The sequence below is a fragment of the Neobacillus thermocopriae genome (assembly GCF_010975035.1).
Taxonomy (GTDB): Bacteria; Bacillota; Bacilli; order Bacillales; family Cytobacillaceae; genus Neobacillus; species Neobacillus thermocopriae.
Window position 1 is genome coordinate 1 of sequence record NZ_JAAIUV010000006.1, and the last position, 57671, is coordinate 57671.

General features: G+C 38.1%; 54 protein-coding genes and 2 other annotated features. Of the genes, 4 read left to right on the top strand and 50 right to left on the bottom strand.

Translation table 11 applies throughout. The features are described 5' to 3' along the window. The 4 genes from G4Z05_RS05400 to nadB all read right to left on the bottom strand — a co-directional run. The coding region (locus tag G4Z05_RS05400) for a transposase (RefSeq protein ID WP_205597402.1) at window positions 1–478 on the bottom strand (478 nt) is incomplete at its 3' end. Window positions 479–604: 126 nt separating this feature from the next. Beyond that, a complete protein-coding gene (nadA, locus tag G4Z05_RS05405) occupies window positions 605–1708 on the bottom strand; it encodes a quinolinate synthase NadA (protein WP_163250818.1) in 1104 nt (367 codons plus the stop codon). A gap of 1 nt (window position 1709) precedes the next feature. After that, complete coding sequence (nadC, locus tag G4Z05_RS05410) at window positions 1710–2558, bottom strand: carboxylating nicotinate-nucleotide diphosphorylase (RefSeq protein ID WP_163250819.1); 849 nt, start codon at window positions 2556–2558, stop codon at window positions 1710–1712. Next, window positions 2527–4101 (bottom strand): L-aspartate oxidase, encoded by a 1575-nt coding sequence (gene nadB / locus G4Z05_RS05415; RefSeq protein WP_163250820.1) that lies wholly within the window; start codon window positions 4099–4101, stop codon window positions 2527–2529. Before nadB ends, nadC begins: the two co-directional genes overlap by 32 nt. 101 nt (window positions 4102–4202) lie before the next feature. On the opposite strand from nadB, the gene G4Z05_RS05420 reads away from it, so the two are divergent. Together G4Z05_RS05420 and G4Z05_RS05425 are read left to right on the top strand one after the other, a co-directional pair. Then, window positions 4203–5354: an IscS subfamily cysteine desulfurase gene (locus tag G4Z05_RS05420; RefSeq protein WP_163250973.1), complete on the top strand. Its 1152-nt coding sequence runs from the start codon at window positions 4203–4205 to the stop codon at window positions 5352–5354. 50 nt (window positions 5355–5404) lie between these two features. Beyond that, window positions 5405–5944: a transcription repressor NadR gene (locus G4Z05_RS05425; RefSeq protein ID WP_163250821.1), complete on the top strand. Its 540-nt coding sequence runs from the start codon at window positions 5405–5407 to the stop codon at window positions 5942–5944. A 133-nt stretch (window positions 5945–6077) separates the two neighbouring features. On the opposite strand, the gene pheA is transcribed toward G4Z05_RS05425, so the two are convergent. From pheA to G4Z05_RS05585, 32 genes are all read right to left on the bottom strand, one after another. Further along, a complete protein-coding gene (gene pheA / locus G4Z05_RS05430) occupies window positions 6078–6935 on the bottom strand; it encodes a prephenate dehydratase (protein WP_163250822.1) in 858 nt (285 codons plus the stop codon). 209 nt (window positions 6936–7144) lie between these two features. Further along, window positions 7145–7594 carry an ACT domain-containing protein gene (locus G4Z05_RS05435; protein WP_163250823.1) on the bottom strand — a complete coding sequence of 150 codons (450 nt, stop codon included), beginning with the start codon at window positions 7592–7594 and terminating at the stop codon, window positions 7145–7147. Window positions 7595–7624: 30 nt separating this feature from the next. Continuing rightward, window positions 7625–8914: a GTPase ObgE gene (gene obgE / locus G4Z05_RS05440; protein ID WP_163250824.1), complete on the bottom strand. Its 1290-nt coding sequence runs from the start codon at window positions 8912–8914 to the stop codon at window positions 7625–7627. A 77-nt stretch (window positions 8915–8991) separates the two neighbouring features. Then, on the bottom strand, window positions 8992–9531 hold the full coding sequence (locus G4Z05_RS05445; RefSeq protein WP_163250825.1) for a sporulation initiation phosphotransferase B: 540 nt from the start codon (window positions 9529–9531) through the stop codon (window positions 8992–8994). A gap of 201 nt (window positions 9532–9732) precedes the next feature. Next, window positions 9733–10026, bottom strand: coding sequence for a 50S ribosomal protein L27 (gene rpmA / locus G4Z05_RS05450; RefSeq protein ID WP_038536486.1), 294 nt, complete (start codon window positions 10024–10026; stop codon window positions 9733–9735). Next, window positions 10027–10368, bottom strand: a complete 342-nt coding sequence (locus G4Z05_RS05455) for a ribosomal-processing cysteine protease Prp (protein ID WP_163250826.1) — start codon at window positions 10366–10368, stop codon at window positions 10027–10029. Window positions 10369–10384: 16 nt separating this feature from the next. Then, complete coding sequence (gene rplU, locus G4Z05_RS05460; RefSeq protein ID WP_038536490.1) at window positions 10385–10693, bottom strand: 50S ribosomal protein L21; 309 nt, start codon at window positions 10691–10693, stop codon at window positions 10385–10387. Between the two features lie 13 nt (window positions 10694–10706). Then, window positions 10707–10787, bottom strand: a sequence feature (ribosomal protein L21 leader region). A 53-nt stretch (window positions 10788–10840) separates the two neighbouring features. Further along, the gene (locus tag G4Z05_RS05465) at window positions 10841–12286 is read right to left on the bottom strand and encodes an Rne/Rng family ribonuclease (protein WP_163250827.1); all 1446 of its coding nucleotides are present in this window, start codon (window positions 12284–12286) and stop codon (window positions 10841–10843) included. Between the two features lie 96 nt (window positions 12287–12382). After that, a complete protein-coding gene (locus G4Z05_RS05470) occupies window positions 12383–13249 on the bottom strand; it encodes a site-2 protease family protein (RefSeq protein ID WP_163250828.1) in 867 nt (288 codons plus the stop codon). After that, window positions 13242–14021 carry a M23 family metallopeptidase gene (locus tag G4Z05_RS05475; protein WP_163250829.1) on the bottom strand — a complete coding sequence of 260 codons (780 nt, stop codon included), beginning with the start codon at window positions 14019–14021 and terminating at the stop codon, window positions 13242–13244. The genes G4Z05_RS05470 and G4Z05_RS05475 overlap by 8 nt, the downstream gene beginning before the upstream one ends. A 110-nt stretch (window positions 14022–14131) precedes the next feature. Further along, the gene (gene minD, locus G4Z05_RS05480) at window positions 14132–14935 is read right to left on the bottom strand and encodes a septum site-determining protein MinD (protein WP_038536497.1); all 804 of its coding nucleotides are present in this window, start codon (window positions 14933–14935) and stop codon (window positions 14132–14134) included. A 1-nt stretch (window position 14936) separates the two neighbouring features. Next, window positions 14937–15617 carry a septum site-determining protein MinC gene (minC, locus tag G4Z05_RS05485; protein WP_163250830.1) on the bottom strand — a complete coding sequence of 227 codons (681 nt, stop codon included), beginning with the start codon at window positions 15615–15617 and terminating at the stop codon, window positions 14937–14939. A gap of 191 nt (window positions 15618–15808) precedes the next feature. After that, complete coding sequence (mreD, locus tag G4Z05_RS05490; RefSeq protein ID WP_163250831.1) at window positions 15809–16324, bottom strand: rod shape-determining protein MreD; 516 nt, start codon at window positions 16322–16324, stop codon at window positions 15809–15811. After that, complete coding sequence (mreC, locus tag G4Z05_RS05495; protein ID WP_163250832.1) at window positions 16321–17202, bottom strand: rod shape-determining protein MreC; 882 nt, start codon at window positions 17200–17202, stop codon at window positions 16321–16323. The genes mreD and mreC overlap by 4 nt, the downstream gene beginning before the upstream one ends. A gap of 21 nt (window positions 17203–17223) precedes the next feature. Then, entirely contained in the window at window positions 17224–18246 is a 1023-nt protein-coding gene (locus G4Z05_RS05500) for a rod shape-determining protein (protein ID WP_163250833.1), read from the bottom strand. Window positions 18247–18424: 178 nt separating this feature from the next. Further along, window positions 18425–19096 carry a RadC family protein gene (gene radC / locus G4Z05_RS05505; RefSeq protein WP_205597455.1) on the bottom strand — a complete coding sequence of 224 codons (672 nt, stop codon included), beginning with the start codon at window positions 19094–19096 and terminating at the stop codon, window positions 18425–18427. A gap of 62 nt (window positions 19097–19158) precedes the next feature. Further along, a complete protein-coding gene (locus tag G4Z05_RS05510) occupies window positions 19159–19731 on the bottom strand; it encodes a Maf family protein (protein WP_163250835.1) in 573 nt (190 codons plus the stop codon). A gap of 227 nt (window positions 19732–19958) precedes the next feature. Beyond that, window positions 19959–21038 (bottom strand): SPOR domain-containing protein, encoded by a 1080-nt coding sequence (locus G4Z05_RS16660; protein ID WP_163250836.1) that lies wholly within the window; start codon window positions 21036–21038, stop codon window positions 19959–19961. A 136-nt stretch (window positions 21039–21174) separates the two neighbouring features. Further along, window positions 21175–22554: a hypothetical protein gene (locus tag G4Z05_RS05520; RefSeq protein ID WP_163250837.1), complete on the bottom strand. Its 1380-nt coding sequence runs from the start codon at window positions 22552–22554 to the stop codon at window positions 21175–21177. A 3-nt stretch (window positions 22555–22557) separates the two neighbouring features. Continuing rightward, window positions 22558–23055 (bottom strand): PilW family protein, encoded by a 498-nt coding sequence (locus tag G4Z05_RS05525; protein ID WP_163250838.1) that lies wholly within the window; start codon window positions 23053–23055, stop codon window positions 22558–22560. Between the two features lie 17 nt (window positions 23056–23072). Continuing rightward, entirely contained in the window at window positions 23073–23612 is a 540-nt protein-coding gene (locus G4Z05_RS05530; RefSeq protein WP_163250839.1) for a type IV pilus modification PilV family protein, read from the bottom strand. 20 nt (window positions 23613–23632) lie between these two features. After that, window positions 23633–24844: a type II secretion system F family protein gene (locus G4Z05_RS05535; protein WP_163250840.1), complete on the bottom strand. Its 1212-nt coding sequence runs from the start codon at window positions 24842–24844 to the stop codon at window positions 23633–23635. Between the two features lie 26 nt (window positions 24845–24870). After that, window positions 24871–25935, bottom strand: a complete 1065-nt coding sequence (locus G4Z05_RS05540; protein WP_163250841.1) for a type IV pilus twitching motility protein PilT — start codon at window positions 25933–25935, stop codon at window positions 24871–24873. 19 nt (window positions 25936–25954) lie between these two features. After that, window positions 25955–27619, bottom strand: a complete 1665-nt coding sequence (locus tag G4Z05_RS05545) for a GspE/PulE family protein (protein ID WP_163250842.1) — start codon at window positions 27617–27619, stop codon at window positions 25955–25957. A gap of 113 nt (window positions 27620–27732) precedes the next feature. Then, entirely contained in the window at window positions 27733–28491 is a 759-nt protein-coding gene (locus tag G4Z05_RS05550; protein ID WP_163250843.1) for a hypothetical protein, read from the bottom strand. After that, window positions 28488–29048 (bottom strand): PilN domain-containing protein, encoded by a 561-nt coding sequence (locus tag G4Z05_RS05555; RefSeq protein WP_163250844.1) that lies wholly within the window; start codon window positions 29046–29048, stop codon window positions 28488–28490. Before G4Z05_RS05555 ends, G4Z05_RS05550 begins: the two co-directional genes overlap by 4 nt. Window positions 29049–29101: 53 nt before the next feature. Beyond that, complete coding sequence (pilM, locus tag G4Z05_RS05560) at window positions 29102–30232, bottom strand: type IV pilus biogenesis protein PilM (protein ID WP_163250845.1); 1131 nt, start codon at window positions 30230–30232, stop codon at window positions 29102–29104. 39 nt (window positions 30233–30271) lie between these two features. Next, entirely contained in the window at window positions 30272–31024 is a 753-nt protein-coding gene (locus G4Z05_RS05565; RefSeq protein ID WP_240465320.1) for a prepilin peptidase, read from the bottom strand. Window positions 31025–31128: 104 nt separating this feature from the next. After that, on the bottom strand, window positions 31129–31476 hold the full coding sequence (locus G4Z05_RS05570) for a prepilin-type N-terminal cleavage/methylation domain-containing protein (RefSeq protein WP_240465321.1): 348 nt from the start codon (window positions 31474–31476) through the stop codon (window positions 31129–31131). 427 nt (window positions 31477–31903) lie between these two features. Then, window positions 31904–33634 carry a sensor domain-containing diguanylate cyclase gene (locus G4Z05_RS05575; protein ID WP_338036746.1) on the bottom strand — a complete coding sequence of 577 codons (1731 nt, stop codon included), beginning with the start codon at window positions 33632–33634 and terminating at the stop codon, window positions 31904–31906. A gap of 72 nt (window positions 33635–33706) precedes the next feature. Continuing rightward, window positions 33707–35029 (bottom strand): bifunctional folylpolyglutamate synthase/dihydrofolate synthase, encoded by a 1323-nt coding sequence (locus G4Z05_RS05580; RefSeq protein ID WP_163250846.1) that lies wholly within the window; start codon window positions 35027–35029, stop codon window positions 33707–33709. Between the two features lie 72 nt (window positions 35030–35101). After that, the gene (locus G4Z05_RS05585) at window positions 35102–37747 is read right to left on the bottom strand and encodes a valine--tRNA ligase (RefSeq protein WP_163250847.1); all 2646 of its coding nucleotides are present in this window, start codon (window positions 37745–37747) and stop codon (window positions 35102–35104) included. A gap of 97 nt (window positions 37748–37844) precedes the next feature. Further along, window positions 37845–38074 (bottom strand) — a binding site (T-box leader). A 154-nt stretch (window positions 38075–38228) separates the two neighbouring features. Here G4Z05_RS05585 and G4Z05_RS05590 point away from each other — a divergent pair. Further along, window positions 38229–38417: a hypothetical protein gene (locus G4Z05_RS05590; protein ID WP_163250848.1), complete on the top strand. Its 189-nt coding sequence runs from the start codon at window positions 38229–38231 to the stop codon at window positions 38415–38417. Window positions 38418–38438: 21 nt separating this feature from the next. On the opposite strand, the gene ysxE is transcribed toward G4Z05_RS05590, so the two are convergent. The 8 genes from ysxE to hemA form a co-directional block, all read right to left on the bottom strand. Continuing rightward, window positions 38439–39491, bottom strand: a complete 1053-nt coding sequence (ysxE, locus tag G4Z05_RS05595; protein WP_163250849.1) for a spore coat protein YsxE — start codon at window positions 39489–39491, stop codon at window positions 38439–38441. Between the two features lie 96 nt (window positions 39492–39587). Next, the gene (gene spoVID, locus G4Z05_RS05600) at window positions 39588–40808 is read right to left on the bottom strand and encodes a stage VI sporulation protein D (protein WP_338036747.1); all 1221 of its coding nucleotides are present in this window, start codon (window positions 40806–40808) and stop codon (window positions 39588–39590) included. 110 nt (window positions 40809–40918) lie between these two features. Further along, window positions 40919–42205 (bottom strand): glutamate-1-semialdehyde 2,1-aminomutase, encoded by a 1287-nt coding sequence (gene hemL, locus G4Z05_RS05605; protein ID WP_163250851.1) that lies wholly within the window; start codon window positions 42203–42205, stop codon window positions 40919–40921. 24 nt (window positions 42206–42229) lie between these two features. Beyond that, entirely contained in the window at window positions 42230–43210 is a 981-nt protein-coding gene (hemB, locus tag G4Z05_RS05610) for a porphobilinogen synthase (protein WP_163250852.1), read from the bottom strand. A gap of 154 nt (window positions 43211–43364) precedes the next feature. Continuing rightward, window positions 43365–44141, bottom strand: coding sequence for a uroporphyrinogen-III synthase (locus G4Z05_RS05615; protein ID WP_163250853.1), 777 nt, complete (start codon window positions 44139–44141; stop codon window positions 43365–43367). Next, window positions 44138–45073 carry a hydroxymethylbilane synthase gene (gene hemC / locus G4Z05_RS05620; RefSeq protein ID WP_163250854.1) on the bottom strand — a complete coding sequence of 312 codons (936 nt, stop codon included), beginning with the start codon at window positions 45071–45073 and terminating at the stop codon, window positions 44138–44140. Before hemC ends, G4Z05_RS05615 begins: the two co-directional genes overlap by 4 nt. Before the next feature lie 14 nt (window positions 45074–45087). Continuing rightward, the gene (locus G4Z05_RS05625) at window positions 45088–45921 is read right to left on the bottom strand and encodes a cytochrome C assembly family protein (RefSeq protein WP_163250855.1); all 834 of its coding nucleotides are present in this window, start codon (window positions 45919–45921) and stop codon (window positions 45088–45090) included. Between the two features lie 20 nt (window positions 45922–45941). After that, window positions 45942–47285 (bottom strand): glutamyl-tRNA reductase, encoded by a 1344-nt coding sequence (gene hemA / locus G4Z05_RS05630; protein WP_163250856.1) that lies wholly within the window; start codon window positions 47283–47285, stop codon window positions 45942–45944. A gap of 214 nt (window positions 47286–47499) precedes the next feature. Here hemA and G4Z05_RS05635 point away from each other — a divergent pair, with 214 nt between their 5' ends. Continuing rightward, window positions 47500–47988: a LiaI-LiaF-like domain-containing protein gene (locus G4Z05_RS05635; RefSeq protein ID WP_163250857.1), complete on the top strand. Its 489-nt coding sequence runs from the start codon at window positions 47500–47502 to the stop codon at window positions 47986–47988. A gap of 44 nt (window positions 47989–48032) precedes the next feature. Here the strand turns inward: G4Z05_RS05635 and yihA are convergent, their stop codons facing one another. The 6 genes from yihA to G4Z05_RS05665 form a co-directional block, all read right to left on the bottom strand. Next, on the bottom strand, window positions 48033–48614 hold the full coding sequence (yihA, locus tag G4Z05_RS05640; protein WP_038536546.1) for a ribosome biogenesis GTP-binding protein YihA/YsxC: 582 nt from the start codon (window positions 48612–48614) through the stop codon (window positions 48033–48035). Then, a complete protein-coding gene (gene lon / locus G4Z05_RS05645) occupies window positions 48611–50938 on the bottom strand; it encodes an endopeptidase La (RefSeq protein ID WP_163250858.1) in 2328 nt (775 codons plus the stop codon). Before lon ends, yihA begins: the two co-directional genes overlap by 4 nt. Before the next feature lie 313 nt (window positions 50939–51251). Next, a complete protein-coding gene (gene lonB, locus G4Z05_RS05650; RefSeq protein ID WP_163250859.1) occupies window positions 51252–52919 on the bottom strand; it encodes an ATP-dependent protease LonB in 1668 nt (555 codons plus the stop codon). 271 nt (window positions 52920–53190) lie between these two features. Continuing rightward, on the bottom strand, window positions 53191–54450 hold the full coding sequence (clpX, locus tag G4Z05_RS05655) for an ATP-dependent protease ATP-binding subunit ClpX (protein WP_038536550.1): 1260 nt from the start codon (window positions 54448–54450) through the stop codon (window positions 53191–53193). Window positions 54451–54830: 380 nt separating this feature from the next. Further along, entirely contained in the window at window positions 54831–56117 is a 1287-nt protein-coding gene (gene tig / locus G4Z05_RS05660; protein WP_163250860.1) for a trigger factor, read from the bottom strand. Between the two features lie 165 nt (window positions 56118–56282). After that, entirely contained in the window at window positions 56283–57323 is a 1041-nt protein-coding gene (locus tag G4Z05_RS05665) for a tetratricopeptide repeat protein (protein WP_163250861.1), read from the bottom strand. Window positions 57324–57671 lie beyond the last annotated feature (348 nt).

The following is a 57671-nucleotide window of genomic DNA, read 5'->3' on the forward strand; positions in this document are numbered from 1 at the left end:
ATTTACGTTTATTTGCACTTGCTTTAACATGCGTAGAATCAATAAATACATGTTCAGCACTAATCAACTTTTTATCAGAAGCTTCTTTTAGAATGCGGTAGAAGATTTTTTGAAATAGATCTGTATCTTTGAAACGTCTTTCATAGTTTTTTCCGAAGGTTGAGAAGTGGGGAACTTTATCATGAAACCCAAAACCTAAGAACCAACGATAAGCAAGGTTTGTTTCAATTTCTTCAATAGTTTTGCGCATAGAGCGAATACCGAAGGTATATTGAATAAAAGCCATCTTAATTAATACAACAGGGTCAATACTTGGGCGACCACGTTCAGATGAATACATATTCTCAACTAATTTATATATAAATGAAAAATCAATAGCAGCTTCTATCTTACGAACCAAGTGATTTTCAGGAACCAGCTGGTCTAAAGTAATCATTTCTAATTGATCTCGATTTACTTGTGTATTTTTAGTAAGCATTTCAATATCACCTCGATATTCTATGACATAATTATACAAAAAATGTCGACAAAATCCTTTAAAAAAGGATTTTGTCGACAGTCTGAAAGATGTAATCAAATGATTACATCTTTTTGCAATTTTTCATTATGAAATTTGAAGCATCCGATCTAAAGCTAATTTTGCATCACAAGCAATATCTTGACTTACTTGAATCCTATTATGTTCGTTGCCTTCCTCGATGGAATCCAGACACCAAACTAAATGCGGGAGGTCAATTCGATTCATCGTTAAACATGGGCACATATGTGGATTTAATGAAATAATATGTTTATCAGGATGATTTTTGATAAGTCTGTTAACCAAATTCATCTCCGTCCCTATAGCCCAAGAAGAACCAGATTCTGCTTTCTCAATGGCATTAATAATATAACTGGTTGAACCCGACAGATCTGCTAATTCTACAACCTCCCTACGGCATTCTGGATGGACAATAATTTTCATCTCCGGATATTTACGGCGGGTATCATACACATTTTGGAAGGTAAAGTTTTCATGTACGGAACAATGCCCTTTCCAAAGAATCACTTTAACCCGTGAGATATCTCCCTCATATTCAAGTTTGTCCTCGATTGGATTCCAGATGGCCATTTCTTCTAAACCAACACCCAAATTGAACGCCGTATTTCTACCTAAATGCTGATCAGGCAAAAATAGTATGCGTTCTTTCTGTTCAAATGCCCAAGTAACCATTTTTTCTGCATTAGATGAAGTTACCGTCGCACCACCATGAGAGCCAACGAACGCTTTAATAGAAGCAGTTGAATTGACATAAGTTAAAGGAAGAATGGTTTCTCCGTAAATCTCCTGCAGTTTTTCCCATGCTCTTTCTGTTTGTTGGATATCAGCCATATCTGCCATCGAACAGCCTGCACGCATATCAGGCAAGAAAACCTTTTGATTCTGACTGGTTAATATATCAGCCGTTTCTGCCATAAAATGAACGCCACAAAAAACAATAAATTCAGCATCCTTATTTTCAGCAGACAATTGTGCCAGTTTTAATGAATCTCCCGTTGCATCAGCAAACTGAATGACTTCATCCTTTTGATAGTGATGGCCAGGGATATAAAGTCGCTTGCCTAGCTTTTCCTTAACTTCTGCTACTCGCTCCTCCAGCATTTTTTGTGACATTTGCTTGTACCTTTCAGGAATCATTTTATTGGTTTGTAAAGTTGCCAACAAACTCATACTATTCCTCTCCTTTCTCCCACAAAACTTTTACACTGATATCCAAAGCTTGATAGGAATGAGTTAAAAATCCTAGTGAAATGTAATTTACCCCGGTGTCGCGGTAATTCGCCAAGTTGCTTAATTGAATTCCGCCTGATGCCTCAGTAATAATTTCTGGTGGTACCAATTTGATTAATTCCTTTATTTCAGCTGGTGTCCGGTTATCAAACATAATCACATCCACACCAGCTTGAACGGCTTCAATCGTTTGATCTTCTGTTTCAACTTCTACTTCCACTTTCACCATATGGCCTACCTGTTTTCGAACAGTTTCTACAGCATGGCGAATTGAACCAGCGAAGGAAATATGGTTATCTTTGATCATTACCCCATCATATAAACCAAAGCGATGATTATATCCACCCCCACAGCGAACCGCATACTTTTCAAGCATTCGCAAGCCTGGAGTTGTTTTTCTCGTATCACAAATTTTAGTAAAATCACTATTAAGAGTTTGCACTGCCTTATGGGTTAAAGTCGCAATACCGCTCATTCGCTGGATTAGATTTAGTACCACTCTTTCCCCTTTAAGCAAGTCACTAATATTTCCTGAAACGCGGGCAATCTGTTGGCCTTTTTCAATTGGTGTGCCATCTTTTACAAGTACTACAGTTTGGATTTCAGAATTTAATAGCTGAAATCCAGTATGAATAATTTCTTCACCACAAAAAATTCCATTATCCTTTGCTAGAAAAACAATTTCTCCCCTTGTATTGTCTGTAAAAATTAAATCTGTCGTCATATCTTGGTCGCCAATGTCTTCCATAAAAAAACTTTCAAGTAGTGAGCGCAGTTTCAATTTGTTCATAGCGTTTCTCCATTTCCCATTTTTGCTGAATAATTGATTTCCTTAACCATCTTTCATTATCTTCTGTTGGAAAATCCATGCGGTAATGACCCCCACGGCTTTCCGTTCTCTGTAAAGCCGCTTCAGTTATGAGGTTGGCAGTGAATAACATAAAAATCTTAGTTAATTCAGAAATTGAAAAATGATCAAAGGAGCTAATTTCTTCCAGTTTGAATTGTTCTAGCCACTTTTTCTGTTTTTTCAAAGACATTTCGCTACGGACGATTCCGACCCGTTCCATCATGAATTCTTGTATTTCCTGGATGTCCGGCAATTTACGTGACCTTTGACAGCCTTTTTTATGATTAGAAACCTCAATTTCAATAGGATCTTGTTGTACTGTATTCAACCATTCTGCTAATTTTTTCCCTTGATATAATCCTTCCAACAACGAATTACTAGCTAGTCGATTGGCACCATGTAGCCCCGTACAAGCAGATTCCCCGATTGCATATAATCCCGGTATCGACGTACGGCCAATCAAATCCGTTTTAATCCCGCCCATCATGAAATGACTACCTGGAACAACTGGAATCTTTCCTTTTGTCAAATCCACTCCATGTTTTTCACAAAGTTCCGTTATTTGTGGGAACCTATTCTTAAAATTTTTTATACTAGTAATATCCAAATATACCTGACTGCCATTTTTTAAATATTCGTGGATGGTTTGTGAAACAATATGCCTCGGAGCAAGGTCTTTGAATGGATGGACACCTTCCATAATAGGTGTACCATTCTCATCCACAAGGATGGCTCCTTCTCCTCTTACGGCCTCTGATATAAGTCCTTTTGTGTCTCCATTCACAAATAAAAGCGTCGGATGAAATTGTATAAACTCCATATCCATGATCTCAGCACCGGCCAGATAAGCCAAGGCGATCCCATCCCCTGTTACTGTTTTGGCATTGGAAGAATATTTGTACAATTGACCACAACCACCGGTAGCCAAGATAATATGATTACCATAATAAATCTCCTGGCTTTCGTCCTGTCGTTTTACTTTGACGCCAATGCAACGGGTTCCCTCACTATTTAAAACTAATTCATAGGCAAAACTATCCTCTTCTACTTTCAAATTTGGCGGGAGTTTTTCAATGAAATATTCACTCAAATTTTTCCCCGTTGCATCTCCACCGGAATGGACAATCCTGTGTTCTCTATGTGCGCCTTCCATCCCTAAAGAGAACTCTCCATTTGAATCCATATCAAACACATTTCCTTTTCCGGAAATATCCCGAATCAATGATGGTGCTTCATATATGATTTGTTTGGCAGCTTCAAGGTGATTGTGAAACCTTCCTGCCTCCAACGTATCAGTTAAGTGTTTTGACGGATGGTCATTCACTCCGATAGCAGCTGCAATCCCACCTTGAGCCAAGTATGAATTCGATAATCTGAGTTTTGATTTTGTGAGAAGTCTCACATTTTTATCCTCATTCAAATGAACAGCTAACTGTAAAGCAGCTATCCCACTACCAATAATGATTACATCAGCCTTTATCATGTGTAGGCCCTCCTGGATTTACAGGTGTCTTGACATATATATTTACACATAATTAAACTAAAAACAAGAGGTTAATAGAAAAATAGTATTGGAGAATGGATATGATCTATTTTGATTATGCTGCTACAACCCCTTTAGATATGGATTGTGCTGAGGTATATGTAAAGGTTTCAAGGGAGTTTTTTGGTAATTCTAATAGTCTTCACGATCGAGGCGGCCAAGCTGCCGACATTCTGGAAAACTGCCGTGCAGAATTAGCCCGACTTTTAGGGATTCGCAAACAAGGTCTTTATTTTACTAGCGGCGGTTCTGAAGGAAATTTTCTAGCAATAGAGGCGTTATTATCTTCTGGTAAAAAGAAAGGAAAACATATCATTGCTGGGATGGCTGAGCATTATTCTATCCATGGAACTTTAAGACGTTTGAAAGATCTAGGGTATGATATTACGTATTTACCCTATACTTCAACCGGATTAATTGATCCTGATGTCCTTCAAAAATCCATTCAACCAGAAACCGTTTTGGCCATCGTTCAGCATGTAAATTCAGAGATCGGTACCATACAGCCTATCCAAGAAATCGGAGAAATTTGCCGGAATCATAATATATTTTTGCATTGTGACGCAGTCCAGTCATTTGGAAAAATCAATGTAATTTCCATTGTGCCATATGTAAGTAGTTTATCTTTTTCGGGACATAAAATTTATGGTCCAAAGGGTATTGGCGGGGTTTACATTGATCCGTCCATTGACTGGAAACCATTTTTTCCCGGAACCTCACATGAAAAAGGATTCCGTCCTGGTACAGTAAATGTTCCTGGAATTGCGGCAATGACGGTTGCTGCTCAAAAAATTTTTAAAAGAATGCAAGTAGATTATGATCAATTTTTACAATTACGAAACTTCTTTATTACAGCACTGGAGCCAATTTTAGATCGGGTTAAGATTTACCAGGCCCCTATAAATCATCAACTTCCTAGTATCCTTGGCATGAGTATTACTGGGATTGAGGGTCAATGGATCATGCTGGAATGCAATCGTTTAGGATTTGAAATTTCGACAGGAAGTGCCTGCCATGTTGGTATGCAATCCCCAGCAATGATAACTAAAGCATTAGGGCTAGATAAGATTAAAGCAAAAGAATTTATACGGATTTCTTTTGGGCAAGCGACAACAGAGGAAGATGTTAAGAAATTAGCAAATGGTATTGTCAGTATTGTAGAGAATTATCCAGGCTCAGTTGTTATTCCATAAGCAGTATGTATGTTAGAATAGGATAACAGAGATGTTCTAGGAGGAGTTATATGACAGAGCAAAAGAAAATTTTAGGGGAGGAAAGAAGAGCCTTCCTATTACAACTATTAAAGGAGAGCGACACCCCGCTTACAGGAAGTGATCTGGCTTCTAGGACAAATGTAAGTAGACAAGTTATTGTAGGTGACATTACACTGCTGAAGGCAAAAAATGAGCCGATCATTGCCACTAGCCAGGGGTATATGTATTTGAAACAAAACAACAGTACTCTCGTATATGAAAAAACGATTGCCTGTCGCCATACACCAAACGAAGCTGAAAAAGAGCTAAATATTCTTGTCGACCATGGAGTGACGGTGAAGGATGTCAAAATTGAACATGCCGTCTATGGAGATCTTACTGCTTCTATAATGGTTTCAAATAGGCAGGAGGTTAAGCAGTTTTTGGAAAAACTCAGGAAAACAAATGCTTCCTTATTGTCTGAATTAACAGGCGGGGTACATCTTCATACGATCACAGCAAGCAATAAGTCAGCTTTAGATAAGGCTGAAAATGCACTTAAGGAAGCCGGCATATTATTGGAATCTTAAAAAGGGGCAGTCCAGAAAGTCGTATTTTCGACGTCTGTATGCCCCCTTTTTATGCTTCTAATTTTTTTTATTTGTACAATTTTGTTTACTGGGTTTTCGTTAATTTATCCATAATATTAATTTTTCCAAATTCTTAATCTAATCCGATATTCACTGAGGGGTAACTTCCGAGTACCTTGACACCACATCCAAGTGCTTCCAGTTCAGCAATCGCTCCCGGTATTAACACATCATCCAGTTTCATTTCCAGATCAATTATAAAAAAGTAATTTCCGATACCAGTTTTCATTGGCCGTGATTCGATTTTCGAAAGGTCCAGTTTCCTCCATGCAAAGGCAGAAAGCACCTGATGAAGCGCACCTGCCTGATTAGAAGGAAGTGTCACCATTAACGTCGTTTTCCAATGTGTTGAACCACTTAGTGCCGCAAAATCAAAATTCTTTTGAGTTGCCAATATTACAAACCGAGTATGGTTATGATCGAAATCATGAATATTTCTTTTAACAATGGAAAGTCCATACACTTCTGCAGCCAATTCATTCGCAATGGCCGCAATATTTTGCATCGGTGTTTCCTTGACCAGCTGGGCAGCTGCTGCGGTAGAAGACACACTTTCAAACGGCACTCCTTTTAGATGATGATGTAGAAATTTATAGCACTGAGCAATCGCATGGGAATGGCTATACACCCTTGACACTTGTTGCCAGTTCTCCGCATTTTCTGGATGCACCATCAAATGCTGCTTAATTGGAAGAGTAACCTCACCGACAATAGGAATTTGTACCACATGTGTTAAATAATCTAGGGTAATATTAACCGAACCCTCTAAGGCATTTTCTAAAGGAACGACGGCTAAATCTACCTGTCCTTCTACTACTGCATCCATACACTCTGGAATCGTTTGAAAAGGGAACGGAGTAAATCCCGAAAATACCTTTTTGACTGCTAATTCTGTAAATGTTGCTTTGGGTCCTAAGTAACCTACATTCAAAACTCTCTACTCCCTTTGCCATAATTAAATAAATTTTCAGAAATAAATGAATAAAAAAGTACTAGTGTCCTTGTAAAAGTGTATGGCTATTGCTTATACAATCGACCCTCCCACTACCAAGGCACTTGTACTAACCATTCTTGAATGGAAAAATTCTTTCTGATTGTTAAAAAGAAAGCTGAGAGCCTCCGCAAGTGGATAAATGTCCACTATGCGCCTGTTCCCAGCACTTCTACCTTTTCAACAAATTCGAGTTTTCTCAGTTCCGAAAGTAAATCATCTATATCATTGGTCATTCCTGATGTATTTAAAGACAGAGTGACGTTCGCTCGACCCTGGAGAGGAATCGTTTGGTGTATTGTTAAGATATTACAGCCTGATAAAGCAACCACACTTAACAATTTTGACAGGGTACCCGAGCGATCCTCCAAATGGAAAAATAACGAGATGATCCGTTCCTTCGTAACTGCGGAAAAAGAAAAAACAGTGTCCCTATATTTATAAAATGCACTTCTACTTAGATCAACCTTTTGAACAGCTTCTCCAATTGACTCCGCTTTGCCTCGCTCGAGTAAATCCTTCGCTTCAATCGTTTTTTTCATTGCTTCGGATAAGACATCCTCACGGACCAAATAAAATTTTTTCTCAGTGTGATCCATTCTTATCTACCTACCCTTAGGGAACCTGCATTATTCAACAAATTCAAATTCAAAATCTAACAGTTTTACAATATCCCCGTCTTTTGCCCCTCTTTGCCTTAAAGCGTCGTCCACTCCAAGTCCTCGAAGCTGGCGGGCAAAACGACGCACTGATTCATCTCTTGAAAAATCGGTCATTTTGAATAATTTTTCTAATTTTTCACCAGAAAGGACAAAAGAACCGTCCGGATCGCGAGTAATAGTAAATGGTTCCGTTTCTGTCTCATGTTTGTATACCACACGGTGAACGCCCGATTCTTCCTCTTCATGCTGAAGTGGAAACTCCGGTGTTTCTTCAATTTTATCAGCAATGGCAAACAATAGCTCACGCAAACCTTTTCTCGAAATCGCAGAAATTGGAAAAATCATACAATCATCTTGAAGTTTTTCTTTGAATTTTTTTAAATTCTCTTCTGCCTCTGGCATATCCATCTTATTTGCTACAATGATTTGCGGGCGCTCCGTTAAGCGGAGATTGTATTCCTTTAATTCTCGATTAATCGTCAAGTAATCCTCGTAAGGATCTCTACCCTCCATGGCAGCCATATCAATAACATGGACAATAACTCTTGTTCGTTCAATATGCCGTAAAAACTGATGTCCTAGACCTACACCTGCATGTGCCCCTTCAATCAATCCTGGAAGATCGGCCATAACGAAGCTTCTCCCATCTTCAGTTTCTACCACACCTAGGTTTGGAACTATGGTAGTAAAGTGATATTCTGCAATTTTTGGTCGAGCGGAAGATACGACTGACAACAGCGTTGATTTACCGACACTAGGAAAGCCAACTAGTCCGACATCTGCCAGTAATTTTAATTCTAAAATTACGTCCCGCTCCTGACCTGGTTCCCCATTTTCAGCGATTTCTGGGGCTGGATTTGCTGGTGTAGCAAAGCGGATATTTCCTCGTCCACCGCGACCTCCTTTAGCAATAACGGCCCTTTGACCATGTTCTACCAGGTCAGCAATAACCTCTTTTGTTTCTGCGTCCATAACAACTGTCCCAGGAGGCACTTTGACAATCATATCCTTCGCTCCTCGGCCATGCTGGCCCTTGGACATGCCATGCTCTCCGCGAGGCGCTTTAAAATGACGTTGATAACGGAAATCCATTAACGTCCGTAATCCCTCATCCACTTCAAATACGACGTCCGCACCTTTCCCGCCGTCACCTCCAGCAGGACCTCCCTTTGGGACATATTTTTCACGGCGGAACGCGACCATCCCATTACCTCCGTCTCCGCCTTTCACATAAATTTTCACTTGATCGACAAACATTTTCTTTCATCCTCCTGTCTGGATGGAAAAATAACTAATGATTGCAATGAGAGCCACGAAAGCCTTAATATCCCAACCTATAAAGCTGGTAAAAAGGACTCTATAGTGAGTTCATTGTCGGTGAATTCTTTGATCTCAAGTTCCATGTCCGGTACATACGTTTGATCAAGGAATTGTTCAATCAACTTTCTATTTATTATTATCCCGCTAAAGTCAAAAAAGAAACGAATTCCATCAGATTGCGGTTCAATCGTGATAGATAAATGGTTTTCCTGAAAAACCTCTACTGATTGATCCAAACAAGTAAAAAAAGAGCTGGTCCAATCCGTTAGGGCTTTATCATTGACAGTTATGTATTCTGGATCTTCAAAAATCTCATACTCGAGTTGAAAGGAGCGGTTTTCCCAATTCGTTCGCAGCAATAAAGTAACAAATTGCGGCATTGGTAAATTTGAGAGCTTCGTCTCATGCTGGGCTTCGATCACAATCTGATTAATGACTTCTTTTGCCCGTTCAATTCGATTTAAATCTAAGTTTCCCTTAATGAGCTGCAGCCTGTTTAACCAGTCATGCCTCGAGTGCCGCAAAATCTCGATCATATCCCATTCTTTCTCCATACCGTACTCTCCCAATTTATTATCGGAAAACTGTTTGCTGATAGTATATCAAAAAAACAACCTATAGTAAGCAATTTTATATGATTATTACAGGGTGAAATGCTCAATCTATGAAATATAAACCCTCAAATTGGTGGAAGTTTTTTCCTCTATCACAGAAAAAGAAAACCCTAACCAGCTTGGTTAGAGTTTTCAATCAACTTAAGCTTCTTGAGCTACAGGATAAACACTTACTCTCTTACGATCACGACCTACGCGCTCAAACTTAACCACGCCGTCGATCTTAGCAAATAGAGTATCGTCGCCACCACGTCCAACGTTTACACCTGGATAAATCTTTGTACCGCGTTGACGATAAAGAATAGAACCACCAGTAACGAACTGACCATCTGCACGCTTCGCACCAAGACGCTTCGCGATAGAGTCACGTCCGTTCTTTGTAGAACCTACTCCCTTTTTAGATGCAAACAGCTGAAGATCCAATTTTAATAGCATTTATTCCACCTCCTGCTTTTTGAAGGTTATTTTCATGTGCTCACCATACTCTTCTTCAATCGTCTGTAAGGAAACTATCATACCCTCGAGAAGAAGCTGTACTCTCTCTTGAATGTTTTCCGAAAGGTCCTTCGGAAGAACACAGCGGAGAAAGCCATCGCCTTGTTCAATCTCTGGAGTCACACCAGTCAAGGCATGTATGGCATTGATTGTACCTATGGACACAGCAGATACACCTGCACAAACTATATCCTTGCCCCGCTCGGCAAAAAAGGCATGACCACTAATGACAAACGAATGAATGGAATGGGACTTCATCCGATAAAACGTAACGTTGATCATCTATAAATCCATTACCTTACGCGTTGATTTTTTCGATAACAACTTTAGTGTAAGGTTGACGATGACCTTGTTTTTTACGTTGGTTTTTCTTCGCTTTGTACTTGAAAACGATAATTTTCTTTTGACGGCCTTGTTTTTCAACTTTCGCTGTAACAGTAGCACCTTCAACAACAGGATTTCCTACCTTTACAGTTTCACCGCCAACGAAAAGAACCTTGTCAAAAGTAACTGTATCGCCAGCTTCTGCATTTAATTTTTCAATGTAGATTGCTTGGCCTTCTTCGACTTTAAGTTGCTTACCGCCAGTTTCGATAATTGCGTACATGAACTGCACCTCCTTATAAACTCAGACTCGCCAAACACAGGCGTTTATGCTAGGCATAAATCTTAAAACCTGGTCTGTGCGGTTGTAGCACAGGTGCTACAAACATAACGTTACAATCTTAACATGTTATAAGAAATCATGTCAATATTAATCGAATGTTTTTTGGGATATTTCCCGCTCATCGCCAAATTGTTTCAAGATAAAATAGTGATGGGTAGAAGGCTTAGTTAAGAAATATATTTTTAATTGAAGTGATTGTTCTAAGAAGTCTTTATGAGATAATAATGCCGTCCTCACTGCTTCAGTAGTTTCCACTAAAACAGCTTCAAATTCAGAATGACGGTGTTCCAATAGCTCGCGTTCAAGACGGAAAGCGACAGTCTCTGCGCTTAGTATTCGTCCGGTTCCTTCGCAAACTGGGCATTTTTCCTGCATGGCTTCAGATAAAGTGATTTTCGTTTTCTTTCTTGTTAGTTGAAGAATGCCAAGAGGAGTAAACCCAATCAGTTTTGTCTGCTTTTCATCTTGTTTCAATTCAGCTGCCATTGTATTTAAAATGAGCTGCTTGTCCTTTTCACGGCTCATATCAATAAAATCAATTAAAACTATTCCACCGATGTCACGAAGGCGAAGTTGTCGTACAATTTCCCGAGCAGCAAGCTGATTCGTTTTAACCACCGTTTCCTGATAATCCGCTTTGCCCGAAAATTTCCCGGTATTGACATCAATGATCGTTAATGCCTCTGTTTCATCAAAGATCAAATAGGCCCCAAGATCTAACCAGACAATCCTTTTTAATGCTTTATTGATTTCATGCTCTATTCGATGTGTCGAAAAAATATTTTCTTTTCCATTATAATAGCTACAAGTTACCCGAGCATTTTTCTCCTCAAGTAATTTCTTCATGGGCAAGTCATCGACAATCACTTCCCCAGAGGACATACGTAACACTTGATCAATAATCATTTCGGTAAAACTGTCTTTTTGAACGAGTACACCTGGCTTTTTTAAATGGCCTGCTCTATGCAGTATATCCTGATAAGTAATGCGTAATTGATCGATTTCTTTTTGGATTTCTTCTTCTTTACATGTCAAAGAAGATGTTCGAAAAATTAACCCTTCCTCTTCTGTCTTCAAACGTCTTCCCAAGTTGCGAAGGGCTGTTTTTTTCGATTCATCTGCAATTTTTTTCGATACAGCCACATATTGACCTTTAGGTAGATAAATTAGATTTTGTCCTTGAATCTCTATAATTCCTGTTACTTTCGGGCCTTTTGTACCAGTGGCATCCTTTTCGACCTGAACAAGCAATTTTTCCCCTTGGTGGACGAACGAAGAGATATTGCCTCCTTTTTCTTTTGCTAATGTATAAGAAGGGATCTGGTCGCGATGCAAATACGCATTTTTTTCTTCCCCAATATCGATGAAAACTGCATTCATTCCAGGCAAAACCTTTGTTACCGTCCCATAATAAATATTACCGACCAGAGAACGCTCTTCTGGCCGGTCCAATACAATCTTTTCTACTCGGTTATTGCGCAAGTAGGCAAATCTTTTTTCAGTTGAATGATAATTTATAATTAATGTTTCCAAACTGCCGGCCTCACTTTAATAAAAAATAACGATGATCACTTTCCAGCTTCAGCCCCCTAGTCTGAGCGCTTCCACTTTTATCTCCATTATAACCAATTAATATAAAAAGAGAAGATCACCGATTTTGTCTGTCAGCCGTTTTTCTGTAAAAAAGGCGTGCAGCAATTCATTTTCATCCAATACACGTTTTTCTCTTTCTTCTGTCTCAACAATGATTGGATGCTTACAGTCACGCTGAAATTTTTCCAATACATGGATCAACAAATCCTGTTCACTTGCCTGGATAGGAATAAGAGCAGATGGGTTTGATTTTTTGCCATAGTATCTTTCTAGTAAAAATCGCATAAAAATATAGCGCCGCTGTTTCCACTCATAATAGAGGGAAAACGATAAAAAGCCGATAATGATCCAAACATTGATATTTGCCGGTGCAGTTAATAACACTAATAACGAAAACAAGCATAAGCTAATGATCGAGATTATAAGTGTCAACTGGTGGGCATTTGAAAAGGGGAATTTTAATGAAAGTAGTAATAAGACCAGTTTGCCACCGTCTAGCGGCCAAACTGGAAACAAATTAAATATAAAAATCATCAAATTGTATTGTAGAAAAAGTTGAAATAAGTCCTCCGACATTATGTTTAACGAAACTAACCCGTAGGAGATCGCCACCATCCATACATGTTGAAGTGGTCCAGCCAAAACGACAATAGCCTCTTCCTTTAACGGACGATTACCATGCTCATCCATTTCAGCTACGCCACCAAATGGCAAAAGGGTGATTCTTTTGATTCTCCAAGAAAAAAAAGAAGCCGCAGCAGCATGCCCCATTTCATGGATAAAAATGATTGCAAGAAGTAAACAAACTTCCACAAAGTGCGCTGTGACAACAGCAAGGCCTATGACAATCCATAACAGTGGATGAATATGAACATGACGAAGCAACTCAATAGCTTTATTCAAGACGGATCACCTGGATCGGGTCGATGAATTCATCACCTTTTTTTACTGCAAAATAATATTGCCCTTTTGTTTTGTCCTCCCCTTTTGAATCTGATACCGTACCAATCTCTGTGCTCTTTTCGATATATTCATATGGTTTTACCTTGATATTTTCCAGATTTGCATACCATGTTTCGGTCTTGTCCCCATGCTGAATGATCACCGTTTCGCCAAGTCCCTCTTTTACTCCCACAAATTCGACCATTCCACCTTTAATGGATTGAACAGGTGATCCTTTGATTGTCTCAATCATTATTCCTTGGCCGTTTTTCTCAAAATTTTCAAGGATTTTCCCTGATACCGGTACTGCTCCTTTATGATTTTCTTCCCTTTCGGCAGAAAGCTTTTCCTCATTAAAAGGAAGCAAGGCAAGTGGTTTGCCAAATCTTTCTTCATACCACTCCGCTACAGCCGCAAATTTAAAATCCTCATTCATCGTTTGGAGTATAACGTCCCTCACTGGCTCTAAACGTGCAGATTGATTACGAAACAAGATGGCTACTACAAGAAACAGCAATATCGAGGCAAGAATTTTGAAAAAGAATACTTCTTTTTTAAATAAGGGGTGTCCATCATCATCACCACCAGCCGAAGGAGGAATATAATTAAATTCATATTTTTCATCGTAATCAGGCCAAAACATCTGGTTGCCTGAACTTGTGGAGGCTGTTCCTTTTGCCTTTTTTCTTTTGGCAATTCGACGTCTTATTTCGTCGGGTGTAGACCGAGCCATACCATCATCCCTTTTCACACAGTTTGTACAATTTTATGAACGGGGTGGACAAAGTATGACTTTCATACGAAAAAGGCCTGTCCACAAATAATGTGAACAGGCTAATTCGTTTATCGTACTCCAAAAAATTTCTTTAATTTTGAAAACACACCTTGATTTTGGTTTTCCAATGATTGAAGTGGGATTGATTCACCAAGAATTCGGCGTGCAATATTACGATAAGCAATGGATGCCTTGCTATTTGGATTTAATGCAATAGGTTCACCGTGATTGGAGGCTCTAATAACCTCTTCATCGTCCGCAACAATTCCAATTAATTCGATGGACAAGTGTTGAGTAATTTCATCAAGATCAAGCATGTCACCACTCTTCATCATATGGTTGCGAATCCGATTTACAATTAGTTTTGGTGGCTCCATATGTTTTTCTTTTTCAAGAAGGCCGATGATTCGATCAGCATCCCGAACAGCAGATACTTCAGGTGTTGTGACAACAATAGCCTTATCCGCACCAGAAACTGCATTCTTATATCCCTGTTCTATACCGGCAGGGCAATCGATAATCACATAATCATAGTCTTGCTTTAATTCTTCAATTAATTCTTTCATTTGCTCAGCATTTACTGCAGATTTATCTACCGTTTGGGCTGCGGGAAGCAAGTACAAAAGTCCGTCAAAGCGCTTATCTTTAACCAATGCTTGATGTGTTTTGCATCTTTTTTCTATCACATCAACTAGGTCATAGATAATTCTATTCTCAAGCCCCATAACGACATCCAAGTTTCGAAGGCCGATGTCAGTATCTACTAAGCATACTTTTTTACCCTGAAGAGCTAGAGCAGTACCAATATTCGCAGAAGTTGTTGTTTTACCAACGCCGCCCTTCCCGGATGTAATTACTATTGCTTCTCCCACTTTAATGTCCCCCTTCTAATCTCGTTAAACTAGGCCTTAAATGAATTAAAGCTTGTAATCTATCAATGATAATTTGTTGGTTTTCATCTATGTAAGCACATTCCATTTCGCGGTTTTCTTTTTTTTCAACCTCATCCGGCGCCCGATTGATCTGTTCAGCTATACGAAGCTGAGAGGGCTTCATACTGGAAGCAGCAATGACAGCCTTCTCATTGCCAAAACAACCAGCATGGGCAATGCCCTTTAATACACCCATAATAAAAATATTGCCACCCGCAATAACCGTTCCCCCAGGATTCACATCGCCGATCAACAATAAATCTCCAGGTACTCTAAGAACCTGACCAGAACGAACAATTCTTGAGACTGTAATAACCTCTGTTTCTTGCTTAAGCCGAAGGGCTTCATCTATTGTAATCACATTTGATTCTATTTCTTCCACAACTAAATTTTTCTTTTGACGAATTAAATTCTTCAGCTCTTCCCGCTGATCTTCTGTGATATATCTATTGCCGACATCCACCCTGACAGGAATTAAGTGCCGATCCTCTTTTGACAACTGATTGGCTGAAAGTTTTTGATCTAGTTCCTTCTTAAGCTCTTCGTAAGAACAATTGTCATCAAGTTGAAGAACAAGGCCACCCTTTGTTCCTTTTATTGTAACATTTTGACGTTTTTTCATGGAGAATTTTTCACCTCAAAATAAAAAAGCATTTCCTAAATATTACACAAATTCCTGTTAAAAACACACGCTATCTTACATAAATTTCGACATGAAGCGTACATTCTCCTCTTTTTCAAAAAAGCTTTCTAAAAGGATCGAATGATAAGGAAAGCAATCGCAAAATAACGATTGCTAATATTTCCATCATATCATTCATCCCGTAAAGCTACAGCATATTTTTCAAACTGCCGTTTTAATGGGTACAAAGCAACAAGGATAAAGATGGCATTTAGTATCAAGGTAGGATAAAATCGCAAATTAATAAAAGTCATAAAATCAAGGTCTGTTACATGTATGAGAAAATTCATCTCATATACGCCCACTTCGAGTAAGGCAATTCCAAATAAGGTGGCAAGAAAGACAACAACGATGTTAGACTGCATCACTTGCATCACTTTTGAAATCAAATAGCAAACAAATGGAAACAAGAAAAAATAAATGCCGATAACTTCGATGTAGACAACGTCAACGAGTAGGCCAAAAATAGCTCCATAAATAATTCCTTGTTTCTTCCCCACATAAATGGTTAATAAAAGAAGAGCCGAGAATAAAAAGCGCGGGACAAGGATACGACTTCCAAATAAGTCAGATGGTAAAAACTGAACAAACAAACTTTCTAAAATAAACAGTAACAAAAACAAAAGAGGAAGAAGGAATTTTTTCATAGATCCTCCTCCTTCCCAGCTTTCATGGCATTCCTATCCGGTTGTGTCATTAACCGTTTTATAACGATAACATTTTCGATATCATAAAAATCTGCTCCAGGCTTAATAAGTGCGGTTTGATTAAGCCCATACTGGTCAGGCTTCACTTCTTCTACTTTTCCGATTATCAACCCTTTCGGAAACACGCCGCCCATACCAGAAGTAATAACGGTTTGACCCTTTTCTATTTTTTCACTAGATGGTATCGCCTTTACCATCAATAGTTTCTTCTTGGCATCAAAGCCCTGAACAAAACCATATACATCTTTTTCCCCTTGAATGACAGCTGAGATCCGGTTTTTTGGATCCATGGCACTCAATAGCTGAACAGTGGAGCTGAATTGGTTAACGCTTTTTACTTTCCCCACCAAGCCGGTGGCTGTTACCACCGCCATATTTTTCTCTATTCCATCTGTTTTACCCTTATTTATTATCATGATTTCATGCCAACGATCAGGATTTCTGCCGATTACTGTAGCCGGAAGTGGTTCAAAATCTCTCAAGGTTTGTTTTGCATCGAGAACGTCACGCAATTCCTTATTGTCTTTTTTCAATTCTTGAATTTCCGCTTCAAGACTGGCAAATTTTTCAACCCGTGATTTTAATTCTTTATTCTCTTCATATGTATTTTGCAAATCCTGGAGATTTTCAAAAAAGCCTGCTAAATAATTGGCAGGCCTTGAAACCAGGGATTGAAACCAGCCGGTTGTGTCCCTAACAAACTGCTCCGGCCAAGTTAGTTTACTCCTATCCCTTAAAGAAAACCCAATCAATGCCACGAGAACAATAATGCTGACGAGCAAAATAATCAGACGTTTATTCAAAAAGAACTGTGGCATGATATTACACCTCTATTTTTTCTATCGAGATTCTTTTGATTTATTTTTAAATAAATGAATATGGTCTAATGCCTTACCAGTCCCAATGGCTACGCAATCCAGAGGGTTTTCGGCGATGAGCACAGGCATTTTCGTTTCTTCACTAATAACTTTATCCAGGTTCCGTAATAACGCACCGCCCCCAGTAAGGACAATACCGCGATCCATAATATCTGCTGCCAATTCCGGCGGTGTTTTTTCTAACGTATTCTTCACAGCTTCCACAATTGCATAAACCGTATCATTTAATGCTGCTGCAATTTCTTTCGCTGTAATTTCAATTGTCTTTGGAAGACCTGTTAATAAATCGCGACCTCGGATTTCCATGTTGTCGATTCCTTCAGGTGTACCAGCGGAACCAATTTCCATTTTAATTAATTCAGCAGTTCGGTCTCCAATCATTAAATTATAGTTTTTACGAATATATTGAATGATTGCTTCATCCATTTCGTCTCCTGCTACCCGAATCGACTGGCTTGTTACAATACCGCCTAAAGAAATAATTGCGACCTCTGTCGTACCGCCGCCAATGTCAACCACCATGCTTCCTGTCGGCTCCCACACAGGAAGATTGGCTCCTATCGCTGCCGCAAAAGGTTCTTCAATTGTGTACGCATCTTTGGCTCCAGCTTGTCGAGTCGCATCAATGACAGCCCGTTCCTCTACGGCAGTGATGCCGGATGGAACACAGACCATGATAGAAGGCTTCCCGGAAAAGAATCCCTTATTTTTTTGTGCTTCTTTAATTAAGTGTTTCATCATTATGGCGGTTGTTTCAAAGTCAGCAATGACGCCATCCTTCATCGGGCGCATAGCAACAACATTTCCAGGAGTCCGGCCAATCATATTTTTGGCCTCATTACCGACAGCCACAATTTGCTTCGTGTCTGTTTGTAACGCTACTACCGATGGTTCTCTTAAAACAATTCCTTTTCCTTTCACAAATACTAGCGTATTGGCGGTACCCAAATCTATGCCAAGATCCTTTGTTCCAATTCCAAACATAGTGTTGTATCTCCCTTTCTTGCTACGAAATGCACTAATTTCATTAACAGGTTAAATTCTAAAAGAAAAACTGCTGGTTTCTGTATTAATTAACAATAAGTTTTATAGTTATTTTGAGTAATCAGTCCTAAAAAATCATAAACAATATTATATCGTAACGTCAAATAAAAACAATACATCATATATATCCTTTTTCTTTTAAAGAAACAAATTTATTTTCACCAATGATAAGATGGTCAAGTAGATCTATTCCAAGAATCTTCCCACACTCTGCCAGCCTCTTTGTCACCTCAATATCTTCCCGGCTTGGCGTGGGATCTCCGGAGGGATGATTATGAATAGCTATTATTGAGGCAGCAGAACGTTTTAATGCCTCGCGAAAAACTTCACGCGGGTGAACAATTGAAGCATTTAGACTTCCGATAAATACTGTCTGTTTGTGAATGACTTGATTTTTTGTGTTTAAATATAAGCATACAAAATGTTCCTGGGTTAAAAATCGCATATCGTTCATTACATAATTTGCCCCATCTTCCGGAGAGCGGATCACATACCGATCAGAATAAGATAAATTAGCAATTCTTCTTCCGATCTCAACGGCAGCCAAAATTTGTATGGCTTTTGCCAAACCAATCCCTTTAATTTCTGTGATTTCTTCCAATGTTGCCGATTTTAATAGTCTTAGTCCCTCAAAATGGGTCAATAATCGATTGGATAATTCCAGCACCGATTCATCCTTTGTCCCTGTACGCAGTAGAATGGCGATCAATTCATGATTGGACAAGCTTTGTGGACCATGCTTCATAAAACGTTCCCTCGGCCGCTCATCCTGAGGGAAATCACGAATCATTAAAGTTTTTATGGACACTGTTTTTCCTCCCTTTTTCGTTGGGAGTTCATGAACAAACGCACTTAATACGGCAAATGGTAGCCCAGACGCTTCAGTTCTCTTACTGTTCTTGCAATGGGCAGGCCGACAACCGCAAAATAGTCTCCATTTATTTTTTTGACAAGCGTGCTTCCAAATTGTTGTATACCATATGCTCCTGCTTTATCTAACGGTTCGCCACTTTTTACATATGACCGTATTTCATCGTCCGATAACTCCCAAAACCAAACGTCTGTTTTTTCGTAAAACTTTGTTGATCTAGTTGGAGACACAATGGATACACCTGTAAAAACTTCATGTTGACAACCAGATAAATTTCGCAACATTTCAATGGCATCAGCCTCATTTGCTGGCTTTCCTAAGATGTGGTTATCCTTAACGACGATGGTGTCTGCTCCGATCACAAAGGAATCCCTATTTTGCTGAAAAACAGCCTGAGCCTTGCGATCCGCTAATTCCATTACTACTTCCTCAGGAGGAAGTTCCGGGTTAAAACTTTCATCCACATCACTGCTTGATATTGCGAAAGGTATACGGAGAATTTCTAGAAGTTCTTTTCGCCGTGGAGAAGAAGAGGCTAATATGAGGTTTTGCATTTCATCACCATACTTTCTTTGTTAACGCATTAGGGAGATACATATTAATCCTATCAAAAAACTGACTAGCAAACAATTTTTATACTTTTACATTTTGAAGGAATTTGTCAAATTATGCAATTTTTATTAAGCAGTGTCGAATGTTGAAATAAAAAAGGGTCCACCTAAATAGGGTAGACCCTTAGGAAATAAATTTCCCGGAAAATAGCGAAACTTAGAGTGTTCATTTATAAGGAATAGTAGACAGAAAGGAAATTTAACAAATGCTGTTCTGCTTCTTTTAATTTTTTTGTATCCTTTGATTGGTGAAAGGCATTCACTTTTTCATTTGCACTTAATAATTCACTTTGAATTTTTTTGATCTTTTCGTTTTCAATGCTGCTCTTTTTTAGTTGTTCTTCCTTACTATTCATTTCTTTGAAAGCTTCTTCTGAAATGGTATTACTAGAGAAACCAGATGTAGTAGCAGTTGCAATTGTTTGATAAATGGTTGGGATGGATTCAATAAAAGACTGCTCCGTTTCATTCATCCCTGACACATTCCTTTTATCAATTAATAGCGATTTTGCAAAAGCGTCCTCTACCCCGTCTTCCTTATATTTTGAGACAATTACTTTCGCCGTTTCCAGAGAATCTCCCACACCAAGCAATAAATAATGCTTCCCATCTATTTCTATAATGGAATATGGGATACCTTTCGACTTTATTTCCTTCGCTGTTTCCTCTGCCCCTTCTTTCGAAGAAAAAACGCCTCCTTGTATAATATAGGTAGAAAGCTCTGGAATCGATGCTGAAACGTCTTTTACGGGCTCCTTCTCATTATCTCCCGTTTCCTTTTCTACAATAGTTGATTGTGGTTGGGAATTCGATTGTTCATCTGAATCGATAATTACAAGTTTTAGCATTAAAAAGCCAATAGTAGTTCCTATGAGAATAGCAAAAAATGCGGAAATGAAAACGGCACCTATTGTTTTTCTATTTTTTGTTTTGGAGAAGGTCAGAAATGATATTTTTGAATTTTTCTTGATGTTTTTCTTAGGGGATTGGTAGGATGTAATTTTAAATTCCTCCATATCATGATCGGTTGACTCAGGAATAATCCAGTCAAAACTATCATCAATAGGATCCTTTGCTGCAGCTGTTTCTTTCATTACTTTGTTGTCTGTTAAATCAGGCTTTATTTTTACCACTTTTGATGCAGGCTTGCTCATAGGTTTTGGCTTATGATCATTAGGTTCCTCGCGAAACTTTTTGTTCTCACCATTTAATTTAATTGTGATTGTTTGCCCTTTTTTAGGCTTGTCCACCATTCGTACTCCTTTCTTATTCGACAGTAATATTTTTCATCCTATCATATAAAGAAAAAAAAATAACAAGACTTTTGTCGTCTTGTTAGTATAGAGTTTCGCCAAATTTTTCTATATCGTTTCAAAACCTATCATATTATGTTTCAAGTTTTTTAGGGTCTTCTATATCCACGATATACGATATTCCACTCCCACTTCCGCTTGATTTTATCAATAACATTTGCCCGTTATTCCCTAATTCTAATAAATTTGTAATGTATAATTTTTGAGCAAATTTAAATGCGACATTATTTGAAAGAATCAATTGGGTGCCGACCTCTAAACCACCTGATAATTCAATAATTGCATTATTTTTTGCTTTAAACTCATTTTTAACTAATACTTCCCCGCCAGTTTTTAAGAGAGTATTATTTATTAGATTAATATTATTAGCCACTATATCCTTACTTACTAATACCTGTCCATTATTTTCAATATCAATATTGTTGAATACATATAAACTACCGCCAATTTTACTGTTGGATGCATTATTCTCAATTTTTAAACCGCCTTGAACAAACATGTTCCCATTAATTTCAAAATGAATATTATTGTTAAAATGGATGCTGTTTTTTGCAATTAAATCTCCAGCTACCTTTATCATTGCATTGTTGTCAACTGAAAAATTGGTTCCAATGTATAAGTTTCCTTTTACAATAAGTGCCGTATTATTATTTAAATGGAGATCATTATCAACATATAAATCTCCATTTACCGTTAAAGATGCATTATTTATTAAATCAATTTTCGACACTCTTGCGTTTTTGTTAATGATTTCACTACTATTAATCTCGTTTTTATACAAAGCTGGTACAGGTGTTAGATTATATTTGAAAGCAATATATGGTAAGGATGTACCGTTTAATTTATTGTTAAACTCATTATTTACTTTATGATTTAGCGCCGTTTCTCCTCTAGCTATTTCCTTCAGATTATCAGGTGTAGTAGGCAAGCGATCATATGTGGTTTTCTTGTTGGCCGTTTCATAAAGTATGGTCGTGGAGCCAACTTTTTTGAGGATAAATGAAATGGAATAATCCACAATGGCTGTTTGGTTATTTACATTGCCAATTGACCTCAAATAATACGTATACTTCGTTTGGTTAGGGCCACCACCAACATTTTCCATTTTTGGTCTATGTGAACTAGTAGGATAATCTGGATGATAGTTGGTCGTATACGTTCCTGCATGTAATGAACCATTTTGGGTAATGATTTCATTATTAATAAAATGATGGATGTCATTTTCATTCGATAATGAGTGAGAAGCCTTTACTCTCTTAACTTTATTTAATGTTTCCTGATAAGCCGAATCTGCAATATAACGAGCAGAAAAATTGTCATTTGTACTTTTTGTATTTTTCATGCCATAGGTTGCTGCCGTTAACATCACAGGTGTAAGGAGTCCCATAACCAAAATAAATACTAGAACCACCAATAAAGCATAGCCGCTTTGACAATTAATACGTTTTCCCATAACTCACCTCTGGTTAACGACCGATGTATGAAACCCTTGAGTAACAATGAACTTTCCTTCAGTAAAATTCGTTTGTTTATACGGCGCCCATAAAGTTAAAATGAAAAAAGTATCTGAATAAGGAGTCTCCAAATGATAACCAACTGTACCTAACGAACGGCTTTTCCCAGAGCTATCTATATAATAAACTTCGTATAAATAATGATTCGAACCCGAGTTTTGTAAAAATTTCACTTTCTCTTTTTCGGCACCTTTGATCAGTGTAATTGTATGAGATGTTTCATCTATTTCTACTCTTTCAGCTGTTTCAAGTCGTTCAATCAACGTATTCGTTATTAATAATACTTTATTTTTAGCTGTGTTATAACTTTCATTGTAATCATTCTGCTCTTGGAACAGACTGGTTACGATAAAAATGATTCCGACAAACATGGAACCAATCGTTAATGCAATCATTAACTCTACTAAAGTAACCCCACGATTATCTTTTACATATTGCATGGAGCATCACTTCTTTTTTATAGATTGTCAAAATGATGTCGAAAAATAATCGACTCTTCATCTCCTATTTCCTTATTTTTGACCGTAACAATAATTTCAATATACTTATCCTTAGCACTAGGTGCTCCATTTGAAGCGTTTTGCTCATATTTTAGTATGTTTGTGACGCTATATTGATAGCCGGTTTCTTTCCCAGACATATATTTTATTCCTTCAAATCTCGTTGATTCATTTTGCTTAGGGATGAAAATCTCTTGCTTGATCGAGTAATCCGGATTTAAACGAGGTGTACTGCTCTCATCTATGACGGTGGATTCAAGTGTAACCGTTGAGCCGTTCTTTAGACTTGAAGGATTAGTTTTATATTCATTTTTAACTAATTCACTAATAATGGTTGCAAAAGCCATGGATTGAGATTCCTTATTACTGACCATATTGGTTTTGACAATATTCCCGGATAATAAAACAAACGTTGATGCAATAAACCCTAAAATAAGGATCGCTAGTAAGACTTCAACTAGTGTCAAACCAGATTGATTGTTTCTTAATTTTTTCACAACTCCACATCCGTAATCTTTTACATATTTTCATATATTGAGAACATAGGAAGCATAGCTGCAAGAACAATGAGTCCTACCACTCCGCCAACAATGACGATCATGAATGGCTCTAAAATAGAACTGAGCCTGTTTGCCATTTGTTCTACGTCTTCCTCATAGAATTCAGCAATTTTTTCCAACATGGTATCTAATTGCCCCGTCTCTTCACCAATCGCAACCATTTGGCTAACCAATTTTGGAAAAACCCAACTTTGAGCCAGAGGCAGAGATAAACTCGACCCTCTGCGAAGAGATTCTCGAGATTGTTCCAGTACTTTTGCGATTACCAAATTTCCTGAAACATCAGCACTCATTTTTAAAATTTGCAACACGGGGACCGAGCTTGCAAATTGTGAAGCCATCGTTCTTACAACTCTCGCAATAATTTGTTTTTGATAAAGGACTCCAAAGACGGGAATTTTTAACTTTATTACATCTAATAGATATTGTCCTTTTGGATTTTGTTTCATTAAAATATATAGTAATGCAAAAAAACTAACCACTAATAGACATACATACCATTTAGCAATCAAAAAGTCTGATAGAGACATTACAATCTTAGTAGGAAGCGGAATTTCTCCTCCAATAGACAATAGATTATGAATCAAGCTTGGCAAAACTTTTGTAAGTAAGATGATGACAACAAATACGGCAACGATGGAAACTACGATTGGATACATCATGGCTGATTTTACTTTTCCACGAATTTTATGTTCCTTTTCATAAAAAATGGCCAACCGATTCATTACCTTTTCAAGATCTCCACTCGTCTCACCGGCAATCACCATATGAATAAATATCTTATCAAAAATCTTCGGGAATTTTTGGCAAGCTTCGGAGAAAGAAGTACCGGAACGTATATCACTATATATTTCATGAAGGGCTTTTTTAAATGCTTTAGAAGAAACCTGTTCAGAAAGCAGACTAATGGAATCAACAATGGGCATACCAGCATTTAACAAGGTTGCAAGCTGACGGCAAAACACAACAAAATCCTGATTCTTTATCGATTTGCCAATCTTTAATTCTAATTCTTTATTAAGAAACAATTCCTTTTTCTCACTCAATTCTGAAACATAGAGCCCTTTTCTTTTTAGTTCATCCATAGCTTCTGTCTTCGATGAAACATTAAGCCTTCCCTTCACTTCTTTGCCCGTTCGTGAATCAAATCCTTTATATTGATAAACCATTGCCTCGCCCTCCTCCCATGTTTAGCTTAAAAAGACTCATGTTTATCCCAATTTGGAACATATTCATCAGCAATTTGGCGGGTAATAATTCCTCTTTGTACCAGCTCCGTTACAGCCATATTCATTGTCTGCATTCCTGCAGCTCTATTTGTCTCTAATACCGTTTGTATCTGGTGAATTTTATTGGAGCGGATTAAGTTAGCCACTGCATGGTTAGACACTAAAATTTCCAAGGCAGCAATCCGCCCGCTGCCGTCAGCAACTGGCAATAAACGCTGGGAAATCACCCCTACCAAAGTACTGGCCAATTGTATCCGTATTTGCTGTTGATGCTCCGCAGGAAACACATCGATAATTCTGTCTACTGATTGAGCTGCTCCGGTAGTATGAAGAGTAGCTAATACTAAATGGCCGGTTTCTGCCGCAGTAATTGCTGTTTGAATTGTATCTAGATCTCTCATTTCCCCCACAAGAATCACATCAGGATCTTGTCTTAGCGCTGCGCGTAAAGCAACTGAAAAAGATTGACTATCCTGTCCCACTTCACGCTGATTCACAATGCTTTTTTTGTGCTGATGAAGATATTCAATGGGATCTTCCAAAGTCAATATGTGCTTGCTTGATGTTTCATTAATATAATCGATAATGGCTGCCAACGTCGTTGATTTTCCACTACCGGTCGGCCCTGTAACAAGTAAAATTCCTTGTGTTTGTTTGGCCAAATATTTTGTTATTGGTGGGAGATTTAACATTTCTATCGTCGGGATTTTGCTATTTATCACTCGGCAAACGATAGCCACAGAGCCTCTTTGCCGAAATAAATTGACACGAAAACGACAAACTCCAGGAAGTGAATAGGAAAAGTCAAGTTCCCCTTCTTTTTGAAAGCGTTCAAATTGTTCATTCGTTGTAATTTCTTCTGCCATACGTAATGAATCTGTAGGTGTTATTGGATCCGTACTGATTTTTATTAGTTTGCCATTAATCCGAACAATCGGAGACGTTCCAGTCGTAATATGTAGATCGGAAGCATGATTTTTATAAGCAAACTGTAATAATTTTTCCATCGTTGATGCATTCGATGTAGTCATCTTTTTTCCCCTTCAATTATTATACTGTTACGCGAAATACTTCTTCTATCGTCGTTTCTCCTTGTGATACTTTCACTAAGCCATCATAGAACATGGATTTAAATCCTTGCTCCTCTACATATTGACGATACATCGAGTCTGTTTGTTTTTTTGTAATCATTTCACGTAATTTCTCATCCACAAGGACGATTTCATGAATGGCCAACCGCCCTTTATAACCTGTACTATTGCAATTCGAACAGCCATTCCCTTTCACAATTTTTGATGTTGGAAGCCCCCATGATTCAAATAGATTCCTTTGCTCTTCAGTCAATTCATAGGAGGTAGCACAATACGGACATACCTTGCGCACAAGGCGTTGAGCCAGTACACCTACTAAAGATGATGCGATGAGATAAGGCTCAATCCCCATGTCGATTAACCGAGTTATAGCACTTACCGAGTCGTTCGTATGTAGAGTACTCAGGACTAAATGGCCGGTCATGGCTGAGCGAAGAGCAATTTCAGCCGTTTCTGAATCCCGTATTTCTCCAACCATAATAATGTCGGGATCTTGCCGAAGAATGGATCGCAAACCAGCTGCAAAAGTCAATCCGATATTTGATCGTACTTGTACTTGATTAATCCCTTTGATTTGATACTCAACAGGGTCTTCAACAGTAATAATATTGACAGCATCAGAATGTAGCTGATGAAGTGCTGTATAAAGGGTTGTCGATTTTCCTGATCCTGTTGGACCTGTAACTAAGATAAGTCCATATGGATGATTAATCATTTTTGTAAATTTCCATTCGTTTTGTTCTGAAAATCCTAATTTTTCTATTCCTAATGACACACTTCCAGTATCTAACAATCTCATAACTACTTTTTCACCATATATGGTTGGTAAAATCGATACACGAAGATCGATGGTGTTTAGTTCTAACTCCATTTTAAAACGTCCATCCTGTGGCAGCCGTTTTTCAGCAATGTTTAACTGAGCCATGATTTTAATCCTCGAGACTAAAACATTATTCATTTTAATCGGCAAAGTCCGTTCAGTTCGAAGAATTCCATCAATACGCAGTCGAATTAACAATTCCGTTTCTTGTGGGTCAAAATGAATATCACTGGCACCTAGCTGAACAGCTTGGCTAATTAACTGATTCACCATTTTAGCTACCGGAGAATCATCGGATTGTTGGGCTTCTAAAAATCCTGGATCATCTTCACTCATCGGAATTTCCTGAAGCATTTGTTCAATCGATTTTTGCATACCATAATAACGGTTAATAGCTAAACGTAGTTCATCCTTTTTAGCAATGACCGGGTCTATTTCAAACCCTGTACTTAAGCGAAGGTCATCTAGCGCAAAGTAATCCAACGGATCATACATAGCAACCATCAATCGATTGTCAGATTTTTTTAACGGTAATACTTGGTACTTTCTTGCTAGATCTTCACTGATGACATTTACTAGTTTTCTATCAATTTTTTGTTTATATAAATTGACATGAGGAATCCCTAATTGGTACTCTAATACTTCAATAATTTGCTGCTCATTGACAAGTTTTAACGCGATAAGCTGATCCCCAAGTCGAAGCCCTGTTTTTCTTTGTTCCTTCAGTGCTTCCATTAATTGATCCTCGGTTATCATCGAGGCTTCCACTAGCAAATCTCCTAATCTTTTTCGTTTTTGAATCATCCATCTATCCCTTCTTTTCACAGGATTAAAGAGTAAAATGAATGCAATGTATCGAAATACATTCATTCATCTACATACACGACACTTGGTGAAAAAACCCTTATCCCCTTAAATTACGACTGTTCATTTGGATCAACATAACGCTTCACTTTCTGGGGATCGAATTCATAATCTAGTTCAAAGTCCATCTTTTCATCTATAAACTCGGCTAATTTTTCACTGTAAAAAGCACGAATCGTTACGATTCCTTCTAGCCGATTATCCTTTTCTTTATTGATTTTGTATTCATAACTTTGAACATGAATAATTCTCTTTAGATTTTCTAGCTGGCTGACAAATTGGTTAACCTTTTCCGCTTCTCCATTCACATCGATTGTCAATTCCACAAAGGAAATAGGAAGGTCTTCTACTTTTTCGATTTGTTCCTTGAATTTTTTCATGACGTCCTGCGATAAAATGTTCTCCCAATTCTCTTTACCTGATTTCCGAGTCTCTTCTTCTGTTTTTCCTACTGCTTCATCATCTGATAAACGGTTCTCGTTAAGATTGTAAGAAATATTTTCAATAACAACCTCGTTTTCTAATTCCGTACGTTCCAAATCTTTGATGATTTCTTCTATATACGGTTTACTTGGAATACTTCCGATAAGTAGTTCTTTTTCCTCATCGCTGAATGAATTCGGTTGTAAGCTTTTTATTGATTGTTGGTAATATGAAAAATCACTCTTAATTCTATTAAGTTGTTGTTGTTGATTTTTTTCTTCAAGAGCTAACGGGCGAATCATAAAAAGATAGAACGCGACTAAAAGTAATAAGATAAAAAGGATGATGATTAAAACAATATTTTTATTTTGTTCCAACCACTTTGTCATTTTTCCTCACCCGCTAACGTATTCAGCTTTATATGAAAAATGGATTCATAGAGTACATCTTCATCATCTGCCGTTATACTCTCTAACTCTGCTTTTTCCACCAACTCACAGGAGTATAGTCGATGGAGAAAGAGAGCGGAATCACCTTTTGAATTAAAAGTAGCCGTCAAGGTCAGTTCTCCATCATTTAAATAGGTATACCCTATTACATTTGCTTGATCAGGTAATAATTTCACAATGGCTTCATGAACATATATAGTGTCTTTATAAATGGAGTGTAAAAATTGATTTAATTGTTTATATTTTTCGGTGAAATTATATTTTGTAAAGCCCGTTGTCTTTTCTATATATTCTATTCGAGCTTGATCACGCGCAGATGATTGTGACGTTATCTTTTCCGACAATTCTTTAATAGAATCTTTCTTATCCATATATTGATACATTAATAAGATTGTAGTGATGCAAACGACAGCAATGCCTAGTACTGGTATTAAATAAATAGCTCTTTTTTCTTTACGGATGTTTTGCTTCGGTAATAAATTGATACTAACTTCCACGATTAGCCTCCATTCCGGCAAACTCTAATTGCTTCTCCAAAACGATTAATTGATCATTTTTCATTTCCTCTTATTGCCAGACCTATAGCGACACTACAAGTGTCTAAAAGAGACAAATCTTTTACGTTATGTGATGAAATTGAACGATAGTCAATTCGTTCGACCCTTTGAGAATGGATTCTGTTTTTTAAAGGTTCAAAAATCTGATCTGTTTTCTCCCCAGTGACGATAATTCTATGAAACTCACTATCCCGATCGTTCATAGAATAGCGATAAAAGTTTTGCGCCTTTTCAATTTCTAAGACGATTTCATCGAAATAAGTATCCTCAGATTGAATCATCTCAGCGGTACTCGCAGCTGCTATTTCTCTTTTACTCTCTTCCATCTGAAACGATTCTAGCTCCATAACTAGCTCATCATTTTCCTTTCTATTCGCTTCAAAAAAATAATCCATCCGATTAATTGTCATCATACGTGAAAATACAATTTGATCTTCTTTAAATATGTGAATATCCATCCCATTTTCTGATGCATCAATGATCATTTCGGTTTTTTTCAACCATTTTGGATGAGTATATAAAAGCAACCGTTGGAGTGCCAATGCACGAATTTCAGCTGTCACGGGCTTAAGACCAGCATTTGAACATACATCAACTAAATCCTGTGATAACAGCTTAGATGTAGCAAATAGTAATATTTCACTTTTAGGACCTTCTAAATTTTCTTCGATTCCTTTAGCCAAATCATCTAATGACAATTCCTCTTCCTCGGTATCATTATTTCCCTTTATCAGATGATTAGGGATAATGGCACCGATTTTCACAAAATCATAAATAGGATCCTCAAATGGAAGATGAATGCTCTCACCAATCTGAAACTGCAAAATCTTTGCCAGTTCACTTTCACCTAAATCGGGTAATGAAGTGATCTTACGAACAAGGATATTTTGGGTTGGAATCGCTAAATGAACATTTTTTGCGAGTTGCCCATGAATAAAGGTATTTTTTAATTCGGTTGCTAGCCGAGAACTTTGTGAGACTCGCCCGCTTTTAATCATCTCTTCTTTCATGTTGGTTATTCCAACATTTTGAATAACTGGGATCCCTCTTTCTAGCTTAATCGTGGCAAAAGAAAGGGATTTGTCACGAAAATCAATCCCGGAGTATGTATGTTTTCTAAACAATTTGATCACCTCAAATAAAGTGGTCCCTATCACCATCATCTACAGAAAAATAGACATATACCAATTCCATATCACCTTTCCGTATCCATAACTAATTAAAGAGCCAACCATAATAAAAGGACCAAAGGCCATTGGCTGCCTACGTTTTAATTTTCCAGTTAGCATTAGCAATAATCCTGCTATTGCTCCAACAAAGGACGCAAGGACGAGACTCATGATAGTCAACATTGGCCCTAATGCTACACCTATCGCCGCGTATAATTTTATATCTCCTCCGCCCATTCCTCCTTTACTGACAATCGCAATAAATAACAGTAAGGTAAAGCCAACTAAACCACCGAGCATATAATACCAAAATGGTTCTGTACCAATAAAAAGGCGGCTAATGACTAATCCTCCAAGTATGGGGAATGTGACGATATCGAGAATCAACTGTTTACGTATGTCTGTTAAAACAGAAATGACCAGTAATACGGTCAATAGTAAAGACGGTATCAATTCCAATGATAGTCCGACTTTTTTATAGACGAAGCAAATGGAGATGGCTGTTAATAATTCACCGAATGGATATAGTGGAGAAATCGGGCCTTTACAGTAACGACATTTTCCTTTTAAAAACAAATAACTAAAAACAGGAATTAAATCTAAAGCTTGTAATCGGTGCTGACAATGAACACAATGAGAAGGTGGGAAGGCTAGTGATTGTTTATTTAATAAACGAATGGCAACCACATTGAAAAAACTACCTAGTACGAGCCCGTAGATAAAAACAAGACTATCAATCAAAAACAACTACATCCTCCCCTTCTCAAAAATGAAACTTTTAAAAAAGCTGTCGCCGCCAAAAAAATGACGCGACAGCAATACTTTTATACTATCTAATAGTTAAATGAACTTTACTCAATCTTTTGGCAGTACTCTTCTAAATTCTCTTTGTTTTCTTGATATCCATCAGGGCATTCTGGCATTTTCTTTAAATAATTGTTATCTAAAAGATTTTGTAGTGTTGGAACTCCACCTTCAACTGCTTCATATCGAGCAACAGCATCATTTACAATTGCATTCGTTTGTTTTGCAGCATTTTCTGCAGCTTCATTTTTATTATTTACTACCATCGGAATCGCAATGGCTGCAATAATTCCTAAAATAACGATTACTACGAGCAATTCGATTAATGTCAAACCTTGCTGGTTTTTTAATAGTTTTAATTTTTTATTGAATAGCTTTTTCATAAGATTTTTCATAACTTGATTTCTCCCTCTCCTTTATCTATCTTTTTAATTATAAATCCCGGGACTTTAATACCATTAATAGACAGTTCAAAATACTCAGATAAACCATATAGGTATTCTAGCACATGTCGAGAAAGGAAGGAAATATAAAAATTTTTAAATTTTTGTGTCATATTTTGGTAAAATTTAATTAATAACGTGCAATAAAACCCGGTCATCAGAGTATAAACTTCTCGAAAATTTTGCATTTAATCCTACAGGACTTGTACTACCGAGACTGTCCACTTCAATTTGGCATAGGGGATACTAAGATAATAGTCTTAGGATTATGTACAGATAACAATAAGTCGATAGTACTAGATATTTTTTGAGTAAAACAAATTTTTTCATAAAATAAAGGCAGCCTGTTTATAAGGCTGCCTTTCCTTTGCAATTACGCTCAACAAGTGGAATACTCGGCCACACGGTTCCTACCCGCGCGTTTTGCTCCAACATAGAGGGCTCTATCCGCATGGCGAATTAATGACTGAGCATCCTCAGCATCTTCTGGTGCGGTTGCCACACCAATGGAAGTGGTAATCCTAACCTGTTGCGGTTCTTTAACAATCGTTTGATGTAGGATAAACGGCCAATTAGCAACAGATTGTCGAATAAGCTCAGCCAAAGAAACGGCCTCTACTTTTGAAACATTTGGTAGTAAAATAACAAATTCTTCTCCCCCATAACGGGCCACTGTACCTCTATTACCAACGAGGGACTCAATCCTTTGAGCCATTTCTATTAAAATTTCATTTCCACTTTGGTGGCCAAATGTATCGTTTATACTTTTAAAATGATCAATGTCAAGAATGATTAATGAAAGGTACTTTGATTCAGAAGAAGATAGTTTTTGAAATTCTTCCGTTAAGACATTTTGAAAATAACGAAAATTATATAACTTAGTTAGTGCACAATGTTCACTTTGCATTTTTGTTTGTTCGTAATTTTTCGCATTTTCCATGGCCACTGCAAAATAGGAACATAAAACCTCAATGATCATCAGTTGACTATTTTCATAAGCATGCTTTTTCTTTGAGGCAAGCACCAGTACCCCAATAGCCTTTTTACTTTTTATAATAGGAACACATAACAAACTCTCCGCATCTTCAGGGATATAACTGGATGATGGGGAGTATGCCCATTCTTTACGCGTATTTAGAAGAAGAGAATTTTGCTCTGCCCATACTTTCCCACTCATTCCCTCGTATCTTCTTATCGGATATAAAGGTTTGGTTCTAACTTCTCCTTCTTCAAACCCCCTGGAGAGGAGGAGGTACTTTTCATCCTTATGTGTCATTACTTCAAGAATATAGGCATAGTCGACAGGAAGCATTTCACATACTTTTTGTAAAAATATATTTTTAACATCCTCTACATTCAAACGTTCCGCCAGCTGATGTCCTATTTCTGCCGCTTTTTGTAAGTAGTCATTTACTTTTTGACTAGAATAATAGAGGATGAAGATAATTGATAAACTTACAAAAGGAATACCAACAAATAAAATAGATAATAGCCCTATTTCATTAAATAAAATATAAAAAATAAACCCGATTGGAAGAGTAATTAAAGTTGTAATTGTTTCAACAACAAAATCGCTTCCGAAAAATGGTTCTTTTCTTTTATAAATATACTTAAAGTGAATAAGGAGAATTACTTGATTGATCAAATAGTATAGACCACCATATACCACTGCCAACGATAGGGAACTGTAATCATTAGCCAATTCAGGGCCAGTATGACCGCCGAGCCAATAATAGGTCATTCCGCTAATAAAAGAGACAAGAAAAAACATGTTCAAATTCAATGGCAGGCGAAAAAATTGTCCCTTTTGCAAAATTTTTAGCTTTAATACTAAAGCAATGACTGCAATTTGAGCAAAGATGATCTCTACAAATAAACCAAATTTTAAAAAGGTAGCCAAGGCCACCCATTGAATAAGAAAGATAAACGTTTCATTAATCACAATTGGCATCGTAGCCACAATAATGGTTAATAGCAAAAATGCCAAAAGTTCGACCCAATTTCCGGAGAATTTCGGAGGATGGATTTGATATGTTATCCATAAACCTGCTGGTACCATCAGCAACCATATTAAATAAATGAGTTTCTGTACATATGGATGAACCTGCACCTTGCTCCTCCTCTTTCCCGAGACATCCTTTAATTCAAGATAAAAACATTATATCAAATATTTGTAAACCTGTCACAATGAAATAGTCTTACTTTTCAAATATTTACATACAGTTGGTTTTGCTTCAGAGATAAAATATAACGATCCTGTAATGACTAAAACGGAGTCTTTCTGGAGTTTCTCAATAACTTCTTTCAGGTAGGACGGCCAATTCGACGTTGCTTTTTTATTTTTCGATTGGCTCATTTTCAGGAGTTCGTCTGCCTTAGCAGCCCTTGGAAAATCAAAGCTAACAAACGAGATTTGATCAGCCACTTTATCGAGATTGGCAATCATTTCATCTAGTTTTTTATCCTTTAAAGCAGCAAATACCACATGAATGAATCGATCCGAATAACGACTCGTTAATTCCTCCACCAATGCTTGGACTCCCTCCTGATTATGGGCTCCATCCATGATGACAAGAGGTTGATCAGATAGAATTTCAAATCTTCCCGGCCAATAGGACATTTTCAATCCCTCACGAATCGACTGTTCGGATACATTGAAGTAGTTGGCTTGGTTTAAATAATCTGCCACACTAACAGCAAGTGCTACATTTTCTGTTTGATGCCGACCAATCATACTAATTTCCAGCTTTTCCAACATTTTTGTTTCCGTTTGTAATGTAAACACCTCTCCCTTAGGAAGAGAAGTATGATCAAGAATCGTAAAATTTTTATTAAAGCGATAAATTGGTGCCTCCATTTTAGCAGCTTGTTGTTCAATTACGTTTATTGCTCCTGGATGTTTTACTGCCGTAAAAATCGGTGTCTTTTCTTTAATGATCCCCGCCTTTTCAAAGGCAATTTCCTCATAGGTCGTACCGAGAATATTCGTATGATCCAGTCCAATGTTCGTAATGATCGATGCTAATGGGTGAATGATATTAGTAGAATCAAAGCGGCCACCCAGTCCTACTTCATATAGAACAAGATCAACCTTTTTTACGTTGGCAAAATAATAGAAAGACATCGCCGTAATCACTTCGAATTCTGTTGGCCCGCCCAGTTCGGTCTCTTCCAATTGATTCGCTAATGGCAAAATAATATTGGTAAGGTCAAGGATTTCCTGATCACTGATTGGCCTTCCGTTCACACTAATTCGTTCATTGAACTGTTCGATATATGGCGAGGTAAAAGTACCAACTGTATATCCCCCTGCTTGAAAAATCGAGCGGAGAAAAGTAACACATGAACCTTTCCCATTTGTGCCACCAATGTGAACCGCTTTAAGCTTTTTTTCCGGAGACCCGAGCTTATCCATCATCCACTCCATCCGCTTTAAACCTGGTTTAATACCGAGTCTCAATCTACCATGTATCCATTCAAGGGCTTCCTTATAGGTAGTAAACATGTATGACACCCCATTTGGTTGATTTATCATAAAGGGAAGACGAATCCAACGCCGGATTCGCCTTACATCTGCTTATTCCCCTTTTAATTCTTTAATACGAGCCTCAACGATGCTTCTCTTTTCAAGATAATCTTTCTCTTTAGCCCGTTCTTCTGCGACAACATGTTCCGGAGCTTTTTTAATAAAGCCTTCGTTACTTAATTTCTTTTGAACTCTTTCCACTTCTTTGTTAAGTTTATCCCATTCTTTTTCTAGACGGGCAATTTCTTCTTCTATATTAATTAAACCTTCAAGTGGAAGGATGATTTCAACCCCTGTAATTACCGCAGTCATTGCTTTTTCAGGTGTTTCAATATTTAAGCCCATTTGCAATTCTTCCGGATTACAGAATCGCTCAATATAACTGCGATTCTTTTCAAGAGATGCCAGCACTTTTTCATCCTTAGCTTTAACGAGCATTTTAATCTTTTTGCTCATTGGTGTGTTCACTTCAGCACGAATATTACGTACGGAACGAATCATCTCCATTAGAAGCTTCATTTCCTGTGCTGCTTCTTCATCAGATAATTCTGGTCTTATCTCTGGCCATTTTGCCACGGTAATTGACTCACCTGAATGAGGAAGGTTTTGCCAAATTTCCTCGGTGATAAATGGCATAAATGGATGGAGTAAGCGCATAGTTTGATCAAGAACATATGCAAGAATCGAACGAGTTGTCTTCTTCGCAGCCTCATCTTCACCGTATAATGGAAGTTTTGCCATCTCAATATACCAATCACAGAAGTCATCCCAAATAAAGTTATAGAGAGCGCGGCCCACTTCACCGAATTCATAACGCTCGGAAAGTTTTGTGACATGGTCTATCGTCTCATTTAAGCGAGTTAAAATCCATTTGTCTGCTACTGATTTTTCTCCACTTAAATCAATTTCCTCATAAGTGAGGCCGTTCATGTTCATTAAGGCAAAGCGAGAAGCGTTCCAAATCTTATTGGCAAAGTTCCAAGTTGCTTCTACTTTTTCTGTGCTATAGCGTAAATCTTGACCTGGTGAAGTACCAGTAGATAAGAAATAGCGCAGTGAATCTGCCCCATATTTAGCGATTACATCCATCGGGTCAACCCCATTACCAAGCGACTTACTCATCTTCCGTCCTTGCGCGTCACGTACAAGCCCATGGATCAACACATCTTTAAATGGACGCTCTCCTGTAAATTGAATGCTTTGGAAAATCATCCGTGATACCCAGAAGAAAATGATGTCATAACCTGTTACTAGTACATCTGTTGGGAAGTAGCGCTTATAATCGCTAGATTCGGTATTCGGCCAGCCCAATGTCGAGAATGGCCAAAGAGCTGAGCTAAACCAGGTATCCAATACGTCTTTATCCTGTTCCCAATTTTCTAAGTCACTTGGTGGTTCATGATCCACATAAATTTCGCCGGTTTCCTTATGATACCAAGCTGGGATTCTGTGGCCCCACCAAAGCTGTCTGGAAATACACCAGTCACGGATGTTTTCCATCCAGTGCAAGTATGTTTTTTCAAATCGCTCAGGAACAAAGTTTACTTTATTTTCTTTGTTCTGCAAGGCAATGGCCTCTTCAGCAAGTGGCTTCATTTTAACGAACCATTGAGTGGATAAATATGGTTCAACTACCGCTCCACTTCGCTCTGAATGACCAACGGAATGCAGATGCTCTTCAATCTTGAACAAAATGCCTTGCTCCTGCAGATCCTTTACGATCTGTTTCCGACATTCAAAACGGTCAAGCCCTTGGTATTTACCAGCATTGGCATTCATGGTTCCATCTTCATTCATCACGATGATACGCTCAAGATTATGACGATTTCCGATTTCAAAATCATTCGGGTCATGAGCAGGGGTGATTTTTACTGCCCCAGATCCAAATTCCATATCAACATAGTCATCACCAACAATTGGGATTTCTCGACCAACAATTGGAAGCTTTACAGTCTTTCCAATTAAATGCTTATAGCGCTCATCTTCCGGATGAACCGCAACAGCTGTATCGCCAAGCATTGTTTCCGGACGTGTAGTCGCAACTTCAATAAAACCAGATCCATCGGCTAATGGATATTTCATATGGTAGAGGGCACCTTGAACATCTTTATATATTACTTCGATGTCAGATAAGGCAGTCTTAGTGGATGGATCCCAGTTAATGATATATTCGCCACGGTAGATTAACCCTTTTTTATAAAGAGTAACAAAAACCTCACGAACGGCTTTCGATAGTCCATCATCAAGAGTAAATCGCTCACGAGAGTAATCAAGTCCCAATCCTAACTTTGCCCACTGTTCTCGGATATGAGAAGCATACTCTTCCTTCCATTTCCAAGTTTCCTCGACGAATTTTTCTCGTCCAAGATCATAACGACTTTTTCCTTCTTTGCGAAGTTTTTCTTCTACCTTCGCCTGTGTCGCAATGCCGGCATGATCCATACCAGGAAGCCAAAGAACGTCATAGCCTTGCATCCGCTTCATGCGAGTAATAATGTCTTGCAGGGTCGTATCCCATGCATGACCAAGGTGAAGTTTCCCAGTTACGTTTGGCGGCGGGATAACGACTGTATATGGTTGTTTTCCTTCGTCATCTTTTGCTTCAAAAAACTTACCTTGTAGCCACCATTCATAACGCCCTCTTTCAATGGATTGTGGGTCGTATTTGGTAGGCATCGTTATTTCTTTTGTTTCCATCTAAATTGCCTCCTTTTATTTCACACTAGGTACCAAGTAATTAGGAAATTCTTGCGCTAGGCATTTCTCGAAATAATTAAAAAAACTCCAGTCGTCATAAAAGGACGAATGGAGTTGATTCGCGGTACCACCTTTTTTCCAATCTAATGATTGGCTCTCAAATAGGATAACGGATTTTATCCGTCTTCTGCTAATAGGGTGTAAAACCTTTTCACAGAAGAAGCTCATGGGCGACCTTCCGATGTTCCTCTTAGGAAATCTTTCAGCTATTGATTTCCCTCTCTAAAAGCAGGATGGCATCGTACTCTTCCCTGTCTTCGCTTTTAATTTTTAATTATACAAATATAGTACCTAAAAAAGGGGATTGACGTCAATCATGATAACCAAATTTCTTTTACTTTATACTATGTATCCTTTTACTGAAGTTCACAATTTGCAGAAATATACATATAAATATAGGCAAATGGAAGGTGGGATCCTGGTGAAACATTTTCATAAATTTAAATACCGTCCCTGGTTTCAGACGTTCCGAAAAATGGCCACTCAACTAATTATTCCTTTTACCATTTTTCAGTTACTACGAACACTCTTTTTGCCTACTGTCTTTGATGTTTTATTATTAACAGTCTTTATTGTCATTGCTGCATCGATTTATTTAGAAGTGATTTAGGAGCCCTTTTGCATGCTATTGCTACTGGGCTCCTTCTTTCGCTTCCTCTGCTGCCTGGATTTCAGCTTGTTGCTGAGCCTCCATTTTCGCTAATTGCGACACAACATACTCGGTGTTAGTTAAATGCCAATATCGTTGCTGCAATTGACGGACAAACTTCAATTCATTTCTTGCTCTTTGCTTACGGTAGTATTTTTCAGCCACTTGAATAATAGGAATCGGATAAGCCAAATAGCTATGGAATAGTAATTTTTCTTCATCTTTAAAAGGAAAATATTTCAAATAATGACAAATACTATTAACCACTTGATCATTCCGTTTCGGATTTGTATTTAATGCCCGGGATATATACGGTAGTAAGTCATGGATGGGTGAGCCATATCGAGCATTTTCAAAATTTATAAAAAATCCGTACCCTCTTTCGTCATATAAAAAATGCTCAGAGGACAGTTTTCCATGGACAACAACCATACGAGCCTTTTCTTCATTCTTTGTCAATTCATACCATTCATCTAATTTCGTTTTTGAATAGCCAAGTGCCAATTTTATTTGATTGTAGTACAAGCAAAATAATAGCTCAAAAGGTGACATATATGTCTTACTTTCACAAACATCCATAAATCCGTCTAAAAATTCCTCATGTTTTTCAATCTGTCCAATCGTACTTTCATAATGTACTGTGCGCTCTTCCTTATTTATGGGAATTTCTTTTGCAGACAATGTATGAAGCCTTGCTAATTCACGAAATAATTGCTGGTTTTGCTGCTCCCGATTCTCTTTTTGTTCATTGGCTATCCAAGGCATAAGATAATAAAGAAATTGATCATGAAGGACAGCGTACCGACCATCCATCGTAGGATAAATGGGAACGATCCGATTAAAACCTTTTTGATACAGATCATGAACATGGCGAATAAAATCAGTACCAACAGAGGGGAGAACTTTTTTCAAAGCAAAAATTCCTTTGCTTGAATAAATTTTTTTGACAGTTCCAAAGTCCTCCACAAAATGCGGTTCCACATGGTAATGTTTTAAAATCGGAGACAGGGCTTCCAATTGATTATGAGTATTCATTTTAAGTCAACTCTCTTTCTTGAAAAGACCACGACGCTTCCCCTATAAATGAAGCTGAGCAGGCCTTCGTGAAACCCGCTCAACTTCAATGAAACCTTATTTTTTAGTTAATGCAGCTGGTACGTACAATACCTGGCCTTCATATACATCCTGTGTTGGTTCGAGATTATTAACACGTAGGAGACTATGTGTAGAAACTTCATATCGTTCAGCTAGACTTTCTACTGTATCCCCTTTTTGAACGATACATACCCTTAGCCTCGTTTTAGATGTTCCTTCATCCTTCCTAGCAAAAAATTCCGTCAATGTCATTGTTTTCTTTTTACCAAACTTCTTCTTTTCCTGCTTTGGCGACTCCTCTGAAAAAGCACTTTCCACACTATCTTCCTGTGCTTCAACCTCAAATCCTGCTTGGGAGGCTGATTCTTCCGTAAGCTCTTCTATTTCTTCTTCCAACTGATTGTCATTCTCTCTAGCTTCTGGCTGATTCCATGAAGAAGGGTTCGTTGGTGGTTCATACTCTTGGATTTGCCAAGATGGAGGTGTTTCTGTTTGCTGATATTCCTGGAAGCGCCACGCTGGTTGAGGAGTTTCCTCCTTTGCTTCCTCTTTCACTATCTCCTCATCATCAGGTGGTTGATAGCTGAAGGTTGGCAATTTAGGAAATACTTCGGTAACCGGTTTTTCTTCTTGTTGTTTTCTAGCCTCGGTCTCAAATAATAGGGGAAGTTCTGCAGTGCTTTCAGCCGAATCGGCTGCCGGCTCCAAACTTACTTCTTCCGCTTCCTCCTCTTTGCTTTCACGGGCGAACACTTCTAATTGTTCAAGTTCTTCTTCCTGCTTTTGTTCAGTTCCATAAAGGCCTGTTATCGCAAGTTCTGCAGAGAGCTTTAAACAGCTACGTTCTGGCAAATGATAATCGAACGACTCTACAATGACATCAATATCATAAACACTTTGAATACGATTGTTCGGAATCGTTATATCAACAGGAAACCGGTGTGTAAACTCACACGTCCCATCTTCTTCTCGTTCTGAAACACTTTCAACAAATTTTTGGGAAGATCCTTTTTCTTCAGCGCTTTCCTCCACTTCTTTGCAGCAGTTATATTCACCGGTTAGTTCCAACGATCCTCGTATAGTGACGTACTGATCATTTTCCTGTATGGTAATATCAGGGTCTAGAGAAATGGAAATAAGCTCTTCGACTTCCTGTCCTTTTCTAAACCACAAAGACTCCTCCACGGAAAATCGAAGGTACGATTGATTCTCCTGGGACAAAGCGACTCCTCCTTTCGTTTCCTTTAAACAAATCACTATGTCACTTACACTCTATGAAGGAAATTTTTTAATTATGATAAAAAAGAAGAATTAGAAAAGAGGAAATGAAAAAACACCCGCCATATTGGCGAGTGTCACTCAAAAATTTATTTAAGATTGGAAAAAGCCTTTTCGACTGCTTTAATTGTTTTTTCAATATCTTCATCAGAGTGCTCGGTAGAAAGAAACAACCCTTCAAATTGGGAAGGAGGTAAGAACACCCCTTGTTCTGCCATTTCACGATAGTAGGCTGCAAAAAATTCTAAATTTGATGACTTGGCTGTTTCGTAATTGATGACTTTTTCTTCTGTAAAGAAGAAACCAATCATGGAACCAGCACGGTTAAAGCTAACTGGCACTCCATACTTATCCGCAGCTTCCTTAATACCTTTTTCAAGCATGTCACCTTTTCGAATAAACTCTTCGTAATGTTCGGGTGTCAGCTGGCTAAGAGTTTCATAACCTGCAGTCATCGCCAGCGGATTGCCGGATAATGTCCCTGCTTGATAAATTGGACCACTCGGAGCAATATGTTCCATAATGTCCGCACGGCCCCCGTAAGCACCGACTGGAAGCCCTCCACCGATGACTTTCCCTAAGCAAGTTAAATCAGGCTTAATATTAAAATGTCCTTGGGCACAGTTGTATCCTACACGGAAACCAGTCATTACCTCATCAAAAATTAGAAGCGAGCCGTATTGATTAGTAATCTCACGAAGACCTTCCAAGAAGCCTGGAAGCGGCGGAACAACCCCCATATTGCCGGCGACTGGCTCGACGATTATGCAGGCAATGTCTTCGCCAAATTGTTCAAAAGCATATTTCACACTTTCAAGATCATTATATGGTACGGTAATCGTATTTTTCGCTACACTTTCTGGTACACCTGGACTGTCAGGTAAACCTAGTGTCGCAACACCCGATCCTGCTTTAATTAAAAGAGAATCACCATGCCCATGATAGCAACCTTCGAATTTCAATATTTTGTTACGGCCAGTATAGCCTCTCGCCAAACGGAGAGCGCTCATCGTAGCCTCCGTACCAGAGGACACCATACGAATGACTTCAATGGAAGGCACTCGTTCAATCACAAGCTTGGCTAGTTCATTTTCTTTCAAGGTTGGTGCACCAAAACTGGTCCCTTCCTCGGCTACTTTTTTCAGCGCCTCTACGACACGATCATTGGAATGACCAAGAATAAGGGGTCCCCATGATAAGACATAATCAATATATTCTTTCCCGTCAATATCATAGATTTTGGAACCTTTTCCCCTTTCCATGAAGATTGGATCCATTTGGACGGATTTAAACGCACGAACCGGACTATTAACACCGCCGGGCATTAGTTTTTTGGCTTCTTTAAATGCTTCTATTGATTTTGTATATGAACGCATTCTTTTCCCTCACTTCGGATAAAATTATTGTTCTTCTTTTAACCAACGAATCGCATCTTTTGCATGATAGGTGATGATTAAATCCGCGCCTGCGCGCTTCATCCCCACGAGCATTTCCAGTACCGTCTTTTTCTCATCCAACCAACCGTTTTGTGCTGCAGCTTTGATCATTGCATATTCGCCGCTCACGTTGTAAATGACAATCGGCACATTGAAGTTATTTTTCATATCACGGACAATATCTAGGTATGGCATACCAGGCTTAACGATTAAGAAATCAGCGCCTTCTGCCACATCTGATTCAGCCTCTCTAAAAGCTTCCAAGCGGTTCGCTGGGTCCATTTGATAGGTTTTTCTATCACCAAATTGTGGAGCTCCCTCAGCTGCCTCACGGAATGGACCGTAGAAAGAGGAAGCATATTTTACTGCATAAGACATGATAGGGATTTCTGTAAAGCCAGCTTCATCCAAACCTGCTCGAATCGCGGCAACAAATCCATCCATCATATTGGATGGAGCAATAATATCCGCACCTGCCTGAGCCTGGCTAACAGCCGTTTTCACAAGTAATTCCAAGGATTCATCGTTAAGTATTTTTTCTCCTTTGACCACTCCACAATGACCGTGGCTCGTATATTCACATAGACAAGTATCTGCTATAACAAGGATATCAGGGAAATGTTTTTTGATGTAACGAGTTGCCTCTTGTACAATGCCATGGTCATGGTAAGCCTGTCCGCCGCATTCATCTTTCGTTGCGGGAATACCGAACAATAACACCGCTTTAATTCCATGGGCGACAATGTCTTCCATTTCTGCATGAAGGTGATCCATAGAGATTTGAAACACACCAGGCATGGAGGATACCTCTTTACGAATATTTTCTCCTTCATATATAAACAGTGGATAAATGAAATCTTCCGCTCTTAAATGATTTTCTCTAACAAGTGCGCGCATATTCGCACTAGAACGTAATTTACGGTGGCGTGAAAATTGAAGTTGCATAGATATTACCTCCAACTTATTTTTTAAAAATACAGGATCTAACCATAAACGAACATTTTCTTCGATCGTGTAAGTTTTTTAGGGATCATGCCTCCTTTTTTCGAGAAAAAAGAAGCTTTACACGCAAATGATACCGCTTTACTTGTGATGTCGCTCAGTTTTCCGCAGCTAAAAAAGCAATCGTGCTCTTGATCATTTCCTCTACGGTGTACTCAGATGGTGCCGCATGAACAGGTAGCCCATATTCCCGCAATTTTTTCTCTGTAATAGGTCCAATACAAGAAATGATGCAATGTTTCAGCTTATCTTGTAAGCGGTATTCCTTAACCACTTTCATTAAATGATCAACCGTCGAAGGGCTAGTGAATGTTAAAATATCAAGTTCACCACCATCGAGCATTTTTGCAAGCTTTTGACGACTTTTCTCAGGCATAAAGGTTTCATAAATGACCACTTCATCCACAAAAGCCCCAGCTTCCCGCAGGGAGCTTGCAATATATTCGCGGGCAAGATTTCCTTTTGGGATTAATACTCTTGTCCCCTTTTTTATTTGTGGTATGAACTCACGTACAAACACTTCTGCCACATAGGCAGAAGGGACGAATGCAACTGGGAGTCCTCTTTCCCTTAGAACTTTCTCCGTCTTTTTCCCTATTACCGCAATTTTCGGAAAGCATGCCCGTTCCTTTTTTATAAAAGTGAAAAAGGTATTTACTGTGACATTGCTAGTAAAGATAATCCAATCATATGTATCAAGAACTTTCAAACAATCTTGAAGGCGTTCATTCTTTTTAATTGGTCGAAAATCAATCAATGGAATTTCAACAGGAAATCCGCCGAAGCTTGCGACAAGCTGTGAAAAAGGTTTCGCTTGATCTTTACCCCTTGGCACAAGAACTCTTTTCCCAAGCAAAGGCAGGGGCTGAATCATATTCCTTCAAGCTCCCGCTTCACTCTCTCAATTAGGTCCTTTGCCCCTTTTTCGATTAATAGGTTAGCAGCTTGTACACCAAGCTCTTCCGGGTGTTGTCCTCTGAGCTCTTCCTTGAAAATTTCCTGTCCTTCCGGAGAAGCTACTAGAACATTTAAGACGATGTCATCATTTTCATCTACAAAAGCATAACCAGCAATTGGTACTTGACATCCTCCCTCCATTTTTTGCAGGAAAGCACGTTCAGCACGAACCGCTCTTTCTGTTTTCTTATCTGTTAATTTTTCTAAAAGCGCTAGCAGCTCTTGATCATCTTCACGGCATTCAATAGACAATGCTCCCTGGCCGACAGCTGGGATACAAACATCTGTATCTAAATATTCTGTCACGACATCAGATGCCCAACCAAGTCGAGAAAGGCCAGCTGCTGCTAAGATAATAGCATCGTACTCTTCCGTCTCTAACTTCGCCAATCTCGTATCCACATTGCCACGGATCCACTTAATCTCCAAATCCGGACGTGCCGCTAAAATCTGTGCACTGCGACGAAGGCTACTTGTACCAATGATTGCTCCTGGTTTTAAATCTTTTAATTTAACATGCCCTCTTGATATTAACGCATCACGATGGTCTTCACGAAATGGGACACACCCTATTGTCAGCCCCTCTGGAAGAACAGCAGGCATATCTTTCATGCTGTGGACCGCCATATCAATCTCTTTATTCAACATAGCTTGCTCAATTTCTTTAACAAATAACCCTTTTCCACCTACTTTAGAAAGGGTCACATCAAGGATTTTATCTCCCTTTGTAACGATTTCTTTTACTTCAAAATCAAAACGTGGATCTAATTTTTTTAACTGTTCAATGACCCAATTTGTTTGTGTTAATGCCAATTTACTACGTCTGGAGCCTACGATAATTTTTCTCATGATTGCCTCCTAAATTATGAGTACCATAAATGAAATGTTGATAATTGTCCAAATAAGAAAAAATTAATTAATACGATTAAAAAGGATCCTACATTCCATAGGGCCAATTTTTTCCCTGTAAGGTTTTTGACCGTTCTTAAATATAAATAAATACTATAAGCCGTTAATAGGAGAAACGAACCAACGATTTTTATATCGTACCACGGCATGCCTGGAAGCTTAAGAAGTGCCCACTGCAATCCCAAAATTAAACTTAAAAGAAGCATGGGAACGCCGATAATAGCCAATATGTAGGAAAGTCTTTCAAGACTGTTCAAATCCGCAATCCGAATCAAACGTGTCCCCCACTTCTTTCTTTTTAATAGATCGTATTGAATTAAATATAATAAAGAAAAAACAAATGACAGGGAAAATGCGCCATATGATAGAATGGCCATCGTTATATGAATAAACAAAAGTTCTGATACTAGTTGTTTAGCCATAACTTGCGAATGATATTCCATCGGTGCAAAAGCATGAATTGCCATCACAAAAAAAGCAAGAAGATTTGTGAAAAAAACAATAAAATCAACCCGCAAAAAACGATTGATTCCAAGTGAAAATGTGACTAATATCCAGGCATAAAAATAGAGTCCCTCAGAGATAGTGAGTACAGGGAATCTACCTGTTTGAAACATATAAAATATGAGAAAGCCAGTTTGCAAAACCCATACAAATACAAGTAACCAGAAGGCAATTCGGTTGGCCTTCCGGTTATGTTGCAGAAAATCGAAAAAATAAAGCAGCACACTTAAGGCATAAAGAACAACCGTGAATTCATGCAGCCTTGTCATCCAGACATTTGTCATATGAAGAAGCCCCCTTTGTCTTAAAAGGAAGCTTGGGCTTCTTTAACAGGTATTTTGTTCGTTCCGGCTGCATTCGCTTTTGATTGCTGCTCTTTGACCATATTTTCGATATTAAAAATTTTCATAAATAGGTTCATGGCCTGTTCCGCATTATTACTTGCAGCCAATTCCTTTGCTTGTAAAATTGGATCCTTTAAGAGTTGATTAATGATACTCTTCGTATGTTTATTTAATACTTTCTTATCACGTTCTGTTAAATTTGGCAGCTTACGTTCTAGGCTGACCATCGTTTCAGCTTGAATAGCAAGGGCTTTTTCACGCAGGGCAGAAATGACGGGAATAACGCCAAGCATACCAAGCCACTGCTTGAAATCGACAACTTCCTTTTCGATCATCAGCATGATTTTTTCAGCTGCCTTTTTCCGTTCTTGAAGATTGGATTCGACAATTCCTTCCAGATCATCAATATCATATAAAAAGACATTTTCTAGCTCGGCAATGGCTGGATCCAAATCACGTGGCACCGCAATATCCACCATGAATAACGGCTTTCCTCTTCGCAATTTCTCCACTTTTTCCATCATTTCTTTAGTAATTACAAAATCCTTTGCACCGGTAGAACTAATTAAAATATCAGCATCAACTAGTGCACATTGCAATTCTTTTATTGTTCTTGCCTCTCCATTGAAGCGGCTGGCAAGGTCTTTTGCTTTTTCATGTGTTCTGTTAATAACCGTTACCTTTTTAACCCCGTTACCGTGTAGATTTTGAACGGCCAATTCGCCCATTTTTCCAGCACCAAAAATTAATACATGTTTGTTAGCAAGAGAACCGAAGATTTTCTTTGCCAATTCTACTGCTGCATAGCTGACGGAAACTGCGTTTGCACCAATTTCTGTTTCAGAATGGGCACGCTTGGCAACTGTGATCGCTTGTTTAAATAAATGATTAAACACCGAACCAGTTGTTTCATTTTCTTGAGCAAGCATAAAGCTAGATCGAACCTGGCCAAGAATTTGTGTTTCACCCAAAATCATGGAATTTAGTCCACATGTTACTTGGAATAAATGATTGACTGCAGCTTCATCCTCATAGATAAATAAAAATGGCGAGAATTCTGCTTGCTCAATGCCAAACCATTCGGAAATAAATTCTTTAATATAATAACGGCCCGTATGCAATTGGTCCACGACCGCATAAATCTCTGTACGATTACATGTAGAAAGAATCACATTCTCTAGGATGCTTTTCTTATGATTTAATTTTTGCATCGCATCCACAAGTTCTGTTTCATTAAAAGTCAACCGCTCACGAATTTCAACAGGGGCAGTTTTATAGTTTAATCCGACTACTACTATATGCATTTGTCATTGACACCCCCATATGTTTTACAATATAACTACATTGATTATATCATGTACATTTTCACTCTATACGCGAAAATTGTGAACATTCATCGAAACCTGTATGATATTATTATTAATTGAATGAGAGTATTTACTTATTTATACTCCCTTATGTACAGTAACAAAAAAATAGTTTAGATTCAAGTCGACTTTACTGGAAGTGGTGTTTGAATTGAAGAACCAGCAAATTTTTCCTGGAATCATTTTAATAGGATTTGGTGCCTATTTTTTATTGCAGCAATCTGGAATGACTATTTTTCAAGCATTTTTTACATGGCCTACTTTATTGATCATTGTTGGGACTGCCTTCTTAGGACAAGGATATTCAGCTAATGATTCAGAAGCGATTTTGCCTGGAGTGATCATGGTCGGATTTGGTCTTCATTTTCATTTCGTTGGCAACGTTACATTCTGGCCTAATAATCATATAGGCATGTTATTTTTAATTATTTCATTAGGCTTTTTCCTTCGATTTCAAAAAACAAGTTCAGGTTTATCTCAAGCCTTTCTCTTTCTTATTTTAGCTGTTCTATTACTGTATTATGATAAGATTGCTAATTATCTTGAATTTGTACAAAACGGAATGAGCCTTGTCTGGAAATTTTGGCCAGTTTTATTAATTCTGTTCGGTATTTTCTTTCTCTTTAAAAAGAAAAAATAATCGCCTGGCATCATGCCAGGCGATTTTGTTATGAGATTAATTTCTTACATATACTTTTCTATAATTGCCCATGCTTTGTCTTTTCCTTCCCCTGTTTCTGAGGAAAAAATAACGATATCATCATTCGGATCAAGGTCTAGTGTTTCTTTTGTCACTTTTAAATGCTTTTGCCACTTTCCTTTAGGAATTTTGTCCGCCTTTGTTGCAATAACGATGCATGGGATTTCATAATGCTTTAAGAAGTCATACATCATGACATCATCACTTGTTGGCGGATGGCGCAGGTCAACGATTAGTACACATGCACGTAATTGCTCCCTAGAAGTAAAATACGTTTCAATCATTTTCCCCCAGGCAGCACGTTCGGACTTAGAGACTCTCGCATAGCCATATCCCGGAACATCGACAAAATACAGTGACTCATTAATTAAGAAAAAGTTTAATGTTTGTGTTTTTCCAGGTTTTGATGAAGTCCTCGCTAACCCTTTACGATTTAACATCTTATTAATAAAGGATGACTTCCCCACGTTGGAACGGCCAGCCAAGGCAAATTCCGGCAAATCCGTATCAGGATACTGATCTGGCCTAACGGCACTAATGACGATTTCAGAACTAGTTACTTTCATTCCAATCTCCCCTCCACTAATGCATGCCTTAATACTTCATCGACATGCGTAACAGGAACAAATTCTAATTCGTTGCGTACACTTTCTGGAATATCGTCAATATCCTTTTCATTGTCCTTTGGAAGGATGACTTTTGTCAAACCTGCACGATGGGCACTTAACGTTTTTTCTTTTAATCCGCCGATTGGTAAAACTCTTCCACGAAGTGTAATTTCCCCAGTCATTCCTACTTCCCGGCGGATCGGCCGTCCGGTTAACGCGGAAACAAGTGCAGTCGCAATCGTAATACCGGCAGATGGACCATCTTTAGGAACAGCCCCTTCAGGGACGTGAATATGAATATCATATTTTTCATGGAAGTCCTCTTCAATTTCCAGTTCCTTTGCTTTGGATCGGACATAACTAAAAGCGGCCTGTGCCGATTCCTTCATCACATCTCCTAGCTTTCCAGTAAGGACGAGCTTTCCTTTACCAGGGGCTAAAGCAACCTCGATTTGCAATGTATCTCCCCCGACCGTGGTATAGGCCAAACCAGTTGCCACCCCTACCTGATCTTCTGTTTCCGCTTGTCCGTAGCGGAATTTTGGTTTTCCTAAAAATTCTTCTAAATTTTTCTCTGTCACAACTACTCGTTTCTTTTCACCGGAAACAATAATTTTCGCTGTCTTACGGCAAATAGTTGCCACTTGGCGTTCCAAACTGCGGACACCGGCTTCCCTTGTATAATAACGGACCATTTTTAAGATGGCATCATCACGAACTTGTAATACTCCTTTTGACAGTCCGTTTTCCTTCATTTGTTTCGGCAGCAAGTGATCTCTTGTGATATGAACCTTTTCCTGCTCAGTATACCCTGCAATCGTTATGATTTCCATTCGGTCCAATAGCGGTCCTGGAATAGTACTTAAATTATTAGCGGTTGCAATGAACATAACCTTTGATAAATCATAAGTTTCTTCAATATAGTGATCACTGAAATTATGGTTTTGTTCTGGGTCAAGTACTTCTAATAGCGCAGCTGATGGATCCCCTCGGAAATCGCTGGACATTTTATCGATTTCATCAAGTAAAAAGACCGGGTTAATTGTTCCTGCTTTTTTCATACCTTGGATAATACGACCTGGCATAGCACCAACATACGTTCTTCGATGCCCACGAATTTCCGATTCATCACGGACACCTCCTAAGGATATACGAACAAACTTCCGATTTAGGGATTCCGCAATGGATCGGGCAAGACTTGTTTTACCTACACCCGGAGGCCCGGCAAGACAAAGAATTGGTCCTTTTAGAGAATTCGTCAGCTTTTGCACAGCCAAATATTCAAGGACTCGTTCTTTTACTTTTTCAAGTCCGTAATGTTCTTGGTTAAGAATTTTTTCTGCGCGATGAATATTGATGTTATCCTCTGTCTTTTTCGACCAAGGCAAACTAATTAGCCATTCAATATAATTGCGAATGACGGCACTTTCTGCCGAACTAGTAGGAACTTTTTCATAGCGATCGAGCTCTTTCATCGCTGTTTTATATACATGTTCAGGCATGCCAGCTTCATTAATTTTTTTCGTTAGCTCTGCGATCTCGCCAGTTTTTCCTTCTTTATCGCCTAATTCCTTTTGGATGGCTTTCATTTGTTCGCGTAAATAATATTCTTTTTGCGTTCTTTCCATCGAGCGTTTTACACGCTGTCCGATTTTCTTTTCTAAATTTAATACTTCTTTTTCATTAAAAATGACATCGATGACCTTGTTCATTCTTTGTTTTACATCGATCGTTTCAAGGATATCTTGTTTCTCCTTCAATTTAATTGGCAAATGAGAAGCAATGATATCTGCCATTCGTCCTGGCTCTTCAATATCAGCCACAGAAGCAAATGTCTCTGCTGAAATCTTCTTCGATAATTTTATGTATTGTTCAAAATAATCAAGCATGGTTCTCATCAATGCCTGATCCTCAACATCCTTATCGGTCGGATCCTCATATGTGTTGACACTAACTGAAAAATAATCATCTTCATCATAAAATGATACAATTTCTGCTCTCTTTAATCCTTCCACTAAGACACGTATTGTTCCGTTAGGAAGTTTTAGCATTTGTTTTACTTTTGTTAATGTGCCAAATTTGTATAAATCCTCTTCTGTAGGATCATCTATCGAAACATCCTTCTGAGTGGTTAAGAAAATAATATGGTCATCTACCATTGCTTTTTCAAGTGCCTGCACCGAACGTTCACGACCTACATCTAAATGAAGGACCATCGTCGGATACACCAGCAACCCCCGAAGCGGTAGGAGAGGGACAACAATTTCGTTCTTTTTGGCCAAAATACTACACCTCCACATATAAAACTACAAATTACTATACTGTCATACAGAATAGTCTTTGTACAAATTCTATCCTATTTAGTATTTAGTGTCTATTTTGAGGAAATGGACTTTTATCATTTATCTATATCTTCTCCAATTGAAGAAAATAACTGCATTTTTAAAGAAACAAAAATACTTGGCATAGGTTTAGACCCCAACTAAAACTAAAGAAATCACAGTGATTCAGTAGAAATTGGGGCTAGATATTCTTAAGGTCGAAAAACCCGAAAAAAACTTCGGTTTGTTTAATTAGACAAACCGAAGTTTTTCGTTAAATCGTCTCTTTTTTACTTAATTCAATCGAGGCAGGGATTGCATGATTTCGTTTAGATTCTTTTACCAAGGCAATTTCAAAAACCTCACGAAGATGGGTGACCGGAACAATTCGGATGCCTTCTATTTCTTTTAATATCGATTGCATATTCTCTTTTGGAATGATCACCGTTTTTGCTCCGGCTTTTTTCGCAGCCTTCACTTTCGGATAAACACCACCGATTGGTTTAACATTCCCATGAATACTAATTTCACCAGTCATGGCAACCGTATTATTGATAGGTATTTTATAAATAGCTGAGTAAATTCCAGTTGCCATGGCAATACCAGCGGATGGACCGTCTATGGGCACTCCGCCAGGAAAATTGACATGGATATCATAATCATTCGCTGGAACACCCATGGATCGGAGAACTGTAATAACATTTTCAATCGAGCCACGGGCCATACTTTTCCTGCGAATGGATTTTTCTTGACTACCAATACTCTCTTCCTCTACAATCCCAGTAATATTAATGGTCCCTTTTTCTTTTGCAGGAATGACCGTTACTTCAATTTCTAAAAGAGCCCCCGAATTTGGACCATAGACAGCAAGACCGTTCACAAGGCCAACTTGTGCGGTATCATTTATCCGTCGTTCCATTCTCGGAGTCATCTGACTAGAGTGAATGACCCACTCAATGTCTTCATCTTTAATGTAATCACGTTCTTCAGTAATCGCCAAACCTGCCGCAATTTGCACCATATTAACAGTTTCACGACCATTTCTGGCATAGGTAGATAAAGTATGTACACCCGTATCACTAATTTTTAGATTAACTTTCGCCGCTGCTTTTTTCGCAACGGTGACAATTTCTTCTTGCGTTAAATCCCGAAAGAATACTTCCATACAACGAGAACGAATCGCAGGTGGGATTTCGTTTGGAGTCCTTGTTGTAGCACCTATTAAGCGAAAATCAGCAGGAAGTCCATTTTTAAAAATATCATGGATATGTGTTGGGATTTGTGTATTTTCTTCATGATAGTATGCACTTTCCAAATAAACTTTGCGATCTTCTAAGACTTTCAGAAGTTTATTCATTTGTATCGGATGCAATTCACCAATTTCATCGATGAAAAGGACGCCGCCATGGGCATTTGTTACTGCTCCTTGTTTAGGTTGAGGAATCCCTGCTTGCCCCATCGCACCAGCTCCTTGATAAATCGGATCATGGACAGATCCTATAAGCGGATCAGCAATTCCTCTTTCATCAAAGCGGGCCGTTGTTGCATCTAATTCAATAAAGACTGAATCCCGTTTAAAAGGTGACTTCGGATTCTTTTTTGCTTCCTCCAAAACAAGGCGAGCAGCGGCTGTTTTTCCAACTCCCGGCGGTCCATAAATGATCACATGCTGCGGGTTCGGACCACAAAGAGCTGCTTTTAGAGCCTTAATACCATCCTCTTGGCCAACAATATCTTGAAAACTTGTTGGACGCACTTTTTCCGATAGTGGTTCTGTTAACGAAATAGACCTCATTTTTCGAAGCTGCTCCATTTCCTTGCGGGATTCACGATCAATTGAAACTTTTTGTGTCCGCTGGTTTCTAAGCAAATTCCAAAAATACAGTCCAATGATAATACCAAAAAATAATTGTATAAATAAAGCAATCCCCGTCCAACTCATATATTTTCCTCCTGCACCATAATACTCATTTGATAATAATAAGTATTTCCTGCAGGTCGATGGAATAAACCATAAATCTTTTTAAACCAGAGATTATATGAATACTAACATTCTTGTTCTTTCTTCACTAACATCGAATTTCCTGTCTTGAAAAAATCAATTTGATTGAATTTACTTCCCTTTATACCACCACATACTACTCAAAAAGATTATGTCAAAATCGAATGAAAAACATAAAAGAACCTGACATAAAGCCAGGTTCTCTAAGATCTTATGCGGATTTTTCTTCTTGTGCTATGGATCCATCTTTAAGAATCAGCTTTGGAGCACTATTGTTCAATACTGTTTCTTTTGTGATGATACATTTTTTAATATCATCACGAGAAGGTAAGTCGAACATTACATCAAGCATAATTCCTTCGATAATAGATCTCAATCCACGGGCACCGGTTTTCCGCTCAATTGCTTTCTTGGCAATTTCCTTGAGGGCCTCTTCTTCAAATTCCAGTTCCACATTATCAATTTCAAGCATTTTTTGGTATTGCTTTACTAATGCATTTTTCGGTTTTGTTAAGATTTCGATCAATGCATCTTCATCTAGTTGCTCAAGGCTAGCAATAACTGGTAGACGTCCGATGAATTCCGGAATGAGTCCAAAGCGTAAAAGGTCTTCTGGAAGAACTTTAGATAAAAGTTCCTTAGAACTAATTTCCTGTTGTTTTGGATCAGCCCCGAAACCAATCACCTTTTGGCCTAAACGGCGCTTAATAATTGGTTCAATTCCGTCAAAAGCACCACCGCAGATAAACAGGATATTCGTTGTATCAATTTGAATGAATTCTTGGTGCGGGTGCTTTCTTCCGCCTTGTGGAGGAACGCTGGCAACTGTTCCCTCCAAAATTTTCAATAATGCCTGCTGAACCCCTTCACCGGAAACGTCGCGTGTAATAGAAGGATTTTCAGATTTACGGGCAATTTTATCAATTTCATCAATGTAGATAATGCCTTTTTCGGCTTTTTCCACATCATAATCAGCAGCTTGAATCAATTTTAATAAAATATTTTCAACGTCCTCCCCTACATATCCTGCTTCTGTCAGGGATGTAGCATCCGCAATCGCAAATGGAACGTTTAAAATACGTGCCAATGTTTGAGCTAGAAGGGTTTTTCCACTTCCAGTCGGTCCAATCATACAAATATTACTTTTGGAAAGCTCCACATCATCAATTTTGCTGCTAGAATTGATTCGTTTATAGTGGTTGTAAACCGCTACAGATAGCGCTCTTTTTGCTTTTTCTTGACCAATAACATATTCATCAAGGATTTCGCAAATTTCCTTCGGTTTTGGAACATCTTTAAATTCTACTTCTTCTTCTGTTCCAAGCTCCTCTTCAACAATTTCAGTGCAAAGCTCAATGCACTCGTCACATATATAGACTCCCGGTCCGGCAACCAGTTTACGAACTTGATCCTGTGTTTTACCACAGAATGAACATTTTAACTGGCCCTTTTCATCATTAAACTTAAACAAACCCTTTCACCCCTTGGACGACTTAAGTCATTTATTCAAATGCCGAATAATCCATACAAATTCCATTTTTTCTTGACTGTCAAAGGTATGTATTTTGCATTGTAACACATTTCTGAAACGGACTGGAACTAAAAAGCTTTTGTTCAAAAATATGTTTTAACTTGTTTGGATTATTCGAAAAAACACCTATGTACTCCCATAAGCTTATCCATATTATTCATAAAATAAGCCTATGTTTTACTTGTATTATATAATTTCGCTCTTTCAGTCCCATTTTCCTGCCCGTTAACAAAAAGGTTACCCTGTACATATTATAATATGTAATTTTAAAAATGTATAAAACAAGGCACGATAAAATCGTGCCTTTGTATCATTTACCATTATTTTTTGTTTTCAACAAGAAATTCTACTGCTTTCTTAAATTTAAGATCTTCTTTAATGCCTTCTGTTCCACCAAGAGCTTTTTTGATGTTGTCAACAGACATGTTATACATTTCAGCCATTTTTTCAAGCTCAGCATTTACATCTTCTTCAGTTGCTTCAAGATTTTCAGCTTTAGCAATCGCTTCAAGAGTAAGGTTAACTTTTACGCGCTTGCGAGCATCTTCCTTCATTTGTTCACGAAGGGCAGCTTCATCTTGACCAGAGAATTGGTAATAAAGCTCTAGGTTCATACCTTGCATTTGAAGACGTTGTTCAAATTCTTGAAGCATACGGTTTACTTCATTTTCAACCATTACTTCAGGAATTTCAACCTCTGCATTCGCTGCAGCTTTTTCTACTAACGTGTCGCGTAAGTGATGTTCTGCTTCATGCTTCTTGCTATTTTCTAAACGAGTTTTGATTTTTTCTTTTAAAGCATCTAGAGTTTCTACTTCATCATCTACATCTTTAGCAAACTCATCATCTAATGCAGGAAGCTCTTTTCTTTTAATTTCATGAACAGTTACTTTAAATACAGCTGGCTTACCAGCTAGTTCAGCTGCATGGTATTCTTCAGGGAAAGTAACTTCAACGTCTTTTGATTCACCAGCAGCGACACCGATTAACTGATCTTCAAAACCAGGAATGAATGTACCGGAACCAAGCTCAAGAGAATAGTTCTCTCCTTTACCACCTTCGAAAGCTTCTCCATTAACAAAGCCTTCGAAATCGATAACCACTGTATCGCCTTTTTCAGCTGTACCTTCTTCTTTTACTACAAGCTCAGCGTGACGATTTTGAAGTGTTTCTAATTCTTTTTGTACATCTTCATCTGTTACGTTTGTATCTAGTTCTTCAACTTCAAGGCCTTTGTATTCACCTAATTTTACTTCTGGTTTAACTTGAACAGTCGCCTTGAATGTGAAGTCTTTATCTTTACCCATTTGCTCAATGTCAAAATCAACATTTTCAGGCTGAGCAATTGGCTCGATTCCAGTTTCTTTGATTGCATTCATATATGCTTCTGGAAAAATAAAATCTAATGCATCTTGATAAAGTGCTTCTACACCAAAGCGCTTTTCAAACAATGCACGAGGCATTTTTCCTTTACGGAAGCCTGGAACATTAATTTGTTTTACAACCTTTTTGAATGCAGAGTCTAATCCTTGGTTAACCTTTTCAGCGGGCACTTCAATTGTAAGGACACCGCGGTTACCTTCTAATTTTTCCCATTTTGCAGTCATTCTTTTTCCCTCCAACATCTATTCGCATTCATTAACAACGAATCTTGAAATTCGGAATATGTCTTGTCCACTAAGCCAATTCCATTTCTTCCAATGTTAATAAATTTTCTACACAATGCAACCCCTACATTATACCATAGGATTGAATTCTTTCAACAGCCTATCCTATAGATTCGGATAGGAAATTTTCTCAATTTCTTCTATTTGATCAAGCACCTGAGCGATTTCATCACGCGCTGCACAATATTTGTCTACAATTTTTCCTATCATTGGCTCCAATCCAAGATATTGCTGAACTATGTAGTGTAAAGCTGCCGCCCATATGTGGGGAGGTGTTGGGTGTAGTTCAAAAGGATAGCTCATATAGAAAATTCGCTCTAACATTTCGGTGATATTCATAAGAAGCGTAGGGTTTTCATTTTCCAAGTAGCTTTCCGATAAAGATTTAATCCCCAGCATTTGTGGCTGTTCTTTCACTCCCGGGAGTTCATAAGGGATGACCTCTATTTCCATATTAAACTTCCTTACTATTATTTTGCGATCTACTTCTTGCTCTTTAAGGAGGCTTAATAAGATTGTTTTAATAAATGGATGTCCGTTATCATCTGCTAAATATTCTTCTATTTCATTAAGATAGGGACGAATATTTTTATTGGTTATATTTGTAACAATGGCCATTTGTTCGTTTAAATTTTTTTGTGAGAGCTTATGTAAATCGAGTTCTGTCATTTCCAGCTTCATTTTTTCAGCAACAGGTTTGGTATTCTCTGACTCGACATGATTTTCGGCCATCTTCCTACTATAATGCAACATGGTTTTGAAGTGATCGTATCTCTCAAACGGAATGGCATTTTCTTCGTACAGGGCTTCAATTGTCGTAATGATTTCCTCGTATTCATGTAGATGTACTAAAATGGTTAAATACAATTCTACCATATAAATATAGTCGCCAATCCCTTTTTGCAGCATCTCTGTTGTAAGAGCCTTTGCCTTTTCAAAAGAACCTGCTTCAATATAGGAGAAAACAAGTCCAAACAAAACTTGTTCATTATCCGGATCCAGGACATTGGCTTCCTCCAAGTAGCGGATCGCTTCACTATAATTCTTATTTTGTAGGTTTTCCATCCCTTTATCGATTAATTTTTTTTCAGCTCCGGGAAAGAAGAGAACATTGTTTTTTCTTTTAATACGCTTCCTTTTTCTCATCTTATCTTCCTCTGATTTGGCATTAAATTAGTATTTAAAAATAGTTTATCACAAAAAAAGCATAAAAAAAACTTACCTACTAAGGTAAGTGAATTTTGTTATGTAGTATGACTTCTACTAGAAAACACCTAGATAGTAACTCTAATTTTCCAATATTTTTTAAGAGTTTTTCGTGAGATATATGTGTAAAGTTAGTCTAAGCATGATTTAAGATAATTAAGTTCTTTTTCAAAAATATATTTAAAAAGATCGACCCATCAATCATGAATCGAACTGGCTTCCTGCACCGGGAGGAGATCTCAAATCATTGTTTAAGATATCCAACCTGCAGCAAAATATGAAATGGCA

Excerpts from the sequence above, each read along its gene's own strand:
- nadA (WP_163250818.1), bottom strand. The coding sequence starts at position 1,708 with ATGAGTTTGTTGGCAACTTTACAAACCAATAAAATGATTCCTGAAAGG.
- nadC (WP_163250819.1), bottom strand. The coding sequence starts at position 2,558 with ATGAACAAATTGAAACTGCGCTCACTACTTGAAAGTTTTTTTATGGAA.
- nadB (WP_163250820.1), bottom strand. The coding sequence starts at position 4,101 with ATGATAAAGGCTGATGTAATCATTATTGGTAGTGGGATAGCTGCTTTA.
- G4Z05_RS05420 (WP_163250973.1), top strand. The coding sequence starts at position 4,203 with ATGATCTATTTTGATTATGCTGCTACAACCCCTTTAGATATGGATTGT.
- G4Z05_RS05425 (WP_163250821.1), top strand. The coding sequence starts at position 5,405 with ATGACAGAGCAAAAGAAAATTTTAGGGGAGGAAAGAAGAGCCTTCCTA.
- G4Z05_RS05435 (WP_163250823.1), bottom strand. The coding sequence starts at position 7,594 with ATGGATCACACTGAGAAAAAATTTTATTTGGTCCGTGAGGATGTCTTA.
- obgE (WP_163250824.1), bottom strand. The coding sequence starts at position 8,914 with ATGTTTGTCGATCAAGTGAAAATTTATGTGAAAGGCGGAGACGGAGGT.
- G4Z05_RS05445 (WP_163250825.1), bottom strand. The coding sequence starts at position 9,531 with ATGGAGAAAGAATGGGATATGATCGAGATTTTGCGGCACTCGAGGCAT.
- rpmA (WP_038536486.1), bottom strand. The coding sequence starts at position 10,026 with ATGCTATTAAAATTGGATCTTCAGCTGTTTGCATCTAAAAAGGGAGTA.
- G4Z05_RS05455 (WP_163250826.1), bottom strand. The coding sequence starts at position 10,368 with ATGATCAACGTTACGTTTTATCGGATGAAGTCCCATTCCATTCATTCG.
- rplU (WP_038536490.1), bottom strand. The coding sequence starts at position 10,693 with ATGTACGCAATTATCGAAACTGGCGGTAAGCAACTTAAAGTCGAAGAA.
- G4Z05_RS05475 (WP_163250829.1), bottom strand. The coding sequence starts at position 14,021 with ATGGCTCGGTCTACACCCGACGAAATAAGACGTCGAATTGCCAAAAGA.
- minC (WP_163250830.1), bottom strand. The coding sequence starts at position 15,617 with ATGAAAAAACGTCAAAATGTTACAATAAAAGGAACAAAGGGTGGCCTT.
- mreD (WP_163250831.1), bottom strand. The coding sequence starts at position 16,324 with ATGAAAAAATTCCTTCTTCCTCTTTTGTTTTTGTTACTGTTTATTTTA.
- mreC (WP_163250832.1), bottom strand. The coding sequence starts at position 17,202 with ATGCCACAGTTCTTTTTGAATAAACGTCTGATTATTTTGCTCGTCAGC.
- G4Z05_RS05500 (WP_163250833.1), bottom strand. The coding sequence starts at position 18,246 with ATGTTTGGAATTGGAACAAAGGATCTTGGCATAGATTTGGGTACCGCC.
- radC (WP_205597455.1), bottom strand. The coding sequence starts at position 19,096 with ATGATTCGTGATTTCCCTCAGGATGAGCGGCCGAGGGAACGTTTTATG.
- G4Z05_RS05510 (WP_163250835.1), bottom strand. The coding sequence starts at position 19,731 with ATGCAAAACCTCATATTAGCCTCTTCTTCTCCACGGCGAAAAGAACTT.
- G4Z05_RS05520 (WP_163250837.1), bottom strand. The coding sequence starts at position 22,554 with ATGGGAAAACGTATTAATTGTCAAAGCGGCTATGCTTTATTGGTGGTT.
- G4Z05_RS05525 (WP_163250838.1), bottom strand. The coding sequence starts at position 23,055 with ATGCAATATGTAAAAGATAATCGTGGGGTTACTTTAGTAGAGTTAATG.
- G4Z05_RS05535 (WP_163250840.1), bottom strand. The coding sequence starts at position 24,844 with ATGGTTTATCAATATAAAGGATTTGATTCACGAACGGGCAAAGAAGTG.
- G4Z05_RS05540 (WP_163250841.1), bottom strand. The coding sequence starts at position 25,935 with ATGACTACATCGAATGCATCAACGATGGAAAAATTATTACAGTTTGCT.
- G4Z05_RS05545 (WP_163250842.1), bottom strand. The coding sequence starts at position 27,619 with ATGATTCAAAAACGAAAAAGATTAGGAGATTTGCTAGTGGAAGCCTCG.
- G4Z05_RS05550 (WP_163250843.1), bottom strand. The coding sequence starts at position 28,491 with ATGACAAAGTGGTTGGAACAAAATAAAAATATTGTTTTAATCATCATC.
- G4Z05_RS05570 (WP_240465321.1), bottom strand. The coding sequence starts at position 31,476 with ATGAAAAATCTTATGAAAAAGCTATTCAATAAAAAATTAAAACTATTA.
- G4Z05_RS05580 (WP_163250846.1), bottom strand. The coding sequence starts at position 35,029 with ATGTTTACTACCTATAAGGAAGCCCTTGAATGGATACATGGTAGATTG.
- G4Z05_RS05585 (WP_163250847.1), bottom strand. The coding sequence starts at position 37,747 with ATGGAAACAAAAGAAATAACGATGCCTACCAAATACGACCCACAATCC.
- ysxE (WP_163250849.1), bottom strand. The coding sequence starts at position 39,491 with ATGAATACTCATAATCAATTGGAAGCCCTGTCTCCGATTTTAAAACAT.
- hemL (WP_163250851.1), bottom strand. The coding sequence starts at position 42,205 with ATGCGTTCATATACAAAATCAATAGAAGCATTTAAAGAAGCCAAAAAA.
- hemB (WP_163250852.1), bottom strand. The coding sequence starts at position 43,210 with ATGCAACTTCAATTTTCACGCCACCGTAAATTACGTTCTAGTGCGAAT.
- G4Z05_RS05615 (WP_163250853.1), bottom strand. The coding sequence starts at position 44,141 with ATGATTCAGCCCCTGCCTTTGCTTGGGAAAAGAGTTCTTGTGCCAAGG.
- hemC (WP_163250854.1), bottom strand. The coding sequence starts at position 45,073 with ATGAGAAAAATTATCGTAGGCTCCAGACGTAGTAAATTGGCATTAACA.
- G4Z05_RS05625 (WP_163250855.1), bottom strand. The coding sequence starts at position 45,921 with ATGACAAATGTCTGGATGACAAGGCTGCATGAATTCACGGTTGTTCTT.
- hemA (WP_163250856.1), bottom strand. The coding sequence starts at position 47,285 with ATGCATATAGTAGTAGTCGGATTAAACTATAAAACTGCCCCTGTTGAA.
- yihA (WP_038536546.1), bottom strand. The coding sequence starts at position 48,614 with ATGAAAGTAACTAGTTCTGAAATCGTCATTAGTGCCGTTAGGCCAGAT.
- lonB (WP_163250859.1), bottom strand. The coding sequence starts at position 52,919 with ATGAGTTGGACGGGGATTGCTTTATTTATACAATTATTTTTTGGTATT.
- tig (WP_163250860.1), bottom strand. The coding sequence starts at position 56,117 with ATGACTGCAAAATGGGAAAAATTAGAAGGTAACCGCGGTGTCCTTACA.
- G4Z05_RS05665 (WP_163250861.1), bottom strand. The coding sequence starts at position 57,323 with ATGAGAAAAAGGAAGCGTATTAAAAGAAAAAACAATGTTCTCTTCTTT.